This window comes from Arthrobacter sp. B055-34 (assembly GCF_059090425.1).
Window position 1 is genome coordinate 113941 of the sequence record NZ_JBNHFQ010000009.1, and the last position, 56399, is coordinate 170339.

Annotated in this window: 54 protein-coding genes and 3 tRNA genes (2 of these 57 only partly in view); 35 read left to right on the forward strand and 22 right to left on the reverse strand. The window is 65.2% G+C overall.

The features are described from left to right. On the reverse strand, nucleotides 1–82 hold the start of the coding sequence (locus tag AC5RWO_RS16910; RefSeq protein ID WP_498732691.1) for an alpha/beta fold hydrolase. It extends 746 nt beyond the left edge of the window; the window shows 82 of its 828 coding nt (coding positions 1–82); the start codon lies at nucleotides 80–82; its stop codon lies off the left edge, out of view. A 429-nt stretch (nucleotides 83–511) separates the two neighbouring features. Here AC5RWO_RS16910 and AC5RWO_RS16915 point away from each other — a divergent pair, with 429 nt between their 5' ends. Both AC5RWO_RS16915 and AC5RWO_RS16920 read left to right on the forward strand, forming a co-directional pair. Further along, nucleotides 512–1963: an FAD-binding oxidoreductase gene (locus tag AC5RWO_RS16915; RefSeq protein ID WP_498732692.1), complete on the forward strand. Its 1452-nt coding sequence runs from the start codon at nucleotides 512–514 to the stop codon at nucleotides 1961–1963. 11 nt (nucleotides 1964–1974) lie between these two features. Further along, the gene (locus tag AC5RWO_RS16920) at nucleotides 1975–2793 is read left to right on the forward strand and encodes an alpha/beta fold hydrolase (RefSeq protein WP_498732693.1); all 819 of its coding nucleotides are present in this window, start codon (nucleotides 1975–1977) and stop codon (nucleotides 2791–2793) included. A 594-nt stretch (nucleotides 2794–3387) separates the two neighbouring features. Here AC5RWO_RS16920 and AC5RWO_RS16925 read toward each other — a convergent pair. Next, nucleotides 3388–3591 carry a hypothetical protein gene (locus AC5RWO_RS16925; protein WP_498732694.1) on the reverse strand — a complete coding sequence of 68 codons (204 nt, stop codon included), beginning with the start codon at nucleotides 3589–3591 and terminating at the stop codon, nucleotides 3388–3390. A 96-nt stretch (nucleotides 3592–3687) separates the two neighbouring features. Between AC5RWO_RS16925 and AC5RWO_RS16930 the strand changes: the two genes are divergently transcribed. Further along, on the forward strand, nucleotides 3688–4068 hold the full coding sequence (locus AC5RWO_RS16930; RefSeq protein WP_498732695.1) for an SdpI family protein: 381 nt from the start codon (nucleotides 3688–3690) through the stop codon (nucleotides 4066–4068). A gap of 202 nt (nucleotides 4069–4270) precedes the next feature. Here the strand turns inward: AC5RWO_RS16930 and AC5RWO_RS16935 are convergent, their stop codons facing one another. Next, complete coding sequence (locus tag AC5RWO_RS16935; RefSeq protein WP_498732696.1) at nucleotides 4271–5125, reverse strand: alpha/beta fold hydrolase; 855 nt, start codon at nucleotides 5123–5125, stop codon at nucleotides 4271–4273. A 206-nt stretch (nucleotides 5126–5331) separates the two neighbouring features. Here AC5RWO_RS16935 and AC5RWO_RS16940 point away from each other — a divergent pair, with 206 nt between their 5' ends. The 3 genes from AC5RWO_RS16940 to AC5RWO_RS16950 all read left to right on the forward strand — a co-directional run bounded on the left by AC5RWO_RS16940 (nucleotide 5332) and on the right by AC5RWO_RS16950 (nucleotide 6736). Then, the gene (locus AC5RWO_RS16940; protein ID WP_498732697.1) at nucleotides 5332–5934 is read left to right on the forward strand and encodes an excalibur calcium-binding domain-containing protein; all 603 of its coding nucleotides are present in this window, start codon (nucleotides 5332–5334) and stop codon (nucleotides 5932–5934) included. Nucleotides 5935–5989: 55 nt separating this feature from the next. Continuing rightward, complete coding sequence (locus AC5RWO_RS16945) at nucleotides 5990–6403, forward strand: hypothetical protein (protein WP_498732698.1); 414 nt, start codon at nucleotides 5990–5992, stop codon at nucleotides 6401–6403. Between the two features lie 117 nt (nucleotides 6404–6520). Continuing rightward, entirely contained in the window at nucleotides 6521–6736 is a 216-nt protein-coding gene (locus AC5RWO_RS16950) for a hypothetical protein (protein WP_498732699.1), read from the forward strand. On the opposite strand, the gene AC5RWO_RS16955 is transcribed toward AC5RWO_RS16950, so the two are convergent. Beyond that, the gene (locus tag AC5RWO_RS16955; protein ID WP_498732700.1) at nucleotides 6733–7188 is read right to left on the reverse strand and encodes a hypothetical protein; all 456 of its coding nucleotides are present in this window, start codon (nucleotides 7186–7188) and stop codon (nucleotides 6733–6735) included. The two genes, AC5RWO_RS16950 and AC5RWO_RS16955, sit on opposite strands and share 4 nt — an antisense overlap. Before the next feature lie 162 nt (nucleotides 7189–7350). Between AC5RWO_RS16955 and AC5RWO_RS16960 the strand changes: the two genes are divergently transcribed. Then, the gene (locus AC5RWO_RS16960; RefSeq protein WP_498732701.1) at nucleotides 7351–7671 is read left to right on the forward strand and encodes a hypothetical protein; all 321 of its coding nucleotides are present in this window, start codon (nucleotides 7351–7353) and stop codon (nucleotides 7669–7671) included. 27 nt (nucleotides 7672–7698) lie between these two features. On the opposite strand, the gene AC5RWO_RS16965 is transcribed toward AC5RWO_RS16960, so the two are convergent. After that, nucleotides 7699–7920: a hypothetical protein gene (locus tag AC5RWO_RS16965; RefSeq protein ID WP_498732702.1), complete on the reverse strand. Its 222-nt coding sequence runs from the start codon at nucleotides 7918–7920 to the stop codon at nucleotides 7699–7701. Between the two features lie 629 nt (nucleotides 7921–8549). Between AC5RWO_RS16965 and AC5RWO_RS16970 the strand changes: the two genes are divergently transcribed. The 3 genes from AC5RWO_RS16970 to AC5RWO_RS16980 all read left to right on the forward strand — a co-directional run bounded on the left by AC5RWO_RS16970 (nucleotide 8550) and on the right by AC5RWO_RS16980 (nucleotide 9700). Beyond that, on the forward strand, nucleotides 8550–8777 hold the full coding sequence (locus AC5RWO_RS16970; RefSeq protein WP_498732703.1) for a hypothetical protein: 228 nt from the start codon (nucleotides 8550–8552) through the stop codon (nucleotides 8775–8777). Between the two features lie 261 nt (nucleotides 8778–9038). Next, nucleotides 9039–9431 (forward strand): recombinase family protein, encoded by a 393-nt coding sequence (locus tag AC5RWO_RS16975; protein ID WP_498732704.1) that lies wholly within the window; start codon nucleotides 9039–9041, stop codon nucleotides 9429–9431. A gap of 20 nt (nucleotides 9432–9451) precedes the next feature. Beyond that, complete coding sequence (locus AC5RWO_RS16980) at nucleotides 9452–9700, forward strand: helix-turn-helix domain-containing protein (RefSeq protein WP_498732705.1); 249 nt, start codon at nucleotides 9452–9454, stop codon at nucleotides 9698–9700. A 58-nt stretch (nucleotides 9701–9758) separates the two neighbouring features. Here AC5RWO_RS16980 and AC5RWO_RS16985 read toward each other — a convergent pair whose 3' ends face one another. The 5 genes from AC5RWO_RS16985 to AC5RWO_RS17005 all read right to left on the reverse strand — a co-directional run bounded on the left by AC5RWO_RS16985 (nucleotide 9759) and on the right by AC5RWO_RS17005 (nucleotide 14832). After that, nucleotides 9759–10526 carry a cyclase family protein gene (locus AC5RWO_RS16985; protein WP_498732706.1) on the reverse strand — a complete coding sequence of 256 codons (768 nt, stop codon included), beginning with the start codon at nucleotides 10524–10526 and terminating at the stop codon, nucleotides 9759–9761. Nucleotides 10527–10724: 198 nt separating this feature from the next. Continuing rightward, a complete protein-coding gene (locus AC5RWO_RS16990; protein WP_498732707.1) occupies nucleotides 10725–10928 on the reverse strand; it encodes a cold-shock protein in 204 nt (67 codons plus the stop codon). Nucleotides 10929–11444: 516 nt separating this feature from the next. Next, nucleotides 11445–11714 (reverse strand): hypothetical protein, encoded by a 270-nt coding sequence (locus AC5RWO_RS16995; RefSeq protein WP_498732708.1) that lies wholly within the window; start codon nucleotides 11712–11714, stop codon nucleotides 11445–11447. A 480-nt stretch (nucleotides 11715–12194) separates the two neighbouring features. Next, nucleotides 12195–13082: a hypothetical protein gene (locus AC5RWO_RS17000; RefSeq protein WP_498732709.1), complete on the reverse strand. Its 888-nt coding sequence runs from the start codon at nucleotides 13080–13082 to the stop codon at nucleotides 12195–12197. Further along, nucleotides 13066–14832: an NAD(P)/FAD-dependent oxidoreductase gene (locus AC5RWO_RS17005; RefSeq protein WP_498732710.1), complete on the reverse strand. Its 1767-nt coding sequence runs from the start codon at nucleotides 14830–14832 to the stop codon at nucleotides 13066–13068. The genes AC5RWO_RS17000 and AC5RWO_RS17005 overlap by 17 nt, the downstream gene beginning before the upstream one ends. 247 nt (nucleotides 14833–15079) lie before the next feature. On the opposite strand from AC5RWO_RS17005, the gene AC5RWO_RS17010 reads away from it, so the two are divergent. Beyond that, nucleotides 15080–15454, forward strand: coding sequence for a UBP-type zinc finger domain-containing protein (locus AC5RWO_RS17010; protein WP_498732762.1), 375 nt, complete (start codon nucleotides 15080–15082; stop codon nucleotides 15452–15454). Nucleotides 15455–16084: 630 nt separating this feature from the next. Beyond that, entirely contained in the window at nucleotides 16085–16456 is a 372-nt protein-coding gene (locus AC5RWO_RS17015; RefSeq protein WP_498732711.1) for a hypothetical protein, read from the forward strand. 239 nt (nucleotides 16457–16695) lie between these two features. Here the strand turns inward: AC5RWO_RS17015 and AC5RWO_RS17020 are convergent. The 3 genes from AC5RWO_RS17020 to AC5RWO_RS17030 form a co-directional block, all read right to left on the reverse strand. Further along, nucleotides 16696–16768 (reverse strand) — tRNA-Lys (locus AC5RWO_RS17020). A gap of 111 nt (nucleotides 16769–16879) precedes the next feature. Further along, nucleotides 16880–18088 carry a PQQ-dependent sugar dehydrogenase gene (locus AC5RWO_RS17025; protein ID WP_498732712.1) on the reverse strand — a complete coding sequence of 403 codons (1209 nt, stop codon included), beginning with the start codon at nucleotides 18086–18088 and terminating at the stop codon, nucleotides 16880–16882. Next, on the reverse strand, nucleotides 17988–18701 hold the full coding sequence (locus tag AC5RWO_RS17030) for a hypothetical protein (protein WP_498732713.1): 714 nt from the start codon (nucleotides 18699–18701) through the stop codon (nucleotides 17988–17990). Before AC5RWO_RS17030 ends, AC5RWO_RS17025 begins: the two co-directional genes overlap by 101 nt. A 141-nt stretch (nucleotides 18702–18842) precedes the next feature. Here AC5RWO_RS17030 and AC5RWO_RS17035 point away from each other — a divergent pair, with 141 nt between their 5' ends. Then, nucleotides 18843–19793, forward strand: coding sequence for a 2-hydroxyacid dehydrogenase (locus tag AC5RWO_RS17035; RefSeq protein ID WP_498732714.1), 951 nt, complete (start codon nucleotides 18843–18845; stop codon nucleotides 19791–19793). Between the two features lie 22 nt (nucleotides 19794–19815). Here AC5RWO_RS17035 and AC5RWO_RS17040 read toward each other — a convergent pair whose 3' ends face one another. Continuing rightward, entirely contained in the window at nucleotides 19816–20259 is a 444-nt protein-coding gene (locus AC5RWO_RS17040; protein ID WP_498732715.1) for a hypothetical protein, read from the reverse strand. Nucleotides 20260–20347: 88 nt separating this feature from the next. Between AC5RWO_RS17040 and ilvD the strand changes: the two genes are divergently transcribed. From ilvD to metG, 8 genes are all read left to right on the forward strand, one after another. Beyond that, on the forward strand, nucleotides 20348–22051 hold the full coding sequence (gene ilvD / locus AC5RWO_RS17045) for a dihydroxy-acid dehydratase (RefSeq protein ID WP_074701968.1): 1704 nt from the start codon (nucleotides 20348–20350) through the stop codon (nucleotides 22049–22051). A 352-nt stretch (nucleotides 22052–22403) separates the two neighbouring features. Next, entirely contained in the window at nucleotides 22404–24305 is a 1902-nt protein-coding gene (locus AC5RWO_RS17050) for an acetolactate synthase large subunit (RefSeq protein WP_498732716.1), read from the forward strand. A 3-nt stretch (nucleotides 24306–24308) separates the two neighbouring features. After that, nucleotides 24309–24821, forward strand: coding sequence for an acetolactate synthase small subunit (ilvN, locus tag AC5RWO_RS17055; protein ID WP_074701971.1), 513 nt, complete (start codon nucleotides 24309–24311; stop codon nucleotides 24819–24821). A 36-nt stretch (nucleotides 24822–24857) separates the two neighbouring features. Then, the gene (gene ilvC, locus AC5RWO_RS17060) at nucleotides 24858–25883 is read left to right on the forward strand and encodes a ketol-acid reductoisomerase (RefSeq protein ID WP_074701972.1); all 1026 of its coding nucleotides are present in this window, start codon (nucleotides 24858–24860) and stop codon (nucleotides 25881–25883) included. 154 nt (nucleotides 25884–26037) lie between these two features. Beyond that, the gene (gene serA / locus AC5RWO_RS17065; protein ID WP_498732717.1) at nucleotides 26038–27627 is read left to right on the forward strand and encodes a phosphoglycerate dehydrogenase; all 1590 of its coding nucleotides are present in this window, start codon (nucleotides 26038–26040) and stop codon (nucleotides 27625–27627) included. A 112-nt stretch (nucleotides 27628–27739) separates the two neighbouring features. After that, on the forward strand, nucleotides 27740–30547 hold the full coding sequence (locus tag AC5RWO_RS17070) for an ABC transporter permease (RefSeq protein ID WP_498732718.1): 2808 nt from the start codon (nucleotides 27740–27742) through the stop codon (nucleotides 30545–30547). Further along, nucleotides 30544–31248, forward strand: coding sequence for an ABC transporter ATP-binding protein (locus tag AC5RWO_RS17075; protein ID WP_208574640.1), 705 nt, complete (start codon nucleotides 30544–30546; stop codon nucleotides 31246–31248). Before AC5RWO_RS17070 ends, AC5RWO_RS17075 begins: the two co-directional genes overlap by 4 nt. Before the next feature lie 122 nt (nucleotides 31249–31370). Continuing rightward, nucleotides 31371–32930, forward strand: coding sequence for a methionine--tRNA ligase (gene metG, locus AC5RWO_RS17080; protein WP_498732719.1), 1560 nt, complete (start codon nucleotides 31371–31373; stop codon nucleotides 32928–32930). A 7-nt stretch (nucleotides 32931–32937) separates the two neighbouring features. Here metG and AC5RWO_RS17085 read toward each other — a convergent pair whose 3' ends face one another. The 6 genes from AC5RWO_RS17085 to AC5RWO_RS17110 form a co-directional block, all read right to left on the reverse strand. Next, on the reverse strand, nucleotides 32938–33492 hold the full coding sequence (locus tag AC5RWO_RS17085; RefSeq protein WP_498732720.1) for a hypothetical protein: 555 nt from the start codon (nucleotides 33490–33492) through the stop codon (nucleotides 32938–32940). A 62-nt stretch (nucleotides 33493–33554) separates the two neighbouring features. After that, nucleotides 33555–34961, reverse strand: a complete 1407-nt coding sequence (locus tag AC5RWO_RS17090) for an APC family permease (protein WP_498732721.1) — start codon at nucleotides 34959–34961, stop codon at nucleotides 33555–33557. Between the two features lie 198 nt (nucleotides 34962–35159). Then, nucleotides 35160–37658, reverse strand: a complete 2499-nt coding sequence (locus AC5RWO_RS17095) for an ABC transporter permease (protein ID WP_498732722.1) — start codon at nucleotides 37656–37658, stop codon at nucleotides 35160–35162. A gap of 27 nt (nucleotides 37659–37685) precedes the next feature. Continuing rightward, on the reverse strand, nucleotides 37686–38468 hold the full coding sequence (locus AC5RWO_RS17100; protein WP_498732723.1) for an ABC transporter ATP-binding protein: 783 nt from the start codon (nucleotides 38466–38468) through the stop codon (nucleotides 37686–37688). Nucleotides 38469–38555: 87 nt separating this feature from the next. Next, entirely contained in the window at nucleotides 38556–39233 is a 678-nt protein-coding gene (locus AC5RWO_RS17105; protein WP_498732763.1) for a response regulator, read from the reverse strand. A 60-nt stretch (nucleotides 39234–39293) separates the two neighbouring features. After that, nucleotides 39294–40475, reverse strand: a complete 1182-nt coding sequence (locus AC5RWO_RS17110) for a sensor histidine kinase (protein WP_498732724.1) — start codon at nucleotides 40473–40475, stop codon at nucleotides 39294–39296. Nucleotides 40476–40592: 117 nt separating this feature from the next. Between AC5RWO_RS17110 and AC5RWO_RS17115 the strand changes: the two genes are divergently transcribed. The 11 genes from AC5RWO_RS17115 (at nucleotide 40593) to AC5RWO_RS17165 (ending at nucleotide 51925) form a co-directional block, all read left to right on the forward strand. Next, entirely contained in the window at nucleotides 40593–41660 is a 1068-nt protein-coding gene (locus AC5RWO_RS17115; RefSeq protein ID WP_498732725.1) for a 3-isopropylmalate dehydrogenase, read from the forward strand. A gap of 54 nt (nucleotides 41661–41714) precedes the next feature. After that, complete coding sequence (locus tag AC5RWO_RS17120) at nucleotides 41715–42818, forward strand: branched-chain amino acid aminotransferase (protein ID WP_498732726.1); 1104 nt, start codon at nucleotides 41715–41717, stop codon at nucleotides 42816–42818. 198 nt (nucleotides 42819–43016) lie between these two features. Then, the gene (locus AC5RWO_RS17125) at nucleotides 43017–44045 is read left to right on the forward strand and encodes a M14 family zinc carboxypeptidase (protein ID WP_498732727.1); all 1029 of its coding nucleotides are present in this window, start codon (nucleotides 43017–43019) and stop codon (nucleotides 44043–44045) included. A 140-nt stretch (nucleotides 44046–44185) separates the two neighbouring features. Beyond that, nucleotides 44186–44989 (forward strand): MBL fold metallo-hydrolase, encoded by an 804-nt coding sequence (locus tag AC5RWO_RS17130; protein WP_498732728.1) that lies wholly within the window; start codon nucleotides 44186–44188, stop codon nucleotides 44987–44989. 10 nt (nucleotides 44990–44999) lie between these two features. Then, nucleotides 45000–45773, forward strand: a complete 774-nt coding sequence (locus AC5RWO_RS17135; RefSeq protein ID WP_498732729.1) for a fumarylacetoacetate hydrolase family protein — start codon at nucleotides 45000–45002, stop codon at nucleotides 45771–45773. A 12-nt stretch (nucleotides 45774–45785) separates the two neighbouring features. Beyond that, entirely contained in the window at nucleotides 45786–46382 is a 597-nt protein-coding gene (locus tag AC5RWO_RS17140) for a hypothetical protein (protein ID WP_498732730.1), read from the forward strand. 51 nt (nucleotides 46383–46433) lie between these two features. Further along, nucleotides 46434–47948 carry a glutamate--tRNA ligase gene (gltX, locus tag AC5RWO_RS17145; protein WP_498732731.1) on the forward strand — a complete coding sequence of 505 codons (1515 nt, stop codon included), beginning with the start codon at nucleotides 46434–46436 and terminating at the stop codon, nucleotides 47946–47948. Between the two features lie 150 nt (nucleotides 47949–48098). After that, nucleotides 48099–48170: transfer RNA gene (locus AC5RWO_RS17150), tRNA-Gln, on the forward strand. Between the two features lie 116 nt (nucleotides 48171–48286). Beyond that, nucleotides 48287–48359: transfer RNA gene (locus tag AC5RWO_RS17155), tRNA-Glu, on the forward strand. Nucleotides 48360–48485: 126 nt separating this feature from the next. Then, the gene (locus tag AC5RWO_RS17160; protein WP_498732764.1) at nucleotides 48486–50279 is read left to right on the forward strand and encodes a dynamin family protein; all 1794 of its coding nucleotides are present in this window, start codon (nucleotides 48486–48488) and stop codon (nucleotides 50277–50279) included. Next, complete coding sequence (locus AC5RWO_RS17165; RefSeq protein ID WP_498732732.1) at nucleotides 50276–51925, forward strand: GTPase; 1650 nt, start codon at nucleotides 50276–50278, stop codon at nucleotides 51923–51925. Before AC5RWO_RS17160 ends, AC5RWO_RS17165 begins: the two co-directional genes overlap by 4 nt. Nucleotides 51926–51960: 35 nt before the next feature. On the opposite strand, the gene AC5RWO_RS17170 is transcribed toward AC5RWO_RS17165, so the two are convergent. Continuing rightward, nucleotides 51961–52488, reverse strand: coding sequence for a DUF1697 domain-containing protein (locus tag AC5RWO_RS17170; RefSeq protein WP_498732733.1), 528 nt, complete (start codon nucleotides 52486–52488; stop codon nucleotides 51961–51963). 105 nt (nucleotides 52489–52593) lie between these two features. On the opposite strand from AC5RWO_RS17170, the gene AC5RWO_RS17175 reads away from it, so the two are divergent. Continuing rightward, on the forward strand, nucleotides 52594–53598 hold the full coding sequence (locus AC5RWO_RS17175) for a thiamine-phosphate kinase (RefSeq protein WP_498732734.1): 1005 nt from the start codon (nucleotides 52594–52596) through the stop codon (nucleotides 53596–53598). A gap of 10 nt (nucleotides 53599–53608) precedes the next feature. Here AC5RWO_RS17175 and AC5RWO_RS17180 read toward each other — a convergent pair whose 3' ends face one another. Then, entirely contained in the window at nucleotides 53609–54328 is a 720-nt protein-coding gene (locus tag AC5RWO_RS17180; RefSeq protein ID WP_139006532.1) for an IclR family transcriptional regulator, read from the reverse strand. A gap of 158 nt (nucleotides 54329–54486) precedes the next feature. Here AC5RWO_RS17180 and leuC point away from each other — a divergent pair, with 158 nt between their 5' ends. Next, on the forward strand, nucleotides 54487–55965 hold the full coding sequence (leuC, locus tag AC5RWO_RS17185) for a 3-isopropylmalate dehydratase large subunit (protein WP_074701998.1): 1479 nt from the start codon (nucleotides 54487–54489) through the stop codon (nucleotides 55963–55965). Nucleotides 55966–55989: 24 nt separating this feature from the next. Continuing rightward, nucleotides 55990–56399, forward strand: the 5' portion of a protein-coding gene (gene leuD / locus AC5RWO_RS17190; RefSeq protein WP_074703369.1) for a 3-isopropylmalate dehydratase small subunit. 190 nt of this gene lie beyond the right edge of the window; the window shows 410 of its 600 coding nt (coding positions 1–410); the start codon lies at nucleotides 55990–55992; its stop codon lies beyond the right edge, outside the window.

A 56399-nucleotide genomic window follows, 5' to 3' on the forward strand; every position in this document is an offset into this window, starting at 1 on the left:
CGCCTATCAGCAGCACGTCGGGCCCCTCGCCGACCTGCTCCGTCCAGATTTCCAGCTCCCCGGCCTTCACATGCTGTCCCATACGACCCTCCAAGCTAGTGCAGTTGCCGGCTGGACGGCCACTGGCAGTGGCGGCGCCAGCCCTTGCCCGGCATCTCCCGGGTAATCCATTTCGGTACGGTACTCCGCGCTGTCCGGGATGCCTAGGGGCTGTCGTTCCTGCATGATGACGGCAGACGGCGGCTTCCCCGGCCACCCTCAGCTTGTCTGAGAAGCGCACTTTTTGAAAGTAGGCACTCCGGTGGGTCCGTTGTTCGGTGACTCGGGCGAATCTATACTTGGGGCAATCACGAGCTGTTCCAGTGCTTTGTCGGCTGGACCGTATTCCCGGGCCGGGACGCCTCAGGGCGCGTCCTGGGCACCACCGCCCGGCATTGCCGACACCGGCGAAATTAAATCCGCTGCTGGATTAGGGGACATCCAACCCCCGCGTCAGGGAAGCGACAGACCGATGAACACAATGCATCATGGCGACCAGGACGGCGAAACGGACCGCGCACTGCAGGAGCTGCGCAGCCATCTGGCGGGGTCGGTGATTGAACCGCAGGATCCGCTCTTTGATGCAGCCCGGTCAGTGTGGAACGGCATGATCGACGTGCACCCGAGGGCGGTCATCCGGGCGGGCACGGTTGCGGACATCGACCACGTCCTGGATACGGCACGGAGCACCGGCCTGCCGCTGGCTGTGCGCGGGGGCGGGCATAACATCGCCGGCCACGGCACGGTCGAAGGCGGCCTGGTGATGGATTTGGGGCAGTTGCGCGGTGTGGAGGTTGACGTGGAGCACCGTCTTGTGACCGTCGGACCCGGGGCGACTTTGGCAGACGTCGACCATGCCACTGTGCCGCACGGACTTGCCGTACCGCTCGGGGTGATCAGCGCGACGGGGGTCGCGGGGCTGGCCCTTGGCGGCGGTGTGGGCTGGCTGACCCGGTCCAACGGGCTGAGCCTGGACAATCTCGTCTCCGCCGACGTCGTCACCGCCACAGGCGAGCACTTGCAGGCCAGCGGGGAGCAAAACCCCGAGCTGTTCTGGGGTCTGCGCGGCGGGGGCGGGAACTTCGGAGTGGTCTCATCCTTCACCTTCCGGGCCTGTCCGTTGCCGGCTGCCGTACTGGGTGGAAACTTCTTCTACCGCCCGGAGCGATGGAAGGACGCCCTTCGCGCCTTTGACCGCTGGACGCAGGACCTGCCCGTGGAGATGAATCCGATTATCTCCATCCTGGTGCTGCCGCCCGACTTCGAGATGGGGGAGGAGCCGTGGATGATCATCGGCTTTGCCTGGGCCTCCGAGAACCACCAGCCAGGGCTCGAGCTGATCGAACAGCTGCGGGAAGCGGCTCCCCCGGACGAAGAGGAAGTCGGACCCACGGCCTGGCTGGAGTGGCAGACCGCCATGGACAGCCTCTTTCCCAAGGGCGCCCGCGGATACTGGAAGAACGTGTCATTTTCCCGGATGGATGACGAGGCCGTCGACGTCCTGGTCGGATTCGCCTCCGAGGTGACGTGGTTCGGAACGGGGATCGACATCCACCACATGCAAGGGGCCTTCGGGCGTGTGCCCGAGGACGCGACCGCGTTTCCCAACCGCTCGGCGAAGTACTGGCTGAACGTCTACGGCTTCTGGAAGGACCCAGCGGAGGACGAGCGGCTCAGTGGGTTCGCCCGGAAGGCCTACGCCGACATGCAGCCGCTTGCCGAGCACGGCCAGTACGTCAACTTCCTCGGTGCAGAACTCGGTTACGACACCGCAGAAGCCGCACGCCAGGTCTACGGGCCGAAAACGTACGATCGGCTGGTGGCCCTGAAGAACCGCTTCGACCCGCAGAACCTGTTCCGCCTCAACCACAACATCGTGCCGATCGCCTCAACGGCGGGGTCCCGGCCGTCTACGTCGCCATGAACCGGGGCGAGATGGCATCGAGTGCGCCCCGCGACTCGATGACGTTCCTCGAGTCGGGTCCGCGCCTGCACTACGCCGAGCAGGGACCCCTGGACGGCGAGGCGGCACTTCTCCTCCTTCACGGGTACACCGACTCCTGGTTCTCTTTCAGCAGGCTCATGCCCCTGCTGCCGCCCCGCTACCGCATTGTCGCACCCGACCTGCGCGGCCATGGGGACTCCGAACGGCCCAGCCACGGGTACACGGTGGCAGATACCGCGGCCGACGTCGTCGCTTTCCTGGACGCCGTCGGGATCGAACGGGCCGCGGTTGTTGGGCATTCCGGCGGCAGCTACACGGCCCGGCGGGTGGCGCTGTCCTACCCGGAGCGGGTTACAGGCCTGACCCTTATCGGCTCGGCAATCACCCCGCTCAACGACGGGACCAGGGAACTGCAGCAGGCGGTGCACGACCTGGAGGACCCGGTGCCGGACGAGTTCGTGCGCGAGTTCCAGTCAGCCAACGCGTACGTGCCTCTGCCGCAGGAGTTCTTCGAGAGGGCCGTCACGGAGAGTCTCAAGGTGCCGGCCCACGTCTGGAAGAGCGCGCTGGATGGCCTTCTCGCGGTGGACGATGCGGCCGAGCTCGGTGACATCGCCGTGCCCACGCTCCTCCTTGGGGGTGAGCGGGACGAGTTCTTCTCCCAGCCGGAGCAAGAGGCACTGCTGGCAAGGATCCCGGGGGCCCGACTAATGATCTACCCGGAAACCGGACACACCCCCCACTGGGAGTGTCCGGAGTTGGTGGCACGCGATCTCGTCGCATTCCTGAACGGCCAACAGACCACGTGATCCTGCTATCCAAACCTGCCTGCGGGTCGGTGGCAGTGAACGGTGCGGCGGGCCGGGAAGGGCAGGCCCGGTCGTTCTCGATCTGTGAGCAGGCGGATGCCCGGTTATTTGTCAGTGAACCGTTCTCGGCCTCCAGCAGAACCCGCTCGTATTCAGTCTCGTCGAAAATGAAATCTACTGCGTTCTCGATCCGGTCGGTGCTTTCCTCATACGAGACATCCCAGCCGACGTGCGACCAGTACACCTTTCGGTTCTCCCTCCGGATGTCCGCGGTTACTCCGCCGCATCCTTCGTCCCAGCACGCTTTGCAGAACAGGAGACAGCCCCGGTTCCAGTACTGGTGGGGCCGGAGCCCCAGTAGCTGCTCGATCTGTTGAACGGCCAGGTCGGGCCGGTCCGCCATCATCAGCGAGACTTCCCCAGGTGGCGTGTCCTCGCCCTCCCATTCCTGAATCCAGGTGCGGAGTGGCATGCCGTTGATGACGAAGTCCAGATGGACATCGACGGGTTTCATTTCCCGCCGGAAGAAGATGAACCGGCGCTGCCAGCTTGTTGTCGGCACAAGCTGTTCCTCCAAGGCCAGGACATCGTTCGTCATGCAGTCATTATGGGTGAGGGAGGTTTGCGTCCACGGGCAAGACCTGGATCCTGGCCGGCCTGCGCTCCAAGCGTCGGGTCTGCCTGGTTCATGACGCCGACGGTCCGGGGCGCGAGGTGCGCGACTATACGCCTGCCGACGGACTTGAGGACGACTACGACTTCGCTGGCTGCGACCACGTGAACTACTGCTGCAGCCATCACCGAATCCACGTCTCGCCGCACCTCGGCTGCCTGATGCGCTAGGTCAAATGGGATACTGGCTGCGGCAGCAAACGATCGATGATGGAGAAATTCTTGGAAGAACAGGTACCCCTGGCGGCGGTTCTGGCCGTCGCTGTCACCCTGGTCGCTGCCGCACTGCTTCTGCTTGTGCTGGGAAAGCGGGTCGCGGAGGGAAAGCTGGCCCGCAACTACACGATGGGCATCAGGATTCGGTCCACGCTGGCCAGCGATAAGGCATGGCTTGCCGGGCACCAGGCGGCCCGCCGTCCCACGGATATTGGCGCCGTCGGCATGGGCCTGTCAGGCGTGCTGGCCGTCCTGCTTCAAGGAAACAACGTCGGTTTCGTGGCTTCGGTACTCGCCGGCGCCTCATGGCTGTTCGTCTGGATCTTCATCGGGGCAAAGCGGGCGGACAGGGCGGCAAAAGCCGTGGCCGCCAAGGCAGACGCCTGACATCGTTCCAGAGAACTCGCGGCTTCGGCGCAATTCGCCTGGCTGGATGTACGCTCCGATCATGTCGAGGCAGACGTTCTCTAAGAGTGATTTCCCCCGTGTCTGGTACTTCGTATTAGGAGGTGCCATAGGAGCGTCTGCACTCTTCACACCTGCTTCCGAACCTGGCTGGGTGACACTAAAGGCGCAGAGCGCAAGCACCTCACTCCAATGAGCTCCCCGGCGCTGCTATCCACTTCCGCAGGTGCTGGACAAAGGACCGCACATGCTCGGGCGGCCACCAGTGCCCGGCGTCCACCTCCACGACTTCCAGCTGGGGGACCCATTCCTCCAGCCCGTCCACCAGGCGCGGCGACAGGAATGGGTCGTGTCGCGGCACGACAACCTGCACAGGCATACTGCACCGGCCTGACAGCTGCTGACGGCGGAACCAGTTAGCCCGGTAGAGAACCAGGCCGCGGGCCCCGTTGTCGCCGATGCTCCGGCCGGCAAACTTCTCGAAGCGGCGTGTGAGGATTTTCCTCCAGAGAAGTTCGGGCAGCACCGGCACCTGGAAGAAGGCGACATAGGAGCTGCGCAGCAGCTGTCCCAGAGCCTGCGGCCACAGCATTGGCCGGCGCAGCCGGTGGCTGAACCAGCGGCGAAGATGTTCAAGGTCCGGACCGGAGACGCTAGTGAAGCTCAGGATCCGATCCTCGGCTCGGGGATCCTGGATCGTCGCCCAGCCCTGGATGGATCCCCAGTCGTGGCCGACCAGATGGACCGGTCCTGCCCCCGCTGTGTCGATCACGGCGAAGAGGTCATCGACCAGGGCCGGCAGCCGGTAGTAGTCGAGGTTCTTACTAGTGGTGCGGGACGCACCGGCATTGCGGGTGTCGTAGGTGATGACACGGCAGTCAGTGCTCAAAGCCGGTACGGCATATTCGAAGAGCGTATGGTCATCCGGGTAACCGTGAACGAACAGGATGGTTGGTATTCCGGGGGCTGGAGCCGGGCCGTAGCTATAGACGGCCAGCGTGGCGCCCGGCCGGATCACGGTGCGACGTTCCTCTTCCATCGGCTGCCTCCTTGCCTCCAACCGGTACAGCCAGAGTACGACCACGATGCTGCCGCCGCGAGCCTTCACTCCCGCCGGACGTCCCGCTACTAGGCTTGATCGGTGAGATCCGCCCGGTCTCCCGTACACATGAGGACCATGCAGAAGAACCGCACCCGCACCCTGTCGCTGACTGCCGCCCTGCTCGCAGCTATATAGCTGGCAGCATGCACTCCTTCCGAGACCGAGCTCCCCGCGCCGGCCAGCCCGCCGAGACCACTACATCGCCGGCTACGAAATCCCCGGCACCGGCCAAGGAGCCGGCCAAGGAATCCGAGAAGGACAAGGTTGTGGCGCCGGCTGCCGCCGGAACCGGGCTGGAGCAGCTGGCCACCATCGATATCAAGGGCCGCGCCCCGAAGACCGGCTACGACCGCGATCAGTTCGGCGACGGCTGGTTGGACCCGGACCGCAACGGGTGCGATGCGCGCAACGACATCCTCAAGCGCGACCTGACCAACGAGACATTCAAGCCCGGCACCAGCAACTGCGTGGTGCTGACCGGCACCCTGGCCGACCCCTTCACGGCCACCAGCATCGACTTCGTCCGCGGCAACAAGACCAGCACGCTCGTCCAGATCGACCACGTCGTCGCCCTCTCCGACGGCTGGCAGAAAGGCGCCCAACAGCTCACGGCCAAGCAGCGTGAAGCGGTGTACGAGAACTGCACCGACATGAAGACCAACGGCGCCGCCCCGATCAAGGTCGGCGACCTTGGCTGGGATCAGAAGTTCGACCGCGACGGCGACGGGGTCGGCTGCGATAGCTGACCGTTCCAGCCGGGTAGCATCATCCGCACGAGAACCCGGTGAAGGAGAGGGCAGTATGACCGACGGCGGAACGGCTACCACTGAGACGCATACCGTGCGTACCGGTTTCAGGATTGGCGCGGGCGTCGCCGCTCTCGTCCTGGCTGTCTGGTCCCTGCTGACCTCGCTTGCCGGCCTCAACGCGGTCATGCCCCATCCAAGCGACCCGTTGGCCATGCTGCTCAACGCCTTACTCACCGCCGGGACGATTTCCCTCGCCAGCGGAGTCATCGCAATCGCCGCCACCGGATGGCAGCCGGGACTGACCCTGCTCATGACACACGGCGTCCTGAGCCTCATCGTGATGGTTCTGTTCTTCATCGGTGTTGCCCCGAATCTGTGGGGCGCCGCCGGTCTCGCGCTGTCTGCTGCGGTGCTTGCCCTGGGACAGCTCGCGCAGCAGCCCGGACTAGCTTCCTCCGCAAGCTGAGCCTAGCCCTTAGCGGCAGGTCAGCTGATGGTTCCGGGCCGCACCGGGTACATCGAAGGAACCCTCATCGGTTTGGGGACGGGGAACCGGGTTCCCCGTCCCTCTATGGTGATTTTTATGGAAGACAACTCTCAGCAGGCCCTAATCGACTGGCTATCGAAAAACGGGATAAAAGTACCGGAGGGCGTGGCGGACCCTGTCGCCGTCTTCATCAAGGATGGAATTATTCACTTCAACCTCTACGGCTTGAACGAAGAGGGAGTCGTGACGATCGAGGCAGAAGTTCCTCTAGCTGTTGATCCGCCAGCGCATTTGAAGGTGCGTCGCAGCTAAAGGCGGCATCGCATTCGCCGATGCAGTTTTGGCTGACCGAGGCTACCGCAGCCACGCGTTGACCAGCAGCCCGTAGGCAAACGCGAACCAGAACACAGCACAATCAAGAGCGCGGTGAACATCAGGTTCAGTACGACGGTGATGCCCCGCTGAAGGGCCGTGAAGCCGGTGTTCCAGCGGTGCGTGGAGAGGACGGCGCGCAGTCCCAGAACGGCGGCGGAGAGTGGCAGTCCGATGAGGAGCACTACGTAGCCTACCGGGGATACCGGGTCGTCCTGGATGATCCAGCTGTCGGGGCTGATCCGCTGCGGAGCGAAAATATTGACCAGCTGGATGAGGGCCGGATAAGTCAGCAGGCTGACAGCCAGGAGGATCTTTCCTGACCTCTTCAGGACACGCAGCGGGCGGGGATCAGCCGGAGCGGCGTCGGGGGCGGCAGCCGTGCTGGTCATAGGCCCAGCCTAGGCCAGGGGCGCTTCATCCCCACTGTCTGCCGAAGCCAATTGCAGTTGCCTGGACTCTACCGGCACTGAGCCGCAGCCCCTTGTCGGCTCATGCTGAACGCCAACCTGCCCGGGGGAGGGTTCGGGGCGGTCCCGCACACATGTGCCCCCATGGAAACCGATACCCAGCACAGCGGCCCCGACCAGATTGCTGGCCCCCTGTCCGACTGCGACGAGGATGCCAGTCCGGAAGCCCTGAGAGCCCGCATCCGCGAACTAGAAGCACAGCTTGCCGGGGCCGCCAAGACTGCGACAACCATCGAGTCCGTGCACGAGTTGTTCGACCTGCCGGAAACCGTTGTCTACCGCGACGACGCGGGCCCCATCTGGGAGGTCGTGGACGGGATGCTGCAGCGCACCGGGGACGCCGAGGAGCATGAAGCATTGGCGATGGTGTTCCCGGTGACTGAGATCTACAACCCGCTCGGCTGACTCCCGGACGGGTCAGCTGGCCGGGCCCTAGTAGAAGGCTGCCGGGTCCACAGGCGCCAACACGACACCCTCGTCATCCGATGGTCTCGGCATGGGCTTGCGCTCCGGGTCAAGGTAGAGGAAATAGTAGACGGTCGTCAGCCGGGGAGTCGGGCCGGAGCCGCTCATGGCGCCGGCATGGTAAGCGAAGCGAGCCGGATCTTCCCCGAGGAGCGCGTACAGCCAGGCGTCGGTTTCTGCCGTTGACAAGGTTGTCGGCCCGCCCATGGCCGATGGTGGCCGGCCATGGAAACGGTGATCCGGTGCCCCTCCATTTCCGGCTTGCCCTCAACATAGGCAAGCTCGCCCAGATCCGCTCCGAAGGTGACGGAGGTGTGCCGGTCGGCGACGGAACGCAGCGGGCCTGCCGTGGAAGGCCGAAACTTTTCGTAGGGGTTTGCCGGGGACAGGACGTTTGATTCGTCGAAAAGTCCCCGCCGCAACACATCCAGTGCGTCCGCGTTCCGCTTGCTGAAGTGCCGTCATCTCCGCAAAATCCGTGATTCGACCCTATCGGGCGAAGCGAAGGGATTTTTGCCGACATGGGCTGAGAGGGCTGAGGAGGGCCGGAATCGGCTCACATGCTACGCCGAAGACGTAGCGTGAGCTTGCGAACCCTGGCGGCGAAGTCGAGGCGTAGCATGTGAGTGGAACCAACTGTCAGGCTGATGACGTATCTGATGTCTGGGAAGCTTGAGCATTACTTCCTGGAGAAAGAGCTCCTGAGCCAAGGGGCCGCTACCTTCGGGATTTGGTCTTTCGCTCACGACATCTCTCCCGGTCCCGGTGACTGGCCTGCGTCACATAGACAAATGCTCGTCATGGCCTTGAATTGGGACATGTCACGCGCGTTCAAGAAAACAGCCAAGGGATCACAGGGCAGCCTCCTCGTAGGAATCGGCGGCGTCGCCTCCATCATCGGGATCCTGCTCATCCTCATCAACCTCGGAAGCACCAGCGGCTCAGGCGGGAATATCGTCATCGGCCTGACCCTGGCGATCGCAGGCCTGCTGCTCGTCATGGTCGGGTATCTGAAGCGCATCGCCGTAGCCCTAGAGAACCGCTAGCCAGAACCTCCCCGAAACAGTGGCCAGGGGGACGTCGTAGCGGCAGTTACGTGACCACCGCTCTGAGGCGGACGGCTTTCCTGTGCCCTGGAATTCCGGCCTCGGCGGCTGCCGGTCTCACGAACTCTACATCTTGAACCAACTGCGCCGAACCCCGTAAAACCGCTGTTTTGAGCCGAAAACTGTCTCAGGAAGGCGGTTCACTAATGTTGTCTCGCTTGTCCTCAAAGCTACCGGAGACGCCGTTTTAGGGGAGGCACTGTGAAGCTCGGATACGCCCGCATTTCAACCACCGACCAGGACGCCAGCATGCAGGTCGAGGCGCTCATCAACGCCGGGGTTGCCGCTGACAAGATCTTCGTCGACGAACTCTCCGGAGCGAAAGAAGCCAAGGAGCGTCCCGGTATGCAGGCGCTGATGGACTGCGCGCGCGAAGATGACGATGTCTATTTCTGGCGGCTGGACCGGATCGTCAGATCCGTCATCGACGTGCTGAACACGGTCAACGAGCTGACTGCGAAGGGCATCCGCCTGCACTCGATCATGGATCAACTGGATCCTGAAACGACCCAGGGAAAACTGCAATTAACGGTGATGGCGGCGCTGGCCGAGTACGAGCGGGAGCTCATCATTGAACGCGTCCGGGCCGGGTGATTTCGGCGCAGAAGCGCGGGGTGCGGTTCGGTCCCGCCCCACTGGACGAGGCGATTGCCCCGGAGCGGGTGGCCAATGCGCGCCGGATGATGGCCGAAGGCAAATCCGCGGCCCTGACCGCCAAAACCCTGGGCTGGTCGAAGGCGACTTTGTACCGTTATCTGAACAAGTACGGCGAGGGTGCGCCGGAACCAGAGGGGCCGGTTCGGGCAGGTAAGGACGGCTCCAAGTATGCGGCCCGCCGCCGGACCCCTGCGCCGCGCAAGTAAGCAGCCGCGGCACGCGCCAAAGCCGGTAGTAGGACCTGGCGGGACAAAGCGTCCCATGTCACCGGCTGCCGCTCGTGTTTGGGACCAGGCTGATCGCGCGAATGGGAGATCCGGTGGCTCCCGTGAGTCGGAGCGGGAGTGCCATGAAATAACTGATCCAGGGGACCTCGGCGAGATTGCACAGATTCTCCACGACGATCACCCCTGCGGCGAGCAGCTCGTAATGTGCGCGGAGGTCGGATCCGGATTTGTCCCCCGGGTCGATGCTGATGCAGTCAATGCCGACGGCCTTTACATCCTTGTCACGAAGGTACTTCGCTGCTTCACCGGTGAGTCCGGGCCAGCCGCGCAGGTAGTCGAACCCTTCGGGAACGAGCGACCAGCGGTGTTCCCATTGCGTGTGCAACAAGACGATGTCATCACGTTCGATGGCAGCGTTTTGGGTTTCCCACTCGATGATCTCGTCGCGGCCGATGTTGTAGTTGACGGGATCGTAAGGGCCGAAGGTGAGTTTGACCGCGCGGCCCATCAATCCGGTCAACGGGATCTCGTGGGTGTAGACGCGCCGCTCGTCGTTGGGATCGGGCACGAAATGCGCCGGCGCATCCATGTGGGTGCCGGAATGGTCTCCCATGACGAGCTGGTTGAATTCCGCCGGGTCCGTCATCGAGGGGAACGGCAGCAGGAAAAACTTCGGATGGGCGGGGATGGTCGGGATGCCCTGAGTCAGCTCTCGGCTGAGGTCAATGATCCGGTAGGCACTCAGGGTATCCCGCAGCGCTTCGGCCGACTTCTGGTCAAGGTCCCGTTCATTGTTCCGTGCCATGAAAACAACAGTGCGGCCGTACGGGCCGGGAATCAAGGCCGTGTCTGCCCGCTGGAGAACCAAGGCGCCCCGAACCATGATGCAGGTCGGCGAACACCTCGGTCTGTAACGGCCGGATAGCAGTCGCGAGACAAAGAGAATACCCGGGCGTCCGCCGACTGCCGCCAGCTGCGCCCGGGCACCTCTCAGTGCTTTGTCCTAGAGCGGACGGATGTCGACCGCCTGCAGGCCCTTCTGACCCTGGGTGACTTCGAATTCGACCTTCTGGCCTTCATCGAGAGATTTGTAGCCGCCTCCGCTGATACCGGAGAAGTGCGCGAAGACGTCCTCGCCTCCGTTATCCGGGGCGATGAAGCCGAAGCCCTTTTCCGAGTTGAACCATTTCACAGTGCCAGTTGCCATGTTGCTTCCTTCTAGGCATGCTTCGCGTGTTCCATATGCAAACACCGTTCCCGCTGCCTAGGTGAAACGCTAAGCGGAAACGGGGCCTCGCTGCAAGGATAAACCGCTAACTCATTCGAGCTTTGGGCGCCGGTAAGCACCCAGAGTTCGAGTCCGTCCCGATCTGGATCTGATTATCGGGGTTCCAGGGGATCGAAGGCATCCGGTGTTATCGCGAAGCGGAGCATCACTTCGCGTTCGTACTCCCACCCCTCGCCGGGGATGTCGATGATGTTCCCTTTTTCGTCGCGCTTGTATGCGCGGATGCTGGAGGAGCCGTTGGCCATCCAGTACTGGGCGGCTAACTCGGCGTCGGAGAACCGGCGGCGGAGGACTTCGTAGCCGACGTTGAGCGGTCGAAGCGGGTCTTCCGGGTTGTCGGCGTAGAGGGTGCCCAGCGAGTCCCAGATGGAAAGGATTGTTGCATCGACAGTTTGTACGCAGGTGCGCCTTTCCCTGGGCCTGTAATTTCAGTCATCAGGCGGCCTTGCGACCGTGCGGGCGGCTGTCGAAGTAGCGGATGTCTTCGGACTTGACGCCGCGGGCGAACCGGCGGGACAGGAAACGATCCAGGCCGGCGACGGTGTTCTCGAACCGGACGTCCTTCTGTTCGTCGGTACGGACTTTGCGGGGCTTGCGCTCCTTGGGCTTGTCCACGACGGGCTTCACGCAGGTCTTGCACTCGCCGGAGTGCCCGGACGCGACGGTCCCCGGGTAGTCGGTCTTCAAGGTGTCCTTGGGTCGCATGGACTTGCCGTACTCGGTATTGGTGCACGTTGACTTCCTAGCCCAAAGCGAGTTGAACCGGTGCGCCGGTTGCACCCCCCCGACCGTCGGCGCACCGGAGTTTCTAAAGATGGTCCTGCCCTTGGAAGCCAGCTGATTGCCGCGGAGACCTCAGGACAGTGAAGTCGTCCAGGGAGACCGCCCGGCGGCCGTGCCTGCCGTCTTCGCGAATCCATATGATGCCCAGCCCCGGTGCTGTCTCTGTCACGTCTCCCCGATAGCAAGTCTGACCGCCGCGGCAGGCCTCGATCCAGTCTCCGCGGCGGATGAGTGACAGGTGTGAGATTTCTTGAGTGCTGCACGATCACCTCCAGGTTGATAGCTGCTGGAGTCGTCTTTGACCGTGCCTTAACTCTCGCGAGTGCATATTGCCTACACATTTCCGGAGGGTAATCTGCGGGAAAACACGTCGCCTGGTGGGTTGTCGGTCAATGCTTCGACCTAAAATGGAGGCGGACAACGACCCGGTCGGGCTGTCCGGGCGACCGGCGAACGGGACAATGCGAGTGCCCATCCTCCGGCCACTCCGATGGCAAGCAGGACGGTTACGAAGCCGATCGCCGGCGCGCTCGGCCATGTCAAACCGTCGCCATACCGCAGCAGGGCAACTGACTGCAGGAGTACGAAGATGACGGAGGTTAGCGCGACGGAGCGGACGGCCCGGGCATCCCCACTCAGCTGGCCTTGCATCGCCGCCCACCCGAGACCGACCAGCCACGCACCGATCGCCCTCGCTGTGAGCTCGGTCAGTGGCCATGGCCAGAGCATCGCGGTAGGTAGGGGCAGCACCAGCAGCGCTGTGCCAAATATCAGCAGCACTCCGGCGATTCCCACCAGAAGTAGCCTGAGCGAAAGCGGTAGCGCCGGGCGTTCCGCCGATACGGTTTTTGGGCCTGGACGCCGGGACCGGATCTGCAACCAGCTGATGATGAGCATGGCCACGGGCACCATGGCATAGATGGCCAGCCACATCCAGGTGGCTACCCGGGCTAGCGGCGGAGCATCTGCTGACAGGTGGAAGCGGTCGATGTGGATCAGGGTGACCACGAGGGTTAAAGAGGTGAAGACGAACACAGGCCAGACTGCCAGCTTCGCCAGACCCCAGTTCGCTGCGCGGGCTCCGGCGACCTCCAGTCCGGCGCTCGACCAGTATGCAGCCCCGAGGAAGACGGCGGTCATGGGCGGGTTGACCGTCCAGGCGAACCACTCGTCGGTACGGAGCGGAAAGACGAACAGCACCAGGCCGGCAAGAAACACCAGGAATGCCGCGACGTAGAGCAGCCACCTCATCGGTGGGATCAGGGATGTGACCTCAGCTGAAACGGACATCACCGGGCGACTCCTCGGGGGCGGCCACTCCACCAGTCGACGCCATCGACGCAGGCAGGGGATGCTCGGCCAGGTAGGCGTGGAGCATCGAGACTACGGTGGCGCCGTCACCGACGGCGGTCGCCACTCTTTTGATGGAACCGGCACGCACGTCGCCGATCGCAAAAACGCCCGGCATGCTGGTTTCCAGCGCCAGGGGCGACCTTCCCGTTCCGTTGGATTCGGCATCACTGACTTCCCGGATGACGCCCGTGCGGAGGAAACCGGAGGGGTCCCGCTGGACTGTGTCGGGCAGCCAGGAGGTCCGCGGCACCGAACCGATCAGCACGAACAAGCCGCCCGCCTCGATCTCCTCGGTCGGTGCTGCATCTGCAGCCCCGCGCCCGGCGACGTCGACCGCCGCAAGGAATCCGTCCAGATCGCGGACTCCCACGACCTCGGTGCCATAGCGGATGGCTACATTCCGGGTGGCCTCAAGCTGGGCGATGAGGTAGTCAGACATACTGACCGCCAGCGTTGGTCCACGCACCAGCAGTGACACCCTCTTCGCGTACTTCGCGAGGTGCAGGGCCGCCTGCCCGGCCGAGTTGCCGCCACCTACGACACATACGTGTTTCCCGGCCATTGACGGCGCTTCGGAAACCGTGGCCCCGTAGAAGACGCCTCTGCCGACCAAATCCTCAAGCTGCGGTATGCCGAGGCGGCGGTAGTCCACGCCGGTGGCCACCACCACCGTGCGGCCCCGCACGGTGGTGCCGTCGGAAATTGACACAGTACGAAGGGCCCCATCGATGCTGAGCGTCTCCACCTTCCGCATGAAGAGGAAATCGGTGCCGAAAATCCAGGCCTGGTGGAACGAGCGGTAGGCCAGATGGGCACCGCTGACACCGCGGGAAAAGCCCGGGTAATTGCGGATCAGGGAACTGGTGCCGGCCTGGCCTCCCACGGCTTCCCTCTCCACCACCATGGTGGAGAGGCCTTCGGAGGCTGCGTAAACCGCTGTGGCGAGGCCGGAGGGGCCGGCCCCCACGACCACCACATCGAAGATCTTGTCCGCAGGGGGAGGGCGTGTCACCCCGAGGGCTTCGGCGATCTCCAGGTCACTGGGGTTCTCGAGGACAGTTGGGGAAGCCGTAAATTCCAGCACCAGGACCGGCAGCGCGGGGTCGCGCAAGTTTAGACTTGCCAGCGTCCGCTCTGCGGCCTCTGACCCGACCGGGTAAAAGCCCACGGGGATATGGTTTCGACTCAAGGAGTCGCGCAATGCGTGAGTCCTTGAGTCGCCCGTCTTGCCGATCAGCCGGACCGCCTCGAAGCCGCCTCCCTGGGCCAGATGCCAGTCATCGAGGGCATCGGTAATCGCTCCATGGAACTCTTCATCACGCAACCGCTCGGGACGTATGATCACCAAGTCGGCATGCCCCTGGGCGACCGCCCGGAAAACGGTGGGGGCGCTGGAGAAGTCACCCCATGTCACCACAACGCCACGCTTGGCGGCCGGGTGATAGCCGTAGGCGCGCCGCAGAAAATCGAGTCCACCGCGATCATCAGGCCCGTAGCACCCGAGGATAAGTGCGACCGGGCGACCCCAGCGCCGGAGCCCCTCGAGCACCGCTCGCCCGTGGGCGAGGTCGACGCAGTCCACTACCTCATAATCGGCGCCGTAGCGTCGCCGCAGTTCATCTCCCAGAATGCGCCGAGAGGTCGGGTCTGTGGTAGCCAGCAGCATGACCGGAACCGATTGATCCATGGCCGCAGTCTTTCTGGTTAAGGTTTGGTGGCGCTCACGATACTCGCGTAGCGACATGGGAGACAAGGGGCGCTCGTCGTCTCCGGGAAGGCCTTCAGCGCGGCGTCGGAACTGTAGCGGTGCTCCGGGTTTTGCCTCCGTTTCTCTCATTCCCAGAGGGCAGGGATTCTGCCAGAATGGTCCCCGTCAGCAGGACACACGGGATGGTCTGCGCAGCAAACAGCAAACAGCAAACGGAGGGATGGAAATGGAGAACCGCTCGGATGACCGCCCCATTCCGGGAATCAGCCTATCCGCCGTACCGAGTGGAACCGGTTGTCTAGAGTGCCTCAGCGGTGCCGAGCCAGGATGGTGGGTACATCTTCGCCGCTGCGCGCAATGCGGCCATATTGGATGCTGCGATTCATCACCCTCACAGCACGCCAGTGCCCACGCCCGCACCCTCGGCCACCCTGTCATCACGTCCTATGAACCGGAGGAGGACTGGTTCTACGAGACGAACACGAAGAAGTTCTTCCGCGGCCCCCGGCTTCCGGATCCTCAGTCCCGACCACTGGAACAGCCGGTACCAGCACCGGCAGAAAAGGTACCGACAGACTGGCGAGAGCGCATACACCGGTAGTCCCGGAAACCGAACCAAGCACTGACGCTGGGATGAGGTGAAGGAGGACGCTGCAAAGGCTCCCGGCAACATCACTGCCCTCGGCGGTAAAGTCGGCTGGGCCGGCAGGTCGGACCTGACCTGAGAAATCTGGTCGCCGGCATGCAGAAAGCCCTGCTCGTTGATCTCAACCGGCCAGGACGCACTTTGACGACGCTTCCATTCGAGCATGACCAAGCTCCTGGATTTAGTCTGGATGCGGCAAAGGTCCTGCGTCTAGACGGAGAGCCTTTGCCGCTTGTGTTTCTCGATACTTTGAGGGTGGGGGGTGCGCGGGATTCTATGTAATCGTGCGTGGCGGAGTCCTCACGTGGCGCCGAACCTCGCTCATAACGAGCATCGTCAAACTAGTCGATGAACGGTGTGCGCCTACAGGTTGATCGGCTACCACCTGAAAGAATGCCGGCGCTGGCTGTCCAGAGAGTATGACCGATAGGGGTGGCAATATGCGTCGCAAGAGGCTTTGCATCGACGGGCGAATCCGCCCGCCGGGAGTTGAATCATGCGCGCATCGCGAAGTTGGAAGTGAAACCAAGTCCGACAGCCGGTTCCAGCCTCATCGGGTTAGGGCCATTGAGGGACGCGGTCAACATGCAAAAGAACCTCAAAGTCTTGGGAGCCGCCGCGATCGAGACCTCTGTTTCGCCCGAGGTCGTCCAAAGCATTCAAGCCACTGAGAATGTCTGGCGTGCAATTGAGGCCGAATTCGGTCTGCTCTCCAGCACTGAAGTATCGACCGCTGTAGGCTGCTCAACACCGAACCGCAGCTTCGCCTACTACCAGAGGATGGCAGGAAGACTGATAGCGGTCTCGCGTCCGGAGGGACTGCGCTTCCCCGGCTCCCAATGTGATCCGGTCAACAGGACGGTCCGCCCTGATATGAAGGATCTGATAAGCGCGGCTCGCAAAGCAGGTCGCAGCGACGCCAGCTTCACCCTATGGCTGAACACTCTCGCGGGCTAACCTTGATGGTGCCGGGCCGGTGGATCTACTTGAGGAAGCCCCGGACTCGGTTATGGAAGCTGCCCGCTAGCCTTTCACCGTCCAATGGTGAATGTTATTTCCAATGGATGGCTGGTTGCTGGGCGGGATCCCAGCCCCAGCCCGGAAACAAGTGTCCCGTACGTAGCACTTGTGCCGCTCTTGAGCAAAGAGAAAACCCCGCCTGACCAGCATTTGCCTGGTCAGGCGGGGTTTATGTGTGCACCCCCCGGGACTCGAACCCGGAACCCATTGATTAAGAGTCAATTGCTCTGCCAGTTGAGCTAGAGGTGCAGTGTGTTTGGAAGAGTTTCGGACTTTTTCGTTTCCGTTTTCTCCCTCGCAACGACATGTAACTCTAGCAGGACTTTTTGGGGAATGCGAAATCCAGCGGGCGATTGTTGGCTACTTCACAGAAACGGTCAGCATGCGGTCCGGATTGCCTCCATTCGTCAGTACCCACAGGTCTCCTTCCGGTGACAGCGTCACGTCGCGGAGCCTGCCGTACTTGTCCGTCAAGAGCGCCGTAGGTTCACCTGCGCCTTCCTCCGTCAGTCCCACGCGCCACAGGCGCTCGCCCCGCAGCGCCGCTATCCAGGCCACATCATCCACAATCGCCATGCCGCTGGGGGAGGCCTCCGCCGTCGAAGGCCAAACAACGGCGGCGTCCACAAACCTTTCGTCGCCGGGGGCGCCGGTGACGGTGGGCCAGCCGTAGTTTTGCCCCGGCTCGATGAGGTTGAGTTCGTCGTCTTCGGTGGGGCCGAATTCGGTTGCCCACATCCGGCCCTGCGAATCCCAGTCCATTCCCTGCACGTTTCTGTGCCCATAGCTGTACACGGGACTGTCCGGGAAGGGATTGCCCGGCGCAGGCTCCCCATCCGTAGTGACCCGGAGAATCTTGCCGCCCAGGGAATCCAGGTTCTGGGCCGTTTCGGAATTGCTCGCGTCACCCGTGGACACGTAGAGGTGGCCGTCCGGGCCGAACTCCAGCCGGCCGCCGTTGTGGATCCGCGATTTGGGGATCCCGGTGACAACTTCCTGTACGTCCGACAGCGCGCCGTTGTCCCAGCTGTAGCTGATGACCCGGTTGTCCTGAGGCGACGTCAGATAGACAAAGAGGCGCTGGTTTTCGGTGAAGTCCGGGCCTATGGCCAGACCCATCAGGCCGCCCTCTCCCGATGTTTCAAGCGGGGAGTCAATTGGCACCGAAGCCACGGTGCGTCCGTCCCTGACGTGTTTGATCAGCCCGGTGTCGTTCTCTGAGATGAGTGCACTCCCATTCGGAAGGACGGCGATGGACCAAGGCGTCTCCAAGTCCGTGGCAGCCGTCGTGACCTGGCCCCCTGATGCCGAGGTGCTGCCGGTGTCCGGGACGGGGCTTTCGGATGGACCGGTGCAAGCCGCCAGGCCCAGCGCCAAGACCGCAGCGGTGGCTGGGAGCTGGTTGCGCCGAAGAATGCGCCTGCGGCGCCGGTCGCCGCGGTCGGAGGTGCCAGCAGGAGGCAGCGGCTTAGGTGGCATTCGTGCCGCGGCCGCCGTCGTTGTCCTGAACTTTGTCCACCCGCGGCTCGATGACGGTTTCGCCATCGTGCGCGGGCCACTGCGTTTCATCGTAAAGCGGGTCCTGGCTGTCCGCGGTGCTGCCGCGTTCCTGCGGCTTCCGCTCGGCCCCGGTCTCCGGAGCGCCCGGGCTTGCCTGCGATGGAGCCTGATCCTTTGCCTGGTCTCCGATGGCTCCGGTGAGGGAGCCGGCGGGCGCATCCGGCTCCACCGGTGCGGCATGTTTGCCGTGCGTAGGCGGCGGGGCGTCGGAGTCTTCAATGTATTCGTCCTCGACGGCGGGTTCGGAGTGTGCTGTTTCCGCGGCGCTCTCGGTCCAGCCGTCGATGGGTTCCGGGCCCTTGTCGTTCGAGCCTGTCTGATTGGTATGTCCGGCAATGAGTCCGCCTGTGGCAGCGCCGGCCGCGACGCCGCCTGCCGCCGGTTCGGAGCGATGCGCTACATTGCCTTGCCGCGGCTTCGGGTCGTCATCCGTCACACCCATCCTGCCGACAGTAGGAGCCTGTGCGGCCGCATCGGAGGGCCCATGCGCCATGTTGGTTGGTGCGTGGCCCAGCGGGCCGCTCGATGCCGGTACCTGTCCCGCGGAGGAGCCCCGGGTGAAAAGCCACCACAACAGCGCAGCGACGATGACGACAATCAGTACCCAAATGAACCATTCCATGACGGGACCTTCTTCGGTTGGCGGCGTGGATCGTCTGATGCGTACGTTAGTTCCCGCCCCAGAGCATGTCCATAGCCAGGTGCCGGGCCGGCGGGCCGGCTGCTTTGGGCCGGCCACCGCAGCCGGGCTAAAGTTCCGAACATGGCTCAGCAGACTTTGATCAACACCGTTACCTTTCCGGATGCATCCCTCTTGGAGGCGGTGGGGCCACTGCCTTCCGGACTGCAGGCCGGAGTGTGGGACCTGCAGGGGCCGCCGCAGGGGATTGCAGCCGCCGACATCGAAGCCGTGATCCTGCCGTATGCCGCAGGCACCGATTGGGATGCGTTGAAGGACCTGCCTCGGCTGAAGCTGGTCCACACCCAGTCAACGGGTTATGACGGCCTGCCGGAACTGGTGGGACCGGATGTCGCCGTGGTAAGTGCGGCCGGTGTCCACGCGGCCGCCACGGCGGAACTGGCGGTAGGGCTGACGCTGGCGTCGCTGCGCGGCGTGGACCAGATGGTCCGGGACCAGTCCAAGGCAGTGTGGAACTCGGTACGGCGCCAATCCCTGGCCGACAGCCGGGTCCTGCTGGTCGGGGTCGGCGGTATCGGCAGGGAAATTGCCAGGCGGTTGCAGCCTTTCGAGGTTGAACTCACGCGCGTGGGAAACACCGCCCGGGTCGATGGCGAGGGCCGGGTGCACGGCGTGGACGAACTCACCGCCTTGGCCGCAAAGTGCGACGTGATGATCGTCATCACCCCGCTCAATGATTCCACCCATCAGCTGATCGACGCCGACGTCCTCGCCGCCATGCCCGACGGCGCCCTGCTGGTCAACGTTGCGCGGGGAGCGGTGGTCGATTCGGAGGCACTGACCGCGGAGGTTCTCAGCGGCAGGCTCAAAGCCGCCGTCGATGTTTTCGACCCGGAACCGATCCCGCGCGACCACCCGCTCTGGCAGTCCGAAAACATCATCATCGCCCCGCATGTGGGCGGCAACACCACGGCGTTCTGGCCCCGGATCGTCAAGCTGCTGCAGGGCCAGCTGCAGCGGCTGACCGAGGGGGAGTTGCCGGAAAACCTGGTTCAGCCCGGGCCCTTCGCCTAAATATGTCGGCGACCTCGATTACTCAGGCGACTTCGAGCAGGCCCGCCATGAAGCTGCGGAAATCCGCTTCGTCCTCTTCCTGCTCGATAACGTGCCCCGGAATCGGCAGCAGGCCACGGCCTTGGACGGTGAACCGGAAGGTTTTTCCCGTGCTCGTGCCGACTTCGTAGTCACCCTGCGCCAGCCGGACGGCGTGGGAGAGGTTGGTCATGTTGATCGCCACGGGGGTGCTTCCTGCCGTGAGCGTGGGCCCGTTGAATGGAGCGATGATCAGCTCCTGCGGACGCCAGCGATAACCGATGACGTAATACCGGCCCTTCCTCGAACCCGTCGGCAATTGTGCCGTCCGGTCCGCCCCTGCGCTGCCGAAAACCAGATTGTAGTCGCCGTGGTTGGGGATCTGGGCGTCGAAAATGCCGCTCAGGATGTCCTTGAGTTCGTCGCTGCTGGGCGTGGTGGGGTGCATGTTTCCATCCTAGGGAACCGCTCCATTGTGTTGCGCCTGCGTGTCACATGGTCATGAGCGCAGCGGGGCTGGCCATAGAATCGAAGTCATGAGCGCGGACGTAACTCCTGATATCAAGCCCCGTAGCCGGGTAGTCACCGACGGCATTCACGCAGCACCGGCACGCGGAATGTTCCGAGCAGTGGGAATGGGGGATGACGATTTTGCCAAGCCGCAGATCGGCGTCGCCAGTTCCTGGAACGAAATCACCCCCTGCAACCTGTCGCTGAACCGGCTGGCCCAGGGCGCCAAGGAAGGCGTCCACTCCGGCGGCGGGTTCCCGATGCAGTTCGGCACCATCTCCGTTTCGGACGGCATTTCGATGGGGCATGAGGGAATGCACTTCTCGCTGGTCTCCCGCGAGGTCATCGCCGACTCGGTGGAGACGGTGATGCAGGCCGAACGGATCGACGGCTCGGTGCTGCTGGCCGGCTGCGACAAGTCCCTGCCGGGCATGCTCATGGCTGCCGCGCGCCTGGACCTCGCCAGCGTCTTCCTCTACGCGGGCTCGATCATGCCCGGCTTCGCCAAGCTGGAGGACGGCTCAGAGAAGGAAGTCACGCTGATCGACGCCTTCGAGGCCGTCGGCGCCTGCGCTGCAGGCAAGATGAGCCTGAAGGACCTGGACGCAATCGAGCGGGCGATCTGCCCTGGCGAAGGCGCCTGCGGCGGCATGTACACGGCCAACACCATGGCTTGCATCGGCGAAGCCCTCGGCATGTCTCTGCCGGGCTCCGCCGCCCCGCCCTCGGCCGACCGCCGCCGCGACATGTTCGCCCGGCAGTCCGGCGAGGCCGTGGTCAACCTGCTGCGCCTGGGCATCACCGCGCGCGACATCATGACCAAGAAGGCCTTCGAGAACGCCATTGCCGTCACCATGGCTTTCGGCGGCTCCACCAACGCCGTGCTGCACCTGCTGGCGATCGCCCGCGAAGCGCAGGTGGACCTGACGCTCGAGGACTTCAACCGCATCGGCGACAAGATCCCGCACCTGGGCGACTTGAAGCCGTTCGGCCGCTACGTCATGTTCGACGTGGACAAGATGGGCGGCGTGCCGGTCATCATGAAGGCCCTGCTGGACGCCGGCCTGCTGCACGGCGACTGCCTGACCGTGACGGGCAAGACCGTTGCGGAGAACCTCGCGGAGATCAATCCGCCGGACCTGGACGGCAAGATCCTGCGCGCGCTGGACAACCCGATCCACAAGACCGGCGGCATCACGGTGCTGCACGGCTCGCTGGCTCCCGAAGGCGCCGTCGTCAAGAGCGCCGGCTTCGATGCCGACGTCTTTGAAGGCAACGCCCGCGTCTTCGAACGCGAGCAGGGTGCGCTCGAAGCGCTGGACCGCGGCGAAATCAAGGCGGGCGACGTCGTCGTTATCCGCTACGAGGGCCCCAAGGGCGGTCCGGGCATGCGCGAAATGCTGGCCATCACCGGCGCCATCAAGGGTGCCGGCCTGGGCAAGGACGTCCTCCTGCTGACCGACGGCCGTTTCTCCGGCGGCACCACCGGCCTGTGCATCGGCCACGTGGCGCCGGAAGCGGTGGACGGCGGTCCGATCGCGTTTGTCAAGGACGGCGACCGGATCCGCGTGGACATTGCCGCCCGCAGCTTCGACCTGCTGGTCGACGAGGCCGAGCTCGAAGGCCGCAAGATCGGCTGGGAGCCGCTGCCGGCCAAGTTCACTACCGGCGTGCTGGCCAAGTACGCGAAGCTTGTGCACTCGGCCTCCACCGGGGCTTACTGCGGCTAACCAAAGGACGACGGCGGCGGGTAACCACCCGCCGTCGTCCGCCTTCTGGTGGACCGGGTTAGAGTCCACTAACTGGACAGCAATGTCCGTATAATGAGACAACGTTGTCTCCGGTTGACACTGATATCTGTGTGGTAGAACACTGAAGTCATGCAGAACGTATCCGTGGTCGTCCTTATCAAGCGCGTGGCGTAAGCCCCGGCTGGTAAGACCACGTCACGCGCGAAACCCCATCGGAGCCAACCGGCTCGACGGGGTTTTTTTATTTGCAGAAGAGAACAGAGCCGGCTCTCCCGACATAGGGAGCCGGCAGGCACATCCGAAATTACAGAAGATCCGCAAAGGAAATCCGATGAGTAAGGGATCGCCAATCAGCCCCTCGCTGATGGCCCAAAAAGCGCCGGCCGCGGCCGGCGACGCTGTCAAGAACAAAGATGCTGCTTCTGTCTCTTCCATCGTGGATGCGGTCAACCCCGTTCAGGGGCCCAACAACATCGTGCCGCCCACAGAAATGACCGGCTCACAAGCCGTTGTCCGTTCACTGGAAGAACTGGGCGTCGATGACGTCTTCGGGTTGCCGGGCGGGGCCATCCTCCCCACCTACGACCCGCTCATGGACTCGACCAAGATTAACCACATCCTGGTCCGCCATGAACAGGGAGCAGGCCATGCCGCCCAAGGCTATGCCATGGTCACCGGCAAGGCAGGCGTCTGCATCGCCACCTCCGGCCCCGGCGCCACGAACCTGGTGACGGCCATCGCGGACGCGCACATGGACTCCGTCCCGATGGTGGCAATTACCGGCCAGGTAGCCACCAGCGTTATCGGCTCGGATGCCTTCCAAGAAGCGGACATTGTCGGCATCACCATGCCGATCACCAAGCACTCCTACCTGGTCACGAACCCGGAAGACATTCCGCGGGTGCTGGCCGAGGCATTCCACATCGCCACCACCGGCCGTCCCGGCCCAGTCCTGGTGGACATCCCCAAGGATGCCCAGCAGGCCAAGATGACGTTCTCCTGGCCGCCGAAGATCGACATTCCCGGCTACCGCACGGTGGTCCGTGGACATTCCAAGCAGGTCCGCGAGGCAGCCAAGCTGATTGCCGCCGCGGAACGTCCCGTCTTCTACGTCGGCGGCGGCGTGCTCAAGGGCAATGCGTCCCCGGAGCTGCTCGAACTGGCGGAACTGGTCGGTGCACCGGTGGCCACCACGCTGATGGCCCGCGGCGTGTTCCCCGATTCCCACCCGCAGCACGTCGGCATGCCGGGCATGCACGGCGCGGTCTCCGCCGTCACGGCGCTGCAGCAGTCGGACCTGCTCATCACCCTGGGCGCCCGGTTCGATGACCGGGTGACCGGTGTCCTGAGCACCTTCGCACCGGACGCCAAGGTCATCCACGCGGACATCGACCCGGCCGAAATCTCGAAGAACCGCACCGCCGATGTGCCGATCGTCGGTTCGGTCAAGGAGATCATTCCGGAGCTCGCCCAGGCCTGCCGGGAACGGTTTGCCGCCGATGGTGCCCCGGATCTGACCGAGTGGTGGACCCAGCTGAACCGGCTCAAGAACACCTACCCGCTGGGCTTCACCCAGCCCGACGACGGCCTGATGGCGCCCCAGCAGGTCATCGAGCGCATCGGCGAACTCACCGGTCCGGAGGGCGTGTACGTTGCCGGCGTGGGCCAGCACCAGATGTGGAGCGCCCAGTTCATCAAGTACGAGCGGCCGCAGGCCTGGCTGAACTCCGGCGGCCTGGGCACCATGGGCTACTCCGTGCCTGCCGCCATGGGCGCCAAGGTCGGCAACCCGGACCGGGTGGTCTGGTCGATCGACGGCGACGGCTGCTTCCAGATGACCAACCAGGAGCTGGCCACCTGCGCACTGAACAACATCCCGATCAAGGTTGCTGTCATCAACAACTCCTCGCTCGGCATGGTCCGGCAGTGGCAGACGCTGTTCTACGACGGCCGCTACTCCAACACTGACCTGCACACCGGCCACGAGACGGTCCGGATCCCGGACTTCGTCAAGATGGCCGATGCCTACGGCTGTGTCGGACTGCGCTGCGAACGCGCCGAGGACATCGACGCGACCATCAAGCAGGCGCTGGAAATCAACGACCGTCCGGTGGTGATCGACTTCGTCGTCAGCCCCAACTCCATGGTCTGGCCGATGGTGCCCTCGGGCGTCAGCAACGACCTGATCCAGATCGCCCGCGACATGACCCCGGAATGGGAAGAAGAGGACTAGTCAATGGCACGCCATACCCTTTCAGTGCTGGTTGAAGACGTTCCGGGTGTCCTCACCCGTGTCGCCAGCCTCTTTGCCCGTCGGGCGTTCAACATCCATTCTTTGGCCGTAGGCCCCACGGAAACGTCCGGGTTCTCCCGCATTACCGTGGTGGTTGAAGCCGAAGGTGATCTGCTGGAGCAGGTCACCAAGCAACTGAACAAGCTCATCAATGTCATCAAGATTGTCGAGCTGGTTCCCGAATCCTCCGTGCAACGCGACCACATCTTGGTCAAGGTTCGTGCGGATGCCGCGACTCGGCTGCAAGTAACCCAGGCAGCAGATCTATTCCGCGCTTCCGTGGTCGACGTGTCTACCGACTCGTTGGTCCTGGAAGCCACTGGCACGGCCGAAAAGCTCAACGCACTGCTGTCGGTGCTTGAGCCGTTTGGCATCCGCGAAATTGTTCAATCAGGGACGCTGGCCATCGGCCGCGGCTCGCGGTCCATGAGCGACCGCGCCCTGCGTTCCGCCTAGACCCTTATCAAGAAACCTCAAACAGGAGAAATACAAGTGACTGAGCTCTACTACGACGACGACGCCGACCTCTCGATCATCCAGGGGCGCACCGTGGCCGTCATCGGTTACGGCAGCCAGGGCCACGCCCACGCGCTGAGCCTGCGCGACTCGGGCGTGGACGTCCGCGTTGGACTCAAGGAAGGTTCCAAGTCCCGCGAGAAGGCGGAGGCCGAGGGCCTGCGCGTGCTCGGCGTTGCCGAGGCAGTTGCCGAAGCCGATCTGATCATGGTGCTGACCCCGGACCAGGTCCAGCGCCACGTCTACGCCGAGGACATCGCACCGAACCTGCAGTCCGGCGATGCCCTGTTCTTCGGCCACGGCTTCAACATCCGCTACGGCTACATCAAGCCGCCGGCCGACGTCGATGTTGCCCTCGTTGCCCCCAAGGGCCCGGGCCACATTGTCCGCCGCGAATTCGAAGCGGGCCGCGGCGTGCCGGACCTGATCGCCGTGGAGCAGAACGCCTCCGGCAAGGCCAAGGAACTGGCACTGTCCTACGCGAAGGCCATCGGCGGCACCCGTGCGGGCGTCATCGAAACCACCTTCACCGAAGAGACCGAGACCGACCTGTTCGGCGAGCAGGCTGTCCTCTGCGGCGGTGCTTCGCAGCTGATCCAGTACGGCTTCGAAACCCTGACCGAGGCCGGCTACAAGCCGGAGGTTGCGTACTTTGAGGTGCTGCACGAGCTCAAGCTCATCGTTGACCTGATGGTTGAAGGCGGCATCGCCAAGCAGCGCTGGTCCGTTTCGGACACCGCCGAGTACGGCGACTACGTTTCCGGGCCGCGCGTCATCGACGAGCACGTGAAGGAAAACATGAAGGCCGTGCTGGCCGACATCCAGTCCGGTGCCTTCGCCAAGCGCTTCATCGACGACCAGGATGCCGGCGCGCCGGAATTCGCCGCACTGCGCAAGAAGGGCGAAGACCACCCGATCGAGGCTACCGGCCGCGAACTGCGCAAGCTGTTCTCGTGGATCAAGACCAACGATGACTACACCGAGGGCTCTGTAGCCCGCTAAGGAACGCACGCGACGTTCCGCGCCGCTCGCAAACCTGAATTAACCGGCATCGGGGCCGGACGCACATTGGTATCCTTAACAATGCGCGTCCGGCCCCCTTGTCGGTCGTAGACTGTACTCACCCCACCATGCAACGCAGCGAAGGAACACCCCTGTGGAAAAACCTGTAGTTCTCCTTGCCGAAGAACTGTCGCCAGCCACCGTCGAGGCACTGGGTCCCGACTTCGAGATCCGCCAGACAGACGGGGCGGACCGCTCCCAGCTGCTCGCCGCGATTGCCGATGTTGACGCCATCCTGGTCCGTTCCGCCACCAAAGTGGATGAGGAAGCCATCGCTGCGGCCAAGAACCTGAAGGTCATCGCCCGTGCTGGCGTCGGCCTGGACAACGTGGACATCAAGGCGGCGACGCAGGCGGGCGTCATGGTGGTCAACGCGCCGACGTCGAACATTGTTTCCGCGGCGGAACTGACCGTCGGGCACATCCTCTCGCTGGCACGCCACATTCCGGCCGCCAATGCTGCCCTCAAGAACGGTGAGTGGAAGCGCTCGAAGTACACCGGTGCCGAGCTCTACGAAAAGAAGGTCGGTATCATCGGCCTGGGCCGGATCGGTGCCCTGATCGCTGCGCGTCTCCAAGCGTTCGAAACCCAGATTCTCGCTTACGACCCGTACGTCACGAGCGCACGTGCCGCCCAGCTCGGCGTCCAGCTGGTGAGCCTGGACGAACTGCTTGAACAGTCCGACTTCATCTCCATCCACATGCCCAAGACGCCCGAAACCATCGGCATGATCGGCGCCGAGGCTTTCGAGAAGATGAAGCCTTCCGCCTACATCGTCAACGTCGCCCGCGGCGGTCTGATCGACGAGGACGAGCTGTACACGGCCTTGAAGGAAGGCAAGATCGCCGGCGCCGCCATTGACGTCTTCGTCAAGGAGCCCAGCACGGACCTGCCGTTCTTCGCCCTCGACAACGTTGTGGTCACGCCGCACCTGGGCGCGTCCACGGAGGAGGCACAGGAAAAGGCAGGCGTCTCCGTGGCCAAGTCCGTGCGCCTGGCCCTCGCCGGTGAGCTCGTCCCCGACGCGGTCAACGTTGCCGGCGGCGTCATTGCTCCCGAGGTCCGCCCGGGCATCCCGCTGATCGAGAAGATCGGCCGCATCTTCACTGCGCTGACGCATGACTCGGTCACCCAGATCGACGTCGAGGTGGCCGGCGAAATCGCCGAGCTGGATGTCAAGGCCCTGGAACTGGCCGCGCTGAAGGGTGTCTTCCAGGACGTCGTTTCGGAACAGGTCTCCTATGTCAACGCGCCGGTGCTGGCCGAACAGCGCGGCATCAACACCCGCTTGATCACGACCACTGAATCCGAGGAATACCGCAACGTCCTGACCGTCCGCGGTGCGCTCTCCGATGGAAGCCAGATCTCCGTTGCCGGCACGCTGACCGGCCCGAAGCAGATCCAGAAACTCGTGTGCGTCAACGGCTACGAAGTTGAAATCCCGATCAGCGAGCACCTGCTGGTCTTCACCTACGAAGACCGTCCCGGTGTCATCGGCACGCTCGGCCAGCTGCTGGGCACTCACGACATCAACATCGCCGGCATGCAAGTATCCCGCAACGAAGAAAAAAAGCAGGCCCTGGCACTGCTGGCTGTGGACAGCTCAGTGCCGCAGGACCTGCTGGAGGAACTGCGCCAGACCATCGGCGCAACCCTGGCCCGGGCAGTCGACCTGCAAGACTGATCCAGCCGTAGTGCAGGCCCGTTGAGCAGTTGGCTTTCGCATCAGCTCAACGGGCCTTTGCGCATATCTCCTCTCTTTTCGTACCGTCAAGTCCTTATGTGGGGGAATACAGTTGAACGCAGCAGCACGATTCTTGCGTAGCCGCTCGCTCGTAGTCACGGTAGTGGTCCTGGTCGCGGCCATGTTGCTATCGGTGTTCATCCAGGACCGTGCCCAGTCATCCCTGGGCCAAGTAGTGGATACCAACTCCCGGGGACTCTACGACATCCTGGTACTCCCCGAAGGCAAGGGCCCGGACGCGGACACGCTGAAACAGCCGGACTACGTATCCGGTACCGGCGGCATCACCCAGGAACAGCTCGGGCAGATCCGCGGCCTCGCCGATGTTGGTGTCGCCGCGCCGATCAGCCTGGTCTCCAAGGTTGTCCAGGACATCGAGTTTCCCCAGCTGAAGGCCACGGACTACGTGGGCTACAACGAAAACATCGAAGGCTACCTCGAACAGCAGAACATTACCGACGCGGTGCCGGCCGAGGAATGGCCTGAGCCGGATTCCGTGCTCAGCGAGGAACCAAAGAACTACCGGATCACGGCCAAGGCCGTCACCTCCAACGGCGTCAGCGACACTGTCCTGTTCGAAACCGCGGCGGAAGGCTCACTGGGCCAGGCCAAGCTGGAGGAACTGAAGGTTCCGGGCGGCAGCAGCCTGCGCACCGTGGCCCCGGAGGGGGAGACGGGCATCAAGTTCCCGGACCCCGCCGGCGGCAGTGCCCACGGCGATTTCGACCTCACCGTTGCCTTGCCGATGCTGCCCCAGATCACCGAGACCGTTGTAGCCGTTGACCCCGCCGCCGAGCAGGCACTGCTGGGCGAGGCCGGCGGCTTCCTCGCGCCCCTGGCCAAGGCCCCAGCGCCGTCAGGCCGCAGCGCCATGGAACTGGGGGATAAGTTTTCGCAGCAGATGACGCCGGGTCTCTTCGCTGGAGGCACCGACTCTGCCGAAATCGATGGGCACCCGTTCAGGTTCTGGAGTCCCTTCCTGACGCAGTACCGGGCTGCGGTGGAAGCGGGAACACTGACCGAGGATTCGAAGGTGATCCCGCTGGTGGTCCGCTCCGGCACCGATCTTGATCTGACGTACTCCGTTGACATCGAAGAGATTGACGACGCCGGCAATACCGTTGCGCAGGTGGGTACCGTCAGCAAGGAGCTGGGGGAGGAGTACCTCCCGTTTGCCTCCTCCAAGCCCTTCCAGCTGCGCTGGCCCGGTGGCGAGGACTACAACTACCTGCTGGGTTCCGGCGGGGTCCAGGTGGTCGCGGGTCTGCACCAGCCGGCCGAATGGACCACCGACTTCCTCTCAACCCCCGAGTACGTGGCCGGCGAAGCCAACCCCGACGGCAGCGTGGAGCAGACGGTGACCCCGCAGGGCTGGGTCACCGTGAACGAGCTGCCGGAAAAGACGCTGCAGTGGCAGCTGGAGCCGGACCAGAGCCAGCGCGAGCCGGTCAACGAGCAGTCCTACCGGACCAGCCTGGACGATCCGGCCGACGCCGCCGCACCCCTTCCCTTTGTCTACGGCACCTTCGACGCCAATGCCGTGCGCAATGCTGCCGGCGATGTGAACTACCTGCCGCTGGGCGGCTACGACCCGGCGCCGGTGACGCTGACCGAAGACGCCGAAGGCAACGCCGTCGACGACGCCGAGCTCAAGCCGGGCCTCAGCGGTGCGGGACTGGCGGTACAGTCCGCCGGTGCCATCACGGACTTCAACGGGCTGGCCGCCGTCCGCGGAACTTCGGACACCGATCCGGTCATTGACGCCGTGCGCGTACGGGTGGATGCCGGCGGCAGCTGGGCCGACGCCGCACCGAACATCGATGCCGTCGCGGCCGCCATCGGTGACCTGGGCCTGGATGTCCAGGTTGTTGCCGGTTCCGCCCGCGAGGACGTTTCCATCTATGTCCCCGAGTACCACCAGGAAGCTGACGGAACGGTTTCCGACCTGGGCACGGTCAGCCAATCCTGGGTCCGCCAAGGCGCTGCCTCGGCCGTCCAGAGCTCACTGGGCCAGGCCAGCTCGGCACTGCTCTTCCTGACCCTGGGCGGGGCCGCGCTGCTGACCGCAGCGAGCACCGTTGCGTTCACCCGTTCGCGCCGTACCGAAGCGGTGACCCTGCGCGCCATGGGCTGGACACGGCCCAGGATTCGTTCGTGGTTCCTGGCCGAACTGCTCGTCGGCGCCGCGGCGCTGCTGGCCGTGGCGGTAGTGGTCAACGCCTTCAGCCGGACGCTGACCACGCTGGTGGTTTCCGGCGTCGTACTCCTGGTCTATGTGGCGGCATCCTTCATCTCCGCCGCCTTGCTGAAGCCGGTGCCGCCGGCCGGGGATGCGCCGTCGTCGTCGGGCACCGCGCCCATGGTCGATACGCCGCTGAAATTCGCGCTGCGGCAGGTGAACACCAACCGGTTCAACGCCGGAGCTGTTGTTGTGGGCGTGGGTGTGCTCGGTGCGGCGGCGGGCGCGCTGGCGGCGGTTATCCTTGACCTTCCGCGTGCGGCCGGCAGCACGGCGCTCGGCTCGCTGGCGCTCAGCGAGACCGGCGGCGTGAACATCGCGCTGGCGGTGCTCGGGGTGGTGACGGCACTGGTGCTGACGCTGATGACCGGCCGTTTCGACCTGGCCCGCAAACGCGAGCAGTGGGACATTCTCGAGGCGATGGGCTGGACCCCCACGCTGCTGCTCTCGCTGCGGCGCAGCGAAACGGGGCTGCTGGCGGTGATGGCCCTGCCGCTGGCCGTCCTCGGCGCCGTCGGCGTTTCCCTGGCCGTGGCGCCGCATGCCGCGCTGCGTGCGGTGGCCGCCGGTGTGCTGGCAGTGATTCTCTGGTTCATCCTGATGACAAGGACACGGAAATGATTGAACAACCGCAGACGCGCGCCGAGAAGATCGGGCGTACCGCGGACCATGCGATGCCGCTGGAGCTGCGTGGCATCACCATCCGCTATGACGGTGGCGGCGGCGAGCCGCTGGTGGTCGCGGAGGACTTCGACCTTGGCCTCGAGGCGGGAAGCATGCACTGCCTGGCCGGACGAAGCGGCTCGGGCAAGACCAGCATCCTGACCGTGGCGGCTGGCCTGACGCTGCCGACCTCGGGAGAGGTGTTCTGGCAGGGCGATTCGCTCGATGAGATGGACGACGACGAAATCTCCGACCGCCGCCGCGCCCTCATCGGGTACGTGGACCAGGGCGGGGCGCTGATCGATGGGATGAGCGCGCTGGAAAACGTGCTGCTGCCCGCAGTGCCGGACAAGCAGGTTGAAGCGAAAACCGAGATGGCCAAGGACCTGCTGGACCTGGTGGGGCTGGGACGCCGGATGCGGCACTACCCGGCGCAGCTGTCCGGCGGCGAGCGGCAGCGGGTGGCGATTGCGCGCGCGCTGATCCTGGGTACACGGGTGCTCGTGGTGGATGAGCCGACGGCCAGCCTGGACCGCGAGCATGCCAACCAGATCATCGGCATCCTCAAGGACACCACCAAGGACGGGATTGCGGTCCTGGTGGCGTCCCACGACGAGGAACTGATCAAGGTGGCGGACAGCCGCACCCACATGTACTGAGGCGGCCAACCACCGCCGAAGGCGCTTCAACCGGAGGAGCCGGGTGCCGCCGTCGTTGTCACGAAGACGGCGGCGGCCGGCCGCTTTCGACAAGCGCCGAGCACACGCGGTAATTTCTATAGGTGACCTCTTCTGCTGATAAGCCCCCGTACTACATCACCACGGCTATTTCGTACCCCAACGGCGTGCCCCACATCGGACATGCCTACGAGTTCATTGCCACGGATGCCATGGCGCGGTTCAAGCGGCTGGACGGCTACGACGTCTGCTTCCTGACCGGGACGGACGAGCACGGGCAGAAGATGCTGCACACCGCGGAGAAGGAAGGCATTACCCCGCTGGCCCTGGCCAAGCGCAACTCGGACGTCTTCCAGGCTACCCAGGACGGCCTGGGCATCAGCTACGACCGCTTTATCCGCACCACTGACGGAGACCACTACGCCGCCGCGCAGGCCATCTGGAAGCGTATGGAAGAAGCCGGGGACATCTACCTCGACAAGTACGAGGGCTGGTACTCCGTCCGCGACGAGGCCTACTACGGCGAAGACGAGACCGAGGTCCGCGAGGACGGCAAGCGCTACTCGATCCAGACCGACACCGAAGTCACCTGGACCGAAGAAGAGTCCTACTTCTTCCGCCTGTCGGCTTACCAGGACAAGCTGCTCAAACTTTACGAAGACCAGCCGGAATTCGCCGCCCCGCGGACCCGCTTCAACGAGGTCATCAGCTTCGTCAAGCACGGCCTGATGGACCTGTCCATTTCCCGCACCACCTTCGACTGGGGTATTCCGGTGCCGGGCAACCCCAAGCACGTGATGTACGTGTGGGTGGACGCACTGACCAACTACCTCACCGGCGTCGGCTTCCCGGACACCGAGGCGGACGCGTTCCGCAAGTGGTGGCCGGCCGACGTGCACGTGATCGGCAAGGACATCTCCCGCTTCCACGCCATCTACTGGCCGGCTTTCCTGATGTCCGCCGGGCTGGAACTGCCCAAGCGCGTGATGATCCACGGCCACCTGTACAACCAGGGCGTGAAGATGTCCAAGTCGCTGGGCAACGTGATTGCGCCGTCGGACTGGGTGGAGCAGTACGGCCTGGACCAGATGCGCTTCTTCCTGCTGCGCGAAGTGCCGTTCGGCGCGGACGGCTCCTACAGCCACGAGGCCATCGTCGGCCGGATGAACGCGGATCTGGCGAACAACCTGGGCAACCTGGCCCAGCGCTCCCTGTCCATGGTGGCCAAGAACTGCGAGGGCAAGGTCCCGCAGCCCGGCACGCTCGCCGCCGAAGACCATGAACTGCTGGCCCAGGCCGAGCGGCTGCTGGAGAAGTCCCGCGCGGCCTACGAGGTGCAGGATTTCCACGCATCGCTCGAGGCGATCTGGACCGTGCTCGGGGACACCAACGCCTACTTCGCCGAGCAGGCCCCCTGGGTGCTGCGCAAGACCGACGTGGAGCGGATGAACACCGTGCTCTACGTCACGCTGGAAGTGGTGCGGATCGTCTCCATCCTGGTCCAGCCGGTGATGCCCGGTTCGGCCGCCAAGCTGCTCGAAGTACTGGGGCAGAACGACGACGGCGCCCGCGACTTGGCTGCCATCGCCAAGGCTTTGGTGCCGGGTACGGATCTGCCGGCGCCCACGCCGATCTTCCCGAAGTACGAAGAGCCGGCCGGATAACGGCTGCCTAGGTAGCTTCCGGCCTGGCCAGGAAGCGGTCCTTGGCCGTCTGCTCCATGATGCGGGCCATCGTGTCCAGCTGGCGGTGGGTCTGGTCCAGCAGCTCCCGGAAACGCTGGGCATCGAGCCGTGGCTCAGCTTCGGCCAGCACGATCAGGGTCCGCCACAGGCATTCCTTGCCGCGGAGCGCGGACTGGAGCGTTTCCAGTTCCAGCTGCGCCCCGGCGCCGCCACCATTGCGCAGCGGATTGAGCGGATTGATCTTGCCCACCACGGCGCCGCCCGCGGCCGCGACTTTCTTGAAGGTGCTCCGCCGGTAGCCGAACTGTCCCATCAGTTCCTTGACCTCGCGGCGCTCGGCGATGACCTCGTTGCGCACGCGCTGGAGATCCGCCTCGAACTCCGTTCCGGCCCAGGACTCCCGCGCCGAGCCGAAGAGCCTGATTCCGGCCTGCGCGCCCAGCAGATGATCGTCCAGATAAGCGGCGAACTCGTCATTGTCCATGCGGCCGGGCTGCCTGTGGTCCTGGTCCATCGTGTGATCCTCCCGATCGTCGGTCATCAGCATGCTTGCTATTTTTGCAGATCCTGATCGGGTTGTCGTGGACCCGGTGGTGGAAGGCCTTAGCCGGCCAGGTCCTCGGGGTGCCTGATGCGGGTCTTCTTCGCGCGCACACCCCGGTTCCAAAGCCAGGTCAGCAGCCACAGCACGATGCCTACGCCGATCATCACGCCGGCGATCTGGTATTCGACGGGATCCTGCGCCCACGGCCCCACCAGGAACCCGCAGGTCAGGACGCCCAGGTACGGGAGAATCTTCGGTGCGCGAAAGTGTTCCCGGTCGATCGGCCGCCGGCGCAGGACGAGGACGGCGACGTTCACCACGGTGAAGACGCACAACAGCAGCAGTGCCGTGGTGCCGCCCAGCGCGCTCACCGTGTCGGTGCCCATGAAATTGGTGACCGTGATGATCAGCCCCATGGCGATCAGCGTGGTGAAAATGATGGAGGCCCACGGCGAGCGGCGGTTCGGCAGCACTTTGCCCAGCGAACGCGGCAGCACGTCCTGTTTGGCCATGCCGTAGAGCAGGCGGCTGGCCATCAACATGTTGATCAGCGCGGTGTTGGCCACCGCGAACATGGACAGGAACGGGTAAATGACGTCCACCGGCAGGCCCGGCGCCCCGGCCTGCACCACTTCGAGCAGCGGCGTGGTGCTTTCGGAGAGGACACCGATGGGGACAATCGCCACTGCGGCGATGGATACCAGGATGTAGATCAGGACGGTGATGCCCAGGCCCGTCAGCATGACCTTGGGGAAAATCTTGACCGGATCCTTGGTTTCCTCCGCCATGTTGACCGAGTCCTCGAACCCCACCATCGAGAAGAAGGCGAGCGACGTGGCCGCCGTGATGGACAGGAAAGCGCCCTTGTCCGCCGACGTTTCGAAGATCAGCACCCGGCTGAAGTCCACGTTGCCCTGGGACATGGCCCAGAACCCGATGAAGATCACGATCATCAGGCCGGTGAACTCAACCAGGGTCAGGACCACATTGAACTTGATGCTCTCGGCGACGCCGCGCAGGTTGATCAGCGCCAGCACGACCATGAAGATCACCGCGACCCACGTGACCCCGCCCTGGTCCCAGTCAAGGTTGAACCCCACAATGAAGTTCTCCGCCAGGAACTTGGATGCGGTGGAAGCAGACGTTATGCCGGAACTGAGGACCGCGAAAGTGACCAGGAAGGTCAGGAAATGGATACCGAAGGCTTTGTGCGTGTAGAGGGCCGCGCCGGCGGCCTGCGGATACTTGGTGACGAGTTCCAGATAGGAAAAAGCCGTGATGGTGGCAACGACGAAGGCCAGTAGGATCGGCGCCCACGCGGCGCCGCCTACCTCGCCGGCAATCCGCCCGGTCAGCGCATAAACGCCCGTCCCGAGGATGTCCCCGACGATGAACAGCAGCAGGAGCTTCGGACCTATGGCCCGTTTGAGTTCCGGTTGCTCATGGGTTTCGGTGGTGCTGCTCATCGTTGAACTCCCGTCCAAGCGTGGTGCCTACGGTCAGAGACTTCACAGTCAACGTAGCACGCTGCTACTGCCGTGTCGCGGGGTCAGCGGTGACCGGTGAACCGGAGCGGGCTTTCCCGCCGGAGAACCAGCCGGACAAGGATATGGCGGCGCTTCCGTTGAGGGAAGCGCCGCCACGATGCTGCCGTGCCGGGCATGTCAGACGGTGGCCAGCCCCTCGACGGGGGAGAGCCGTGCCGCGCGGCGGGCCGGCATAACGGAGGCCAGCAATCCGGCCACCACGGCGACCGCCAGCACAGCGGCCAGCTGCAGCCACGGCACGTCCGGCACGACGGCGGTGAACGTGCCCAGCGCGGACTGTGCGCCGAGCCAGCCGTACAGGATGCCCAGCCCGGACCCGATCAACGCCGCCACGCCCGCGATCAGGACCGCCTCCAGGGCAAGCATGCCGCGCAGCTGGTTCCGGGTCAGGCCCAGCGCCCGCAGCAGCGATGACTCCTGCGTCCGTTCCAGCACCGAGAGCGAGAGCGTGTTCGCCACGCCCACCAGCGCGATCAGCACCGCCACGGCCAGCAGCCCGGTGACCACCAGCAGCAGCACGTCGATGATCTGGTTGAACGCCGCCCGCTCAATGGCCGCCCCGGAGATCTGGTAGTCCTGCACGTTCAGCCCGGCGGCCAGTCCACTGCGCAGTTCCATCAGCGCCGTGGCGTCGAGATCCCGGTCCACGGACAGCCACAGCTGCGGCAGGGACGAATAGTACTCCTCGCTGTCGGAGGCAGCGGGGGCGGGCACGCCGATCTCTTCGGCCACGGCGGAGGACATCAGCGGCGGGAAGGAATAACTGCTGGCCTCCACCACCTGCAGCTCCTTGGTGCCGCTGCTGCCGGTGACGGTAAGCGTGTCCAGGCCCGAGCCTTCGGCCAGCAGCACGGTATCGGCGTCCAGCGGCAGGGACTGGTCCTGCAGCAGCTCCCGCTGTGCCGGTTCCAGCTGGTAGACGCCCGTCCGTTGTCCGTTCACCGTGGCGTAGCCGCCGGTCGTGACCAAGCCGGCGGCAGCCACGCCGTCGTACGTCAGGGCGGTTTGCGCGGCTGCCTCATCGAGCGGCCCGCCGTCTTCGGCGAGGTCACCGATGCTGATGTCCACCGGGTACTGCGCGCTGAGCTCGGATTCGAACGCCGTGCGGGCCGTCTGCGCGCCGGTCATCATCATGACCACCAGCGTCACGCCGATCAGCAGTGCGGTGGCGGTGGCTGAGGTGCGGCCGGGGTTGCGCACCGCGTTGACGGCGGCCAGCTTGCCGGGCACGCCCAGCGGCTTGGCCAAGGCACCGACGGCGGTGACCAGCGGCGGCACAAAGAGCGTGGCGCACATCAGCAGCCCGATGAAGGAGATGGCGCCGCCGGGCAGGGCGATGAGCAGGTTGGCGCTGAGTGCGCCCAAGCCAAGTACGACGGCGCCACCCACCACGAGCGCGATGCCGAACCCGAGCCTGATCTTGCCTTTCCGGTTGCCCACACGCACATCCTCGGCCGGGCGCAATGCCGCCAGCGGTGCGACGGCTGTTGCGGCGCGGGCCGGGGCGAGCGCGGCGAGGACCGTCATCACCATTCCGGTGACCAGGCCGACCGCAACGGCGAGCGGCGGGACAGCCAGGGCAGCGAACTCGGTGTCCGGACGGCCCTGTAGCACGGCAATGATGCCGGCCATCAGGCCCACGGCTCCGAGCACGCCGATGACAGAGGCCACAACGCCCACCAGCAAGGCCTCCACCAGCACCGAGCGGCGGATCTGCCCGCGGTCGGCACCGATGCAGCGCAGCAGCGCCAGCTCCCGGGTGCGCTGCGCGATCAGCACGGAGAAGGTGTTGGCGACTACGAGGGCGGACACCAGGACCGCCACCAAGGCGAACGCCAGCAGCACTATGGTCAGCTGGTCCGTTCCCCCGGTGAAGCTGGCCACGACTTCCTTGGTCTGCTCGGCCGCGGTGTTCACGGTCGGGTCCGCGAAGCCGGCGCCGGCCAGGGCGGCGGCGACGTCGTGCTTGGCTGCGGCAACGGCGGTGCCGGCGGCCAGATCCAGCTGGATGCTGTGTACCTGGACCGGAGCTTGCTCGCTGGCGAGCGCAGTGATGAGTCCGCTTGTGCCGAAGAACTGCGGCTGGCCCATCATCAGCGGGTCCTTCGACGCCTTCACGATGGCGGAGACGGTGGCGGGGACGCCGCCGGCGGCTACGTCCTCGGCGGCCGCCATCCCGGCGCCCGGCGCGAGCTCGAGCTCGCTGCCGACGGTCAGGGCGAGGCGCTCGGCGGTGGCATCGTCCACCGCCACTTCGCCACTGCCGGGCAGCGTACCTTCTATCAGTTCCAGGTTGTCCAGACCGGCCGACGGCGCAGTGTTCTGCAGCGCGCCGTAGCCGGCCTCACCAGCCGTGCCGAAGGCGATGTGGGTCTGCTGCTGGACAAAAACCTCTGCTACGCCGTCAGCGTCCGCCACGGCTTCGGCTGCCTGTTCATCCAGCGGCTTTTCCGGACCGGCGCTGACCACCAGGTCCGCGTTCCGGAAACCGGCGCCGACGCTGTTGCCCAGCGAGGCTTCGGTGGAGGCGTTGACCATCAGCGTGGCCGTGAGGAAGCCGACCGCCATCACCACGGCCAGTGCGACGGCGATGAACCGGCGCGCATGCTGCTTCACCTGTGCGAGTGCTACCTGCAGCACGGCTCAGGCCCCCAGCTTCGCCAGTGCGGCCAGGATGTGCTCGGTGTCCGGGCGCTCGAGCTCGCCTACCAGCGCGCCGTCGTTCATCAGGACCACGCGGTCGGCATAGGAGGCGGCCACGGGATCGTGGGTAACCATGATGATGCTTTGGCCCATCTCCGTGGCGGAGCGGCGCAGTAGCGAGAGCACTTCGGCACCGACCTTGGAGTCGAGGTTGCCGGTGGGTTCGTCGCCGAAGATCACATCCGGCCGGGTGAGCAACGCCCGGGCCACCGCGACGCGCTGCTGCTGCCCGCCGGAGAGCTCGTGCGGTCGGTGCGTCAGCCGCTCCGCCAGCCCCAGGGTGGAGGTCACGTACCGGAACCAATCCTTGTCCACGGTGCCACCGGCCAGCGCGATCGGCAGCGTGATGTTCTGTTCGGCCGTCAGGGTGGAGACCAGATTGAAGGCCTGGAAGACGAAGCCCACGCGCTCGCGGCGCAGCTTGGTCAGCTGGTTGTCGTTCAGGGCGGTGATCTCGGTGCCGCCGATCCAGATCTTTCCCGAATCGGCGGTGTCCAGACCGGCCAGGCAGTGCATCAGGGTGGACTTCCCGGAGCCGGAGGGACCCATGATGGCCGTGAACTTGCCGCTCTGGAACGCCACATCGACATTCTTCAACGCGTGGACGCGGGTATCTCCCGTGCCGTAGGTCTTGTTGAGGGCCTGCGTGGCTGCCGCGGCGGTGGAATTCCCGGAGCCGTTCGGGGCCGCGGACGCGAGTGATTGCTCAGTGCTGGTTTTCATACTCCAACGTTACGAACCAAGGACGCCCGGCGGATCGGCCCCCGGTCTGGTGTTCTGCAGCCCCGTCTCATACCCAGGGTTGAGAAGTCAGGGTGTGACAATCCCGGTTTCGTAGGCGATGACCACGGCCTGCACCCTGTCCCTGGCATTAAGCTTGGCCAGGATATGCCCCACGTGCGTCTTCACCGTGGCCTCGGAGAGGAACAGGGTTGTAGCGATCTCCGGGTTGGACAGCCCCTGGGCAATCAGCGTGAACACCTCGCGCTCGCGGGCGGTAAGCGTGTCCACCGCGGCGGCATGGCGGCTCACCTCGGGACTCGGCGCGCGCAGCAGCGGGGCCACATGGTCCAGCAGCCGGCGGGTGGTAGACGGCGCGATCACGGCGTCGCCCCGGTATACGGTCCGGATGGCCTCGAGGAGCTCCTCCGGCGGCGCGTCCTTGAGCAGGAAACCGCTGGCCCCGGCCTGGATCGCCGACAGCGCGTACTCATCCAGGTCGAAGGTGGTGAGCACCACGACCTTCAGATCCTGCCCCTCCGGTCCACCGTTCAGGGATGCCCGCGCCAGCAGTTTGCCGGTCGCCTCGATGCCGTCCATGCCCGGCATCCGCACGTCCATCAGAACGACGTCGGCACGAACCACCGCGAGTGCGTTCACCGCTTCCTGTCCATTGCCGGCTTCGGCCACCACCTCAAGGTCGGGCTGGGAATTGATCAGCATTTTGAAGCCGCCGCGGACCAGCTGCTGGTCATCGACGAGGGCCACGCGGATCGGTTCCTGGCCGGCGCGGCGGGTTTCGGCTTCGGCAGCTGGAAAGCTCACTCTTTAGGCCTCCGTGTAGGGAATGAATGCGTGGACGCGGAATCCGCCGCCGGGCTTCGGGGCGGCTTCCACCGTCCCATCGTAGAGCGACAGGCGTTCGGCCATGCCGATGATGCCCTGCCCGCTGCCCGCGGTGGCAGGATACGCACCGGCGCCGCGGCCGTCGTCGTCAATCCGGATCTGCAGGCCACGGCTGGTCCATTCAAGCAGCACCTGTGCCGAGGCGTCCGGCCCGGCATGTTTGAGGACATTGGTCAGGCCCTCTTGCACCACGCGGTAGCCGGTGAGTTCCGCGCCGCTTGGCATCGCACGCCGCGGCTCGCCTGTACGTTCCAGCGCAACTTCCAGGCCGGAACGGCGGACCGTATCCACCAGCGTCTCCACGTCCGCCAGCGTAGGGAGCGGCCGGACGGAAGCGACGTCGTCGCCGCGCAGCACACCGAGCAGACGGCGCATGTCCCGCAGCGAGGCGCGCCCGGTTTCCGCGATAGTGCCCAGCGTCTCGGTCGCCACCGCCGGATCCTGCGCGCTCGCATACCGGGCGCCGTCGGCCTGCGTGATGATGACCGAGAGCGAGTGCGCCACGATGTCATGCATCTCGCGGGCGATGTGGCTGCGCTCATCCGCGGCGGCCAGGTCGCGTTCCTGCTGCCGCTCGATCTCCAGCCGGTGCGCCCGGTCCTGCAGCGCCTGCACGGTCAGCCGGCGGTTGCGCACCAGGTCGCCCAGGGTCCAGGAAACCAGCACCACGGCGTCGATCGCCACCAGCGTGATGAGGAAGGCGGGGATGCTGCCGGAAGGGCCGTTGGGAATGAACGAGAAGCGGACAACGAACATGGCGCCGCCGAGCAGGGCCAGTACCAGACCGCCCAGGCTGGCCCAGCGCGGGGCATAGGCAGCCAGTGAAAACACCATGACCAGCACCAGGGTCTGCGCGGGGACGGGCACGGACAGGAAGGCAACATTGAGCAGTGCCGCCACGGCCATCGCCGCGCCGGACTGCCACGGATACGTGCGCCGCCATGCCAGCGGGATGATCAGCAGCGCCGAAAGTGCAAAAGCCGGCAGGTCCGCGGCGGCAACGTAAGGCAGGGCGGAGACGGCGAAGGCCGACAGCATAATGATGAGATCTACTTTGCCGGGATTCTCCTGGAACCAGTTGTAGATCCTGTGGTGCACGCGCATGATTCAAAACTCTATGCCGCGGCCGGGGCTGCCCGCGTCATGCCCAGGTCTGATTTGCAGTGTTCACAAAGTGAGATGGCTTGCTCAAGATGTGGGATTATTCCCTAGACTGGAGGCATGAACGCAGCAGAGTCACAGGCATTTTCACTGGCAATCATCCCCGGAGACGGGATCGGTCCGGAGGTGGTGGCCGAAGGAGTCAAGGTTCTCAAGGCGGCGACCGCCAACGAAGACGCTACCTTTGAGCTGACGGAGTACAAGCTCGGTGCCGAGCACTGGCTGGCCACGGGTGAGACCCTGCCCGAAGACACGCTGGACAAACTGCGCAGCCACGACGCCATTCTGTTCGGTGCCGTCGGTGCCGCCCCGGGGGACACCCGCATTCCCTCCGGCATCATCGAACGCGAGATGCTGCTTAAGCTGCGCTTCAGCTTGGACCACTTCGTCAACCTGCGCCCGTCCAAGCTCTTCCCCGGCGTGCCCAGCCCGCTGGCCAACCCCGGCGAGGTGGATTTCGTCGTCGTGCGTGAAGGCACCGAAGGCCCGTACGTTGGCAATGGCGGCGCGCTTCGCGTGGGCACGCCGCACGAGATCGCTACCGAGGTCTCGGTCAACACCGCACACGGCGTGGAGCGCGTGGTCCGCGATGCCTTCCGCCGCGCGTCGGCCCGCCGCAAGAAGCTGACGCTGGTCCACAAGCACAATGTGCTCGTCCATGCCGGCCATCTGTGGCGCCGCCAGGTAGAGGCAGTGGGTCGCGAATTCCCCGAGGTCGCCGTCGACTACCTGCACATCGATGCGGCCACCATCTTCATGGTCACCGACCCGGCCCGCTTCGACGTCATCGTCACGGACAACCTCTTCGGCGACATCATCACCGACCTGGCCGCCGCCATCACCGGCGGCATCGGCCTGGCCGCCTCGGGCAACATCAACATGGACCGCACCGCCCCGTCCATGTTCGAACCGGTCCACGGCTCCGCCCCGGACATTGCCGGCCAGCAGAAGGCCGATCCGACCGCCGCCATCCTGTCCGTGGCCCTGCTGCTGGAGCACCTGGGCCTGGACGCTGCCGCCGCCCGGGTGCAGGATGCGGTGGAGAAGGACATTGCCGGCCGCGGTACCGAACCGCGTACGACGTCGGAGATCGGCGATGCTATTGCCTCACTTTTGGCAGTAGGCTAGTTAGCAGCCCTTAACTCGAATCACAACGTCGTGCCCTAAGACCGTGGAGGAACCATGACCCAAACGCTGGAATTCACCCAGCAGCTCTCGGACCATCCGAAGAGCGCCGAAGAACGTGCTGCCATTCTGGCCGACCCGGGTTTCGGCAACTACTTCACGGACCACACGGCCGTCGTCGATTACAAAGTCGACGCAGAAGGGAACGGCGGCTGGTCCGGCGCGCGGATCGAGCCTTACGGTCCCATCGCCCTGGATCCCTCCGCAGCCGTGCTCCACTACGGCCAGGAAGTCTTCGAGGGGATGAAGGCCTACAAGCACGCGGACGGTTCGATCTGGACCTTCCGCCCCGAGGCCAACGCGAAAAGGATGAACCGCTCCGCCCGCCGACTGGCGCTGCCGGAGATTCCGGAGGAGACGTTCCTGGAGTCCCTGCGGCAACTGGTGGAGGTGGACAAGGACTGGGTGCCCAACGGCGACGGCGAAGCGCTATACCTGCGCCCGTTCATGATCGCCACCGAGGCGTTCCTCGGCGTGCGGCCGGCGCGGGAAGTTTCCTTCCGCGTCATCGCCTCGCCGGTCGGCAACTACTTCGGCGGCGAGCTGAAGCCGGTGTCTATCTGGCTGTCCGAACAGTATGCCCGGGCCGGCCGCGGCGGTACCGGGGAAGCCAAATGCGGCGGCAACTATGCAGCCTCGCTGGCCCCACAGATGGAAGCCGAGGCGCACGGCTGCAAGCAGGTACTGTTCCTGGACCCGTTCAATGACAATGCCGTGGAAGAACTCGGCGGAATGAACATTTTCTTCGTGTTCAAGGACGGCACGCTGGTCACGCCCGAGCTCAACGGGAACATCCTGCACGGCGTCACGCGCTCTTCGATCATCCAGCTGGCCAAGGACCGCGGCCTCGACGTGCAGGAACGCAAGATCACCATTGACGAATGGCGTGATGGGGTCGCTTCCGGCGACATCACGGAGGCTTTCGCCTGCGGTACGGCGGCAGTCATCACGCCCATCGGGGAACTGAAGACCAAGGACGGCTCCATCGGCTCTCCGGGCAGCAACGCCGGTGAAGTGTCGATGTCCATCCGCAAGCAGCTGCTGGGCATTCAGACCGGCGCCGTGGAGGACACCCACGGCTGGCTGACCCGCCTGGCCTAGGCACAGCCAGACCGGATCAGGTTACCAAGGGCCCTGTTCGCACAACGCGGACGGGGCCTTTTGCCGTTGGTACGTAGGCCCCTGGAAGGAAAGTTTGGAGTCTGGAGTGTGGATTTGATCGTTTAACCTATCGCCGCCGCGCTTGGGCGGATAGCTTGCAAAGATCACCCGCACATCGCACCAGGAGGAACCTCGTCCATGAGAAAACCACTTGCCGCAGCAGCCCTTGCCGGAGCCCTCGCCCTGACCGCCGTCACGGCACCCGCCGCCGTAGCCGGCGAAGGCCCCAACTACGGCGGCAACGAAACCGTCAACACCTCGATTCTCCATACCTATGAGGAACTGGCGGCTGAGCTCAAGGTGCAGGACGCCAAACAGCCGCGGCTGGACGTTGACGTCATCGGCCAGACCGTCAAGGGCCGCGACATCTTCCTGGCGAAGTACATCAGCAATCCGGAGAACCCCACGGTCCTCTTCCTTACGCAGCAGCATGGCAACGAGCAGCTGACCACGGAAGGCGCCCTGGAATTCATCAAGCACCTGGGCACGGGCAAGACCAAGGGCGTGCTGGACGGGGTCAACGTCCTGATTGTGCCGATGCTCAACGCGGACGGTGCCATGGGGGACGTCAACTTTCCGCTGGACGATTACGTTGCCGCCGGTGACCGGCACTTGACCCGTTACAACGCCAATGAAGCGGACATCAACCGGGACCACATCACCAGGATCCAGCCGGAAACCCAGGCACTGCATGACAATGTCCTGGGCAAGTACAACATCGACTACATGATCGACCTGCACCACCAGGGCGCCCAAAGCGAACGGGACGGCCAGCTCGTCTCCGGCTCCATCCTGTACCCGACCACGGAGAACGTGGAAGCGGATGTGCTGGAAGGCTCGAAGAAGCTCGGCGCCGTCGTCTTTAACGCCGTCGACTCCACGGGCTGGGGCCACTTGGGCAAGTACGTCGGAGGGACCGCCGAAACGATCAGCCGCAACGGCATCGCCGTCGAATACGGCATCTCGACGCTGCTGTTCGAGATGCGCGGCATGAGCGACCACTTCTACGAGGACTATGTACTGGGACAGAAATCCAACGGCTACCTGATCAAGCAAACCGTCACCACGCTCGACGCCGCTGTCCGGGCCATTTCGGACCGCTCCATCGACGACGCCGACACCTCCTTCTGGGATTCGCTCGCCGAGCAGAACACCCGCAGCGAGTAACCCTGGCCGGCACGTAGGCGACATCATAAGTCCGACGGCGGTGCCTGGCTTGGGAGAGCCGGTCACCGCCGTCGTCGCTCCTCGTTCCTTGACCCCGCCAGAAATCCCGGTTCGTGTGCCCGGGATGCAAGGATAGGGACGTGAACGCAGCATCGAATCCGAACCTGGTCCGCAGCAGCACGCTCACCCGCTACCGGCTGGCGCCGAATCCGGGGCCGATGAGCCTGGAGGGGACCCAGTCCTACCTGATCAGCGCTCCCGGCGAGCCCGGCGTCGTCGTCGTGGATCCGGGGCCGCTGGAGGAGACGCACCTGCAGGAACTGGCCGCAGCCGGCAAAGTCGAGCTGGTGCTGATTACGCACCACCACACCGACCACACCGAGGCCAGTGCCCGGTTCCACGCGCTGACGGGAGCACCCGTGCGTGCCTTGGACCGGGCCCAGTGCCACGGCGGCGACCCGCTCACCGACGGCGAAACCATCCGCGCCGCCGGCGTGGACATCTCGGTCCTGGCGACTCCCGGACACACGGCGGACTCCGTGTCCTTCCACCTTCCCAACGACGGGCCGGATGGCTCCGTGCTCACCGGCGACACCATTTTGGGCCGGGGGACAACCATCATCGCCTACCCGGACGGGCGGCTGGGGCCGTATCTGGAATCGCTGGAGAAACTGGCCGCGCTCGGGCCGGCGAAAGTCCTGCCGGCCCACGGCCCCCTCCTGCCTAATCTTTCAGCCATCTGCCGCGAATACGCGGAGCACCGCCAGCTGCGGCTGGACCAGATCCGCGCCGCTCTGAAAGAGCTCGGCGAGCAGGCCGGCGTCGACGCCGTCACCGACCATGTCTACAACGACGTCGATCCGTCCGTGCGCGGGGCCGCCGAAGCGTCCGTCGCGGCACAGCTGGATTACCTGCGCTCCGGAAACCAGCGCCCGAGCCGATAGGGTAGTTCCCATGCGTATCGCCCGATTTGTACTTGACTCTGACCCAGCTTTCGGCATCGTCGAAGGTGACGAAGGAAATGAAGAGGTCGCGGTTATCGCCGGTGACCCGTTCTTCTCCGGTATCCAGCTCACCGGCGCCCGCCACAAGCTGGAGGACGTGCGGCTGCTGGCCCCCATCATTCCCCGCAGCAAGGTGGTCGGCATCGGCCGCAACTACGCCGAGCACATCAAGGAAATGGGCAACGAAACCCCGGCCGCGCCGCTGATGTTCCTGAAGCCCAATACCTCCGTCATCGGTCCGAACGAGCCGATGGTGCTGCCGGAGTTCTCCGAAGAGGTGTCGTACGAGGCGGAGCTGTGCGTGGTCATCGGCCGCATCTGCAAGGACGTCCCGGCCGAGCGGGTCCACGAAGTCATCTTCGGCTACACCTGCGGCAATGACCTGACCGCCCGCGATGCCCAGCGCACGGACAACCAATGGGCCCGCGCCAAGGGCTTCGACGGCTCGGCACCGATCGGACCTTGGATCGAAACCGAGCTGGACACCGAAGACCTGGCGGTCAAGGGCTGGCTCGACGGAGAACTGAAGCAGGACGGCAACACGGCCCAGATGATCTGGAGTGTCAAGGAGCTCGTCGCCTATGTCTCCCAGGCCTTCACCCTGCTGCCCGGCGACATCATCATGACCGGCACCCCGGCCGGCGTCGGCACAATCGAGGCAGGGCAGCGCTACGAGGTTGAGATCGAGGGCATCGGACGGCTGTCCAACACCGCGCGCCGCTAGCCCGGACGAAAGATGACGACGACGGCGCCCCGCGGCCCGGCCGCGGCCCGCACCATCGCAGCCGTGCTGCCGCCCGCCGTCGTCTGGGCCGCGGTCCTGATCTTGAGCCCTGTGCTCGAGTATGGTCTCGGCCGGCTGGCCTGGTGGGGAGCCGGGGCGGCGTTCTTGCTGTGCTTCGTGCCGTGGGCCATCGTCACGTGGCTGGACAAGCGGGGTGACCTGCGCCGCGGGATCCAACGGTTCGGCTTCGGCCCGCTGATGGTCTGCACCGGCGGGTTGATGTACGGGACACTGCGGGCCATCCAGTGGCTGAATGGTCCGCTGGGTCTTGCTGCCGTAATCTTCGCCATTTACGGCGGCTTTGCCCTGCTGCTGATCTTCCGCCGTTTCGGCCCGGACTGGACCTGCATGACCTATGGCGGAGCCGCCGTCATCCTGGTCCTGATGGCTGGAATGCCCGGACTGATCGGCGCGGTGCTGCTCGCCCTCGGCCTCTGGGCCCAGACGCTTCTGCAGCCTGCGCGGGCCGGGCGCTTCGTGGTTTCGGCGCTGGCCGGAGCCGCGGTCTGCGGCGGAATCTACGCACTCCTGGAGCAGGCAGTGCGGTAGCGTCGGTGAGCCGGGGGCAGAGTTCCGGCACGGGCTAAACTGGACTCCATCATGACTAATGCATCCGCGCTTCCCGCTGACCTGCCCACTGTCGATGCCGAAACACCCGTCCGGGTACGGTTCTGCCCGTCGCCCACGGGAACTCCGCACGTCGGCCTCATCCGTACCGCCCTGTTCAACTGGGCCTATGCCCGGCACACCGGCGGCACCATGGTCTTCCGGATCGAAGACACGGACGCCGCCCGCGACAGCGAGGAAAGCTACCAGCAGTTGCTGGAAGCGATGAAGTGGCTCGGCATCACCTGGGACGAGGGCGTCGAAGTCGGCGGTCCGCACGAACCCTACCGCCAGTCCCAGCGCGCTGACATCTACCAGGACGTCATCACCAAGCTGAAGGAAGCCGGCCACGTCTACGAGTCCTACTCGACGCCGGAAGAGGTCGAGGCCCGCCACAAGGCAGCCGGCCGCGACGCCAAACTCGGTTACGACAACTTCGACCGGGACCTGACCGAGGAACAGATTGCCGCCTTCAAGGCAGAGGGACGCGAGCCCGTACTGCGCGTGCGGATGCCGGACGAGGACCTGACCTTCAACGATCTGGTCCGGGGCGAAATCACGTTCAAGGCCGGGACCGTACCGGACTTCGTCGTCGTCCGCGCCAACGGCAAACCCCTCTACACGCTGGTGAACCCGGTGGATGATGCGCTGATGGGCATCACCCACGTCCTGCGCGGCGAGGATCTGCTCTCCTCCACTCCCCGCCAGATCGCCCTGTACCGGGCGCTGGTGGACATCGGCGTGGCGCGCTACATGCCGCTGTTCGGCCACCTGCCCTATGTTATGGGCCAGGGCAACAAGAAGCTGTCCAAGCGGGATCCGGAGTCCAACCTCTTCCTGCATCGCGAACGCGGCTTCATCCGCGAGGGGCTGCTGAACTACCTGTCGCTGCTGGGCTGGAGCCTGTCCGCGGACGAAGACATCTTCACGGTGGACCAGCTGGTGGAGAACTTCGACATCCACGATGTGCTCTCCAACCCTGCGCGCTTCGACCTGAAGAAGGCCGAGGCCATCAATGGAACCCACGTGCGGCTGCTGGAACCGGGGGACTTCAGGCTGCGCCTGGTCCCGTACCTGCAGCATGCGTCCTTGGTAGGGGAGACCCTTACCGAGCGGGACCACATGGTGCTGGCCGAAGCCGCCCCGTTGATCCAGGAACGCATCACCTTGCTGGGGGAAGCGCCGGAAATGATCGCTTTCCTGTTCAAGAAGGACGACGAGATCGACATCGCGGACGATGCCCGCAAGGGACTGCCGGAAAATCTGGCGGAAGTCCTGGACGCGGCGCTGGCTGCCTTGGAGCCGATCGAGGAGTGGACCGCGGAGAACATCCAGACTGCCCTGCGTACGGCGCTGGTGGAAGAACTCGGGCTTAAGCCGCGGCTGGCCTTCGGCCCGGTCCGGACCGCCGTCTCCGGCCGCCGGATCTCTCCGCCGCTGTTCGAGTCCATGGTCATCCTTGGCAAGAACTCCTCGCTGGCCCGCATCAAGGCTTTCCAGAACGCCTAGACCAGGCGCTTTCGGGCGATGTGACGGACGCCTCAGCGGGTAACCGGCTAACCGTTTTGTGTAAACGGGAGACCTCCGGTAAAGTAATTACTCGTGCTGAGGCGCTGAGGAAGCAAGCAAGAAGCTTCCAGCAGGGCCCGAAAGTACCTTTGGGATATGGTGTAATTGGCAACACAACGGTTTCTGGTACCGTCATTCTAGGTTCGAGTCCTGGTATCCCAGCGCTGGGAATTGCGCTGTTTAGAGTGTAGTTCCGGCCAAATAATGAATTTGGCAGCCGGGCAAAGTGTGTGAAATACTCATGAAGCTCGATCGGCGAAAGCCGGTGAAAAGTGCAAGGCCCCATCGTATAGCGGCCTAGTACGCCGCCCTCTCACGGCGGTAACGCGGGTTCGAATCCCGCTGGGGTCACCGATAACCGGTCCCGGACATTTTGTCCGGGGCCGGTTTTTTCGTGTGCACGTTCCGGTCCTGTTCCGCCAACGCTTTTGTGGCAGTATTCCCATGTCAGCGGTGAATGCCCTGAGTGCTGGCATGATGGAATCTGTGACAGGTACAACAGACAGCCGCCCGGAGCAGGCCTCCGACGGGCTGGCGCTGGCGGAGGCGGTCCGCGATGCGCTCAGTGAGCTGACGCTTCCGCTGCATCTGCCGGGAGCCGCACAAGCCCGCCAGGACATCCACGCAGCGCTGGACCAGCTGGAGGACTATGTCCTGCCGCGCTACCGGAGCCTGGACGCTCCGCTGCTGGCCGTCGTGGGCGGATCCACCGGCGCCGGCAAATCAACGCTGGTCAACGCGCTGGCGGGCCGCCCGGTCACCCGCACAGGCGCGATCAGGCCGACGACGCGCCAACCTATCCTGCTGCACAATCCGCGGGACCGTTCCTGGTTTGCGGACCAGCGCGTCCTGCCCGCCCTGAACCGCATCACCTCGGCCGCGGAGCCTGCCGGTGCACTGCCGGCGGAACGGGCCGGCGCAGACCCGGATCCTCGGGCCATGTCCTCCCTGGTCCTCGTCTCGGAAACCACGATCCCGCCCGGCATCGCGCTGCTGGACGCACCCGACGTTGACTCTATTTCGGACGATAACCGCAAGCTGGCCGGCCAGCTGCTGTCGGCGGCAGACCTGTGGCTGTTCGTGACCACTGCAAACCGCTATGCGGACGCCGTGCCGTGGAAGCTGCTGCTGGAAGCCGCCGGGCGGGACATCCTCGTCGCCGTCGTGCTGGACCGTGTTCCGGCCGGCGTCGAGGACGAGGTCCGGGCGGACCTCGCCGGGCTCCTGAACCGCGAAGGACTGGGCAACGCGCGGCTCTTCGTCGTCCCCGAGTCGCCCCTGGACGAGCTGGGCATGCTGCCGCACGCTGCAGTGGCGGACATCCGCGGCTGGCTGCTGGAGATTTCCGCAGATGCCGCGGGCAGGGCCGCCATCGCGCGCAGGACCCTCAGCGGGGCAGTGGCATCGCTGGCCGCCACGACCGCGTCGGTGGCGGATGCGCTGGACGCCCAGTCCGTCGCGGCGGCCAGACTGCGTGACGACGTGCTGGACGCCTATAACAGTGCAGCCCGGCGGACGCTCGACTCCACCCAGGACGGCACGCTGCTGCGCGGCGAGGTGCTGGCCCGGTGGCAGGACTTCGTGGGAACGGGGGAGTTCTTCCGCTCAATCGAGAGCGGGGTGGGCCGGTTGCGGGACCGGATCGGCGCCTTCTTCAGCGGTAAGCCCGCACCCTCCGTCAACGTCGAGGCGGCAATCGAAACGGGGCTGCAGGCCGTGATCGTGGACGAGGCGGCCAAGGGCGCCGAGGACGCCGATGCACGGTGGCGCAACGATCCGGCCGGGCGGCAGCTGCTGGGCAGCAAGGATCTGTCTACCGTCAGCGACGGTTTCAGCGACAAGGCTTCGGCCGAAATCCGCGCCTGGCAGGGTGACCTGCTGGCGATGATCCAGACGGAGGGCGCCAGCAAGAGGCTTACCGCCAGGATGCTTTCCTTCGGGGTGAACGGTTTGGGCGTGGCGTTGATGGTTGTGGTCTTCGCCGCCACCGGTGGCCTGACCGGTATCGAGATCGGGGTTGCCGGCGGAACAGCGGTGGTCGGCCAAAAACTGCTGGAGGCCGTTTTCGGCGAGGACGCGGTCCGCCGCCTCGCCCGCAAGGCGCGGGAAGGGCTGAAGGAACGCACCAAAAACCTGATGCGGGAGGAAGCAACACGTTTCCTGTCCCTGATCGACGACCAGGACGCCGCGGCGCTGGCCGCCGGACTGCGCGGCCAGGCGGCTCAGCTGTCCGCACTGGCCCGACGGACCGGAGCGGAGGGCGCAGCATGAGCCGGCACCGGGGAGAGAAGGAACGCTCGCAGCTGCGCAGCCGGCTGGAGGCCCTGAACACGGCGCGCGAACTTGCCGAAGAACGCCTGCCGGATGAGGCGCTGGCACCCGTCACGGAGGTATTGAACCGGGCCAGCACGCGGCGCTCGTTGTCGGCCGAACATACCGTTGTCGGTTTCTTCGGCGCCACGGGCAGCGGCAAGTCATCCCTGTTCAACGCGGTTGCCGGACAGGAAGTAGCGACCGCTGCCGCCCGCCGGCCGACGACTTCCGAGCCGTTGGCAGGCGTCTGGAATCCTGCCGGAAGCGAGCCGCTGCTCGATTGGCTCCAGGTCAAACAACGGCACCTGATGGACGGTCCGCCGGCCAGCGGCCGCCAGGATCATGGTGCCGACGAGGATGGTTACGGCGGACTGATCCTGCTCGATCTTCCTGATTTCGACTCCACCGCCGTCGAACACCGGCAGATTGTGGAACGGCTTGCGGGCCAGGTGGACGTCCTCGTCTGGGTGCTAGACCCCCAGAAGTACGCCGATGCCGCCCTGCACCAGGGTTTCCTGCGTCCGCTTGCCTCGTACGGAGCCGTCACCATGGTGGTGCTCAACCAGATCGACCGGCTGGCTGCGCGCGAGGTGCGGCCGGTGCTGGACTCGCTGAAGCAGATCCTGGCGCAGGACGGACTCGATGGCGTGGCGGTCTACCCGGCCTCTGCGAAGACAGGCGCGGGAGTCAAGGAGCTGCGCACGGCCATCCGTACCGTGGTCGACCGGCGCCGCGCCAGCACGGAACGCCTGCTGGCCGATATCGACGCTTCTGCCGCCGCGCTGGCGGACGGCTCGTCCGGCCCGGCGCTTCCGGCCGTGCCGAAGGAAGCCAAGCAGACGCTGTCCGAGCACCTCGCCCAGTCGGCGAGCGTGGACGTGGTGGCGGAAGCGGTGCGCAAGTCCTACCGCAGGCAGTCGCACGCCAACACCGGCTGGCCGGTCACCCGGTGGCTGGGCAAACTCCGCCGCGATCCATTGAAGCGGCTCAACCTCGACCGCCGGGACGTCAACCCTGCGGTGAACCGGTCTTCCCTGCCTGAGCCGGGCCCCGCGCAGCGGGCGCAAGCGGATTCCGCGGTCCGGGCCTTCGCCGATGCGGCCGGCAGCCGGGCACCGGAACTATGGCGCGGCTCCATCCGCAGGGCTGCCCGCGCCAGCGCACCCGAGCTGCCCGATGCCCTCGACCAGGCCATGGCCGGGACGGACCTGGGCTCAAATCGGAAGTCGTGGTGGTGGCCGGTGATCGGCATTCTCCAGTGGATCGCACTGGCCGCCGCGGCCGCCGGCGCCCTCTGGCTTCTGGGACTGGCCGTCCTGGGCTACCTCCAGTTCGAAGTACCTCCGGCGCCGCGGGTCGAGGGCTTCCCGGTGCCCACGCTGCTGCTGGTCACCGGCGTCCTGCTGGGCATTGTGCTGGGGCTGGCATCGGGATTGGTGGCCCGCGTGGCAGCGGCATCAAGGGCAGCTAAAGCACGACGGCGGCTGCGGTCGGCGGTGGCCCAGGTGGCGGAGAGGAAAGTGGTGGCTCCGGTGGAGGAAGAGATCCGCCGGTACAACAGCTTCCGGGAGGCTCTGGCGGCCGCGCGCGGGGGCACGGGCTAGCCGCGGCAGGGGCCAGCGAGGCCAGTGGCGGCGTCCTAGCCAGCGGCAGCCAGAACCTTCAGCATCGTACGGAGGTTGCGTGTCGTCGTCGTACTTTTGAATCTCTTGTGTGCCACCAGCTTGTTCACCGGGCTATCCAGCGTGCCGCCCTTGGCCGCCGTCCAAGCCATCGCTTCTGGTCCCAGCAGAATGCCGTCCCCATCCGCGGGAGCGGCTGCCTCGTGCAGTTCCTGCAACTCGGCCGGATCCGATGTGACGGTGACGTAGGCGTGGATGTCGGCGTTGTCGGCCGGGTAAGGGCACGCCGCCACCAGTTCGTCCAGCCGTTCAACAGTGAGCACCACCACCCAGGCGTCGTAGCCGAAGCGCTCGCGCAGTTTCGCCTCGACCAGTTGCTTCACCTCATTGGCTGAGCCATCGCTGGCGCACACAATGTTGCCACGGGCCAGCAGCGTCCTGACATCGTGGAGGGGCAGCTCGGCCAGGGCCGCCTTCAGCTCCGCCATCTTGATGTTGATGCCGCCGACGTTGATCCCGCGCAGGAAGATGGCATAGGTGGTCATGGGGGCAGATTACCGGTTGGCGCGGCGGTAGTGAATGATCTAGTCAGGACCAAACGCAACAAGGCCGCGAAGGAATTTCCGGGGCCGGAACGGGGAAGCGGAGAAGTGGCGGAACATCTCACGGTGGCTCAACTGGACGAGCGGGCACTGCTGGAGCGGATTTTCCCGCGGCTGGGTACGGCCGATGTGCCGGTGGGCCCCGGGGACGATGCCGCGGTGATCGAGGCTCCCGACGGGCGTACCGTGATCTCCATCGACACGTTGGTCCAAGACCAGGACTTCCGGCTCGAGTGGGCCAGCGGCTACCGGAGTTCAGGGTTCGACGTCGGGTGGAAATGCGCCGCGCAGAACGTATCGGACATCAATGCCATGGGTGCCGTGCCCACGTCGCTGGTCATCAGCCTGACCCTCCCCGCGGACACTCCGGTGCGCTGGGTGGAGGACATGGCGGACGGACTCCGCACGGCGCTGCACGAACTGGGGGCGGAGCGGTGCGCCGTGGTGGGCGGGGACCTGGGGCGGGGCGCCGTCCTGGTGGTGACGGCAGCGGTTACCGGGGATCTGCAAGGCAGGGCACCGGTCCTGCGGTCCGGGGCGCGCCCGGGAGACCTAGTGGCGGTCGGCGGATCGTTGGGCAGGGCGGCCGCCGGGCTGGCGTTGCTCGAGGGAACTTCTGGTTACGGCGGAATGCCGCCCGAGCTGCAGGCTCTGGCCACCGCGCAGTCGCGGCCGCTGCCGCCGCTGGCACTGGGGCCGCGGGCTGCGCTGGCCGGAGCGCACGCCATGATGGACATCTCCGATGGACTGATCCGCGATGCCGGAAGGCTGGCCCGTGCGAGCGGCGCCGCCTTGGCCCTTGACTACCAGCGGCTGGACTGTTTCGAGATTCCGCTTCGGCAGGCGGCCCGCATGCTGGACGCGAACCCGCGGCACTGGGTGCTGGGCGGGGGAGAGGACCATGGATTGCTGGCGGTTTTCCCGCCCGCCGCGGAGCTGCCCGAGGGGTTCGTGCACATCGGGAGCGTCGCCGAAGCGGCGGCCGGTGCGGCCGAGGTGACCGTGGACGGCGAGGTCCCGGACGTGCTCGGCTGGGACCACTTCAAGGGCTGACCCGTTGCGTTCAGTCTGTGGTCTTGCGCAGCGCGTCGGTCAACTGCTGTGCGGCCTGGACCACCACTTCTGCATGGATGCGGCCGGGCTGGCGGCTGAGCCGCTCGATCGGTCCGGAAATAGAGACGGCCGCGATCACCCGGCCGGAAGGCCCGCGCACGGGCGCGGAAACGGACGCGACGCCGGGTTCCCGCTCGCCCAGACTCTGGCCCCAACCGCGGCGCCGGACCCCTGCGAGTACCGTCGGCGTAAAGCGGGCGTTCTTCAACCCCTCCAGCAGGCGCTCATGGTCCTCCCACGCCAGCAGGACCTGGGCGGCCGAGCCGGCCTTCATGGAGAGCTGGGTGCCCACCGGGATGGTGTCGCGCAGGCCGATCGGCCGCTCCGCCGAGGCCACGCACACACGCCATTCGCCCTGCCGGCGGAAGACCTGCGCGCTCTCGCCGGTGGCATCGCGCAGCGCAAGCAGCACCGGGCCGGCGGAGGCGATCAGGCGGTCTTCGCCGGCGGCCGAAGCCAGCTCGACCAGCCGGCTGCCCAGGACAAACCGGCCCTGAATGTCGCGGCTGACCAACCGGTGGTGGACCAGGGCCAGCGCCAGACGATGGACAGTAGGCCGCGCGAGCCCGGTAGCGGCCACGAGTTGGGCCAATGTTGTGGGCCCGGCCTCCAGTGTATCCAGCACCATAGCTGCCTTATCGATGACTCCGACGCCGCTTGATTTGTCCATAACATGATATTGCCGTCTCATTATCTGAGATGCAAGTCGAAAAAGTAGCGGGCGACGATGCGGGCTGGGAGAGTTGAAGTACATACTTCTGCGGGCGCCGATGGCAGCTGAATACCGGTTGAAACGGCCCGCGCTGTCACTGATGGAGGGAGCTGGCTATGGCCGGTACAACTGCGGGCAAGACGCTCGCCGAAAAGGTGTGGAATGCACACGTGGTGCGCAAGGGCGACGGCGAAGGAGCCGCGCAGCAGCCTGACCTGCTCTACATCGATCTCCATCTTGTTCACGAAGTCACGTCCCCGCAGGCGTTCGAAGGCCTGCGCCTGGCCGGCCGCCCGCTGCGTCGCCCGGATCTGACCATCGCCACGGAGGACCACAACACTCCGACGCTGGACATCGACAAGCCGATCGCGGATCCGACCAGCCGCACCCAGATCGAGACGCTGCGGGCCAACTGCAAGGAGTTCGGCGTCCGGCTGCACTCCTTGGGCGACGCCGAGCAGGGCATTGTGCACGTTGTCGGCCCCCAGCTGGGCCTGACCCAGCCGGGCCTCACCGTGGTCTGCGGCGACTCGCACACGTCCACGCACGGCGCCTTCGGTGCGCTGGCCTTCGGCATCGGCACCTCCGAGGTCGAGCACGTCATGGCCACGCAGACCTTGTCGCTGAAGCCGTTCAAGACCATGGCGATCAACGTCGAAGGCACCCTGCGCCCGGGCGTGACCTCGAAGGACATCATCCTGGCCGTCATCGCCAAGATCGGCACCGGCGGGGGACAGGGCTACGTGCTGGAATACCGCGGCTCGGCCATCCGGGACCTGTCGATGGAAGCGCGGATGACCATCTGCAACATGTCCATCGAAGCCGGTGCCCGCGCCGGCATGGTGGCGCCGGACGAGACCACCTTCGAATACCTCAAGGGCCGGCCGCACGCACCCGAGGGTGCGGACTGGGACGCCGCCGTCGAGTACTGGCAGACGCTGCGTACCGAGGACGACGCCGAATTCGACGCCGAGGTCTTCCTCGACGCGGACACGCTGGAACCGTTCGTCACATGGGGCACCAACCCGGGACAGGGCGTCTCCCTCTCCGAGTCGGTCCCTTCGCCGGAGGACTTCGCGGACGAGAATGCCAAGGCCTCGGCAGAACGCGCCCTGACCTACATGGACCTGAAGGCCGGCACGCCGATGAAGGACATCCGGGTGGATACCGTTTTCCTCGGCTCCTGCACCAACAGCCGCATCGAGGATCTGCGCATCGCTGCAGACATTATCCGCGGCCGCAGCAAGGACCCGAACATCCGCATGATGGTGGTGCCCGGTTCTGCCCGCGTCCGGCTGGAAGCCGAGGCCGAGGGACTGGACCAAGTCTTCAAGGACTTCGGTGCCGAGTGGCGCTTTGCCGGCTGCTCCATGTGCCTGGGCATGAACCCGGACCAGCTGGCGCCGGGCGAACGCTGCGCCTCCACGTCCAACCGCAACTTCGAGGGGCGCCAGGGCAAGGGCGGCCGCACGCACCTTGTGTCGCCTGTGGTCGCAGCGGCGACCGCAGTGCGCGGCACCTTGAGTTCGCCGTCGGACTTGGATCCTGTTGACGAGGGCCAGGCTCGCCGCCTGAGCGAAACCAGCGCAGCTTAACGCGGATTAGGGGAAACAATGACCATGGAAAAATTCACCACCCACACCGGCATCGGCGTTCCGCTGCGGCAGTCCAATGTCGACACGGACCAGATCATTCCTGCGGTGTACCTCAAGCGCATCACCCGTACCGGATTCGAAGACGCACTGTTTTCGGCCTGGCGCAAGAAGGAAGACTTCATCTTGAACCAGGAGCCGTTCAACCGCGGCTCGGTGCTGGTGGCCGGGTCCGACTTCGGCACCGGCTCCTCCCGCGAGCACGCGGTGTGGGCGCTGAAGGATTACGGCTTCAGGGTGGTCCTCTCGTCGCGCTTCGCGGACATCTTCCGGGGCAACTCGGGCAAGCAGGGCCTGCTCGCCGCGCAGGTCGCCCAGGACGACATCGAGTTGATCTGGAAAGAACTGGAGAACCATCCGGGCACCGAAATCACGGT

Coding starts and splice junctions, on each gene's coding strand:
- AC5RWO_RS16915 (WP_498732692.1), top strand. CDS start 512: ATGAACACAATGCATCATGGCGACCAGGACGGCGAAACGGACCGCGCA.
- AC5RWO_RS16920 (WP_498732693.1), top strand. CDS start 1,975: ATGGCATCGAGTGCGCCCCGCGACTCGATGACGTTCCTCGAGTCGGGT.
- AC5RWO_RS16925 (WP_498732694.1), bottom strand. CDS start 3,591: ATGGCTGCAGCAGTAGTTCACGTGGTCGCAGCCAGCGAAGTCGTAGTC.
- AC5RWO_RS16935 (WP_498732696.1), bottom strand. CDS start 5,125: ATGGAAGAGGAACGTCGCACCGTGATCCGGCCGGGCGCCACGCTGGCC.
- AC5RWO_RS16940 (WP_498732697.1), top strand. CDS start 5,332: ATGCACTCCTTCCGAGACCGAGCTCCCCGCGCCGGCCAGCCCGCCGAG.
- AC5RWO_RS16945 (WP_498732698.1), top strand. CDS start 5,990: ATGACCGACGGCGGAACGGCTACCACTGAGACGCATACCGTGCGTACC.
- AC5RWO_RS16950 (WP_498732699.1), top strand. CDS start 6,521: ATGGAAGACAACTCTCAGCAGGCCCTAATCGACTGGCTATCGAAAAAC.
- AC5RWO_RS16955 (WP_498732700.1), bottom strand. CDS start 7,188: ATGACCAGCACGGCTGCCGCCCCCGACGCCGCTCCGGCTGATCCCCGC.
- AC5RWO_RS16960 (WP_498732701.1), top strand. CDS start 7,351: ATGGAAACCGATACCCAGCACAGCGGCCCCGACCAGATTGCTGGCCCC.
- AC5RWO_RS16970 (WP_498732703.1), top strand. CDS start 8,550: ATGTCACGCGCGTTCAAGAAAACAGCCAAGGGATCACAGGGCAGCCTC.
- AC5RWO_RS16985 (WP_498732706.1), bottom strand. CDS start 10,526: ATGGCACGGAACAATGAACGGGACCTTGACCAGAAGTCGGCCGAAGCG.
- AC5RWO_RS16990 (WP_498732707.1), bottom strand. CDS start 10,928: ATGGCAACTGGCACTGTGAAATGGTTCAACTCGGAAAAGGGCTTCGGC.
- AC5RWO_RS16995 (WP_498732708.1), bottom strand. CDS start 11,714: ATGCGACCCAAGGACACCTTGAAGACCGACTACCCGGGGACCGTCGCG.
- AC5RWO_RS17000 (WP_498732709.1), bottom strand. CDS start 13,082: ATGTCCGTTTCAGCTGAGGTCACATCCCTGATCCCACCGATGAGGTGG.
- AC5RWO_RS17005 (WP_498732710.1), bottom strand. CDS start 14,832: ATGGATCAATCGGTTCCGGTCATGCTGCTGGCTACCACAGACCCGACC.
- AC5RWO_RS17010 (WP_498732762.1), top strand. CDS start 15,080: ATGGAGAACCGCTCGGATGACCGCCCCATTCCGGGAATCAGCCTATCC.
- AC5RWO_RS17015 (WP_498732711.1), top strand. CDS start 16,085: ATGCAAAAGAACCTCAAAGTCTTGGGAGCCGCCGCGATCGAGACCTCT.
- AC5RWO_RS17025 (WP_498732712.1), bottom strand. CDS start 18,088: ATGAAACGCAGTGGCCCGCGCACGATGGCGAAACCGTCATCGAGCCGC.
- AC5RWO_RS17030 (WP_498732713.1), bottom strand. CDS start 18,701: ATGGAATGGTTCATTTGGGTACTGATTGTCGTCATCGTCGCTGCGCTG.
- AC5RWO_RS17035 (WP_498732714.1), top strand. CDS start 18,843: ATGGCTCAGCAGACTTTGATCAACACCGTTACCTTTCCGGATGCATCC.
- AC5RWO_RS17040 (WP_498732715.1), bottom strand. CDS start 20,259: ATGCACCCCACCACGCCCAGCAGCGACGAACTCAAGGACATCCTGAGC.
- ilvD (WP_074701968.1), top strand. CDS start 20,348: ATGAGCGCGGACGTAACTCCTGATATCAAGCCCCGTAGCCGGGTAGTC.
- AC5RWO_RS17050 (WP_498732716.1), top strand. CDS start 22,404: ATGAGTAAGGGATCGCCAATCAGCCCCTCGCTGATGGCCCAAAAAGCG.
- ilvN (WP_074701971.1), top strand. CDS start 24,309: ATGGCACGCCATACCCTTTCAGTGCTGGTTGAAGACGTTCCGGGTGTC.
- AC5RWO_RS17075 (WP_208574640.1), top strand. CDS start 30,544: ATGATTGAACAACCGCAGACGCGCGCCGAGAAGATCGGGCGTACCGCG.
- AC5RWO_RS17085 (WP_498732720.1), bottom strand. CDS start 33,492: ATGACCGACGATCGGGAGGATCACACGATGGACCAGGACCACAGGCAG.
- AC5RWO_RS17090 (WP_498732721.1), bottom strand. CDS start 34,961: ATGAGCAGCACCACCGAAACCCATGAGCAACCGGAACTCAAACGGGCC.
- AC5RWO_RS17100 (WP_498732723.1), bottom strand. CDS start 38,468: ATGAAAACCAGCACTGAGCAATCACTCGCGTCCGCGGCCCCGAACGGC.
- AC5RWO_RS17110 (WP_498732724.1), bottom strand. CDS start 40,475: ATGCGCGTGCACCACAGGATCTACAACTGGTTCCAGGAGAATCCCGGC.
- AC5RWO_RS17115 (WP_498732725.1), top strand. CDS start 40,593: ATGAACGCAGCAGAGTCACAGGCATTTTCACTGGCAATCATCCCCGGA.
- AC5RWO_RS17120 (WP_498732726.1), top strand. CDS start 41,715: ATGACCCAAACGCTGGAATTCACCCAGCAGCTCTCGGACCATCCGAAG.
- AC5RWO_RS17125 (WP_498732727.1), top strand. CDS start 43,017: ATGAGAAAACCACTTGCCGCAGCAGCCCTTGCCGGAGCCCTCGCCCTG.
- AC5RWO_RS17135 (WP_498732729.1), top strand. CDS start 45,000: ATGCGTATCGCCCGATTTGTACTTGACTCTGACCCAGCTTTCGGCATC.
- AC5RWO_RS17140 (WP_498732730.1), top strand. CDS start 45,786: ATGACGACGACGGCGCCCCGCGGCCCGGCCGCGGCCCGCACCATCGCA.
- gltX (WP_498732731.1), top strand. CDS start 46,434: ATGACTAATGCATCCGCGCTTCCCGCTGACCTGCCCACTGTCGATGCC.
- AC5RWO_RS17160 (WP_498732764.1), top strand. CDS start 48,486: ATGGAATCTGTGACAGGTACAACAGACAGCCGCCCGGAGCAGGCCTCC.
- AC5RWO_RS17165 (WP_498732732.1), top strand. CDS start 50,276: ATGAGCCGGCACCGGGGAGAGAAGGAACGCTCGCAGCTGCGCAGCCGG.
- AC5RWO_RS17170 (WP_498732733.1), bottom strand. CDS start 52,488: ATGACCACCTATGCCATCTTCCTGCGCGGGATCAACGTCGGCGGCATC.
- AC5RWO_RS17180 (WP_139006532.1), bottom strand. CDS start 54,328: ATGGACAAATCAAGCGGCGTCGGAGTCATCGATAAGGCAGCTATGGTG.
- leuC (WP_074701998.1), top strand. CDS start 54,487: ATGGCCGGTACAACTGCGGGCAAGACGCTCGCCGAAAAGGTGTGGAAT.